Origin of the sequence: Embleya sp. NPDC020886, from assembly GCF_044333915.1 — a bacterium.
Classification (GTDB): domain Bacteria; phylum Actinomycetota; class Actinomycetes; order Streptomycetales; family Streptomycetaceae; genus Embleya.
This window is the reverse complement of the sequence record NZ_JBIRRX010000003.1, coordinates 806,850-864,520: the sequence shown is the minus strand read 5'-3', so window position 1 is coordinate 864,520 and position 57,671 is coordinate 806,850. Positions and strand designations below refer to the sequence as shown.

Annotated in this window: 46 protein-coding genes and 7 pseudogenes (2 of these 53 cut by a window edge); 21 read left to right on the top strand and 32 right to left on the bottom strand. The window is 70.7% G+C overall.

All coding sequences use genetic code 11. The features are described from left to right. From ACH4U8_RS14575 to ACH4U8_RS14545, 7 genes and pseudogenes are all read right to left on the bottom strand, one after another. Positions 1-53 carry the 5' end (the start) of a hypothetical protein gene (locus tag ACH4U8_RS14575; RefSeq protein WP_395778061.1) on the bottom strand. It extends 112 nt beyond the left edge of the window, so the window shows 53 of its 165 coding nt (coding positions 1-53); its start codon is at positions 51-53; the stop codon falls past the left edge of the window. 313 nt (positions 54-366) lie between these two features. Continuing rightward, positions 367-558, bottom strand: a pseudogene (locus ACH4U8_RS14570) (GMC oxidoreductase); the annotation flags it as partial. 19 nt (positions 559-577) lie between these two features. Next, on the bottom strand, positions 578-766 hold the full coding sequence (locus ACH4U8_RS14565; RefSeq protein ID WP_395778059.1) for a hypothetical protein: 189 nt from the start codon (positions 764-766) through the stop codon (positions 578-580). 454 nt (positions 767-1,220) lie between these two features. Beyond that, the gene (locus tag ACH4U8_RS14560) at positions 1,221-1,586 is read right to left on the bottom strand and encodes a hypothetical protein (protein WP_395778057.1); all 366 of its coding nucleotides are present in this window, start codon (positions 1,584-1,586) and stop codon (positions 1,221-1,223) included. Continuing rightward, on the bottom strand, positions 1,583-2,014 hold the full coding sequence (locus ACH4U8_RS14555) for a hypothetical protein (RefSeq protein ID WP_395778055.1): 432 nt from the start codon (positions 2,012-2,014) through the stop codon (positions 1,583-1,585). Before ACH4U8_RS14555 ends, ACH4U8_RS14560 begins: the two co-directional genes overlap by 4 nt. Before the next feature lie 650 nt (positions 2,015-2,664). Further along, positions 2,665-3,534: a PhzF family phenazine biosynthesis protein gene (locus ACH4U8_RS14550; protein ID WP_395778053.1), complete on the bottom strand. Its 870-nt coding sequence runs from the start codon at positions 3,532-3,534 to the stop codon at positions 2,665-2,667. 710 nt (positions 3,535-4,244) lie between these two features. Then, a complete protein-coding gene (locus ACH4U8_RS14545; RefSeq protein WP_360313946.1) occupies positions 4,245-5,150 on the bottom strand; it encodes a LysR family transcriptional regulator in 906 nt (301 codons plus the stop codon). A 155-nt stretch (positions 5,151-5,305) separates the two neighbouring features. On the opposite strand from ACH4U8_RS14545, the gene ACH4U8_RS14540 reads away from it, so the two are divergent. The 6 genes and pseudogenes from ACH4U8_RS14540 to ACH4U8_RS14515 all read left to right on the top strand — a co-directional run bounded on the left by ACH4U8_RS14540 (position 5,306) and on the right by ACH4U8_RS14515 (position 10,248). After that, the gene (locus ACH4U8_RS14540) at positions 5,306-5,851 is read left to right on the top strand and encodes a dihydrofolate reductase family protein (protein WP_360313944.1); all 546 of its coding nucleotides are present in this window, start codon (positions 5,306-5,308) and stop codon (positions 5,849-5,851) included. Between the two features lie 202 nt (positions 5,852-6,053). Then, positions 6,054-6,611 carry a dihydrofolate reductase family protein gene (locus ACH4U8_RS14535; protein ID WP_360313942.1) on the top strand — a complete coding sequence of 186 codons (558 nt, stop codon included), beginning with the start codon at positions 6,054-6,056 and terminating at the stop codon, positions 6,609-6,611. A 225-nt stretch (positions 6,612-6,836) separates the two neighbouring features. Next, positions 6,837-7,175: pseudogene (locus ACH4U8_RS14530) on the top strand (transposase); the annotation flags it as partial. A gap of 648 nt (positions 7,176-7,823) precedes the next feature. Then, complete coding sequence (locus tag ACH4U8_RS14525) at positions 7,824-8,633, top strand: alpha/beta fold hydrolase (protein ID WP_395778052.1); 810 nt, start codon at positions 7,824-7,826, stop codon at positions 8,631-8,633. Beyond that, on the top strand, positions 8,633-9,892 hold the full coding sequence (locus tag ACH4U8_RS14520; RefSeq protein ID WP_395778211.1) for a PP2C family protein-serine/threonine phosphatase: 1,260 nt from the start codon (positions 8,633-8,635) through the stop codon (positions 9,890-9,892). Before ACH4U8_RS14525 ends, ACH4U8_RS14520 begins: the two co-directional genes overlap by 1 nt. After that, positions 9,889-10,248: an STAS domain-containing protein gene (locus ACH4U8_RS14515; protein WP_395778050.1), complete on the top strand. Its 360-nt coding sequence runs from the start codon at positions 9,889-9,891 to the stop codon at positions 10,246-10,248. Before ACH4U8_RS14520 ends, ACH4U8_RS14515 begins: the two co-directional genes overlap by 4 nt. A gap of 244 nt (positions 10,249-10,492) precedes the next feature. Here the strand turns inward: ACH4U8_RS14515 and ACH4U8_RS14510 are convergent, their stop codons facing one another. The 8 genes and pseudogenes from ACH4U8_RS14510 to ACH4U8_RS14475 form a co-directional block, all read right to left on the bottom strand. Continuing rightward, positions 10,493-11,518 (bottom strand): iron-containing redox enzyme family protein, encoded by a 1,026-nt coding sequence (locus ACH4U8_RS14510; protein WP_395778048.1) that lies wholly within the window; start codon positions 11,516-11,518, stop codon positions 10,493-10,495. Beyond that, positions 11,515-11,778: a CDGSH iron-sulfur domain-containing protein gene (locus ACH4U8_RS14505; protein ID WP_395778046.1), complete on the bottom strand. Its 264-nt coding sequence runs from the start codon at positions 11,776-11,778 to the stop codon at positions 11,515-11,517. The genes ACH4U8_RS14510 and ACH4U8_RS14505 overlap by 4 nt, the downstream gene beginning before the upstream one ends. Then, positions 11,762-12,490 carry a HemK2/MTQ2 family protein methyltransferase gene (locus tag ACH4U8_RS14500; RefSeq protein WP_395778044.1) on the bottom strand — a complete coding sequence of 243 codons (729 nt, stop codon included), beginning with the start codon at positions 12,488-12,490 and terminating at the stop codon, positions 11,762-11,764. Before ACH4U8_RS14500 ends, ACH4U8_RS14505 begins: the two co-directional genes overlap by 17 nt. Positions 12,491-12,835: 345 nt before the next feature. Further along, positions 12,836-13,008, bottom strand: a pseudogene (locus ACH4U8_RS14495) (DUF2267 domain-containing protein); the annotation flags it as partial. A 38-nt stretch (positions 13,009-13,046) separates the two neighbouring features. Then, a pseudogene (locus ACH4U8_RS14490) lies at positions 13,047-13,332 on the bottom strand (Hsp20/alpha crystallin family protein); the annotation flags it as partial. A gap of 456 nt (positions 13,333-13,788) precedes the next feature. Beyond that, positions 13,789-15,057, bottom strand: a complete 1,269-nt coding sequence (locus ACH4U8_RS14485; protein ID WP_395778042.1) for a peptide ligase PGM1-related protein — start codon at positions 15,055-15,057, stop codon at positions 13,789-13,791. Between the two features lie 55 nt (positions 15,058-15,112). Next, positions 15,113-15,676 carry a type 1 glutamine amidotransferase domain-containing protein gene (locus ACH4U8_RS14480; protein WP_395778040.1) on the bottom strand — a complete coding sequence of 188 codons (564 nt, stop codon included), beginning with the start codon at positions 15,674-15,676 and terminating at the stop codon, positions 15,113-15,115. 296 nt (positions 15,677-15,972) lie between these two features. Beyond that, on the bottom strand, positions 15,973-16,434 hold the full coding sequence (locus ACH4U8_RS14475; protein ID WP_395778038.1) for a transposase: 462 nt from the start codon (positions 16,432-16,434) through the stop codon (positions 15,973-15,975). A gap of 316 nt (positions 16,435-16,750) precedes the next feature. On the opposite strand from ACH4U8_RS14475, the gene ACH4U8_RS14470 reads away from it, so the two are divergent. Both ACH4U8_RS14470 and ACH4U8_RS14465 read left to right on the top strand, forming a co-directional pair. Continuing rightward, positions 16,751-18,226, top strand: coding sequence for a serine/threonine-protein kinase (locus ACH4U8_RS14470; protein ID WP_395778036.1), 1,476 nt, complete (start codon positions 16,751-16,753; stop codon positions 18,224-18,226). 1,517 nt (positions 18,227-19,743) lie between these two features. Continuing rightward, a complete protein-coding gene (locus tag ACH4U8_RS14465) occupies positions 19,744-19,872 on the top strand; it encodes an LPFR motif small protein (protein WP_360313928.1) in 129 nt (42 codons plus the stop codon). 605 nt (positions 19,873-20,477) lie between these two features. Here ACH4U8_RS14465 and ACH4U8_RS14460 read toward each other — a convergent pair. From ACH4U8_RS14460 to ACH4U8_RS14440, 5 genes are all read right to left on the bottom strand, one after another. Next, positions 20,478-22,562 carry a catalase gene (locus ACH4U8_RS14460; protein ID WP_395778034.1) on the bottom strand — a complete coding sequence of 695 codons (2,085 nt, stop codon included), beginning with the start codon at positions 22,560-22,562 and terminating at the stop codon, positions 20,478-20,480. 285 nt (positions 22,563-22,847) lie between these two features. Next, positions 22,848-23,183, bottom strand: coding sequence for an STAS domain-containing protein (locus ACH4U8_RS14455; protein ID WP_395778032.1), 336 nt, complete (start codon positions 23,181-23,183; stop codon positions 22,848-22,850). Positions 23,184-23,977: 794 nt separating this feature from the next. Continuing rightward, complete coding sequence (locus tag ACH4U8_RS14450) at positions 23,978-24,565, bottom strand: hypothetical protein (RefSeq protein WP_379989221.1); 588 nt, start codon at positions 24,563-24,565, stop codon at positions 23,978-23,980. Between the two features lie 588 nt (positions 24,566-25,153). Further along, complete coding sequence (locus ACH4U8_RS14445) at positions 25,154-25,546, bottom strand: terpene synthase family protein (protein ID WP_395778030.1); 393 nt, start codon at positions 25,544-25,546, stop codon at positions 25,154-25,156. Between the two features lie 394 nt (positions 25,547-25,940). Further along, entirely contained in the window at positions 25,941-26,510 is a 570-nt protein-coding gene (locus ACH4U8_RS14440) for a hypothetical protein (RefSeq protein ID WP_360313922.1), read from the bottom strand. Between the two features lie 295 nt (positions 26,511-26,805). Between ACH4U8_RS14440 and ACH4U8_RS14435 the strand changes: the two are divergent. Then, positions 26,806-26,994 (top strand): annotated as a pseudogene (locus tag ACH4U8_RS14435) (hypothetical protein); the annotation flags it as partial. Between the two features lie 122 nt (positions 26,995-27,116). Here ACH4U8_RS14435 and ACH4U8_RS14430 read toward each other — a convergent pair. Both ACH4U8_RS14430 and ACH4U8_RS14425 read right to left on the bottom strand, forming a co-directional pair. Continuing rightward, a complete protein-coding gene (locus tag ACH4U8_RS14430; RefSeq protein ID WP_395778029.1) occupies positions 27,117-30,086 on the bottom strand; it encodes an NACHT domain-containing protein in 2,970 nt (989 codons plus the stop codon). A gap of 277 nt (positions 30,087-30,363) precedes the next feature. Then, positions 30,364-31,899 carry a serine hydrolase domain-containing protein gene (locus tag ACH4U8_RS14425; RefSeq protein ID WP_395778027.1) on the bottom strand — a complete coding sequence of 512 codons (1,536 nt, stop codon included), beginning with the start codon at positions 31,897-31,899 and terminating at the stop codon, positions 30,364-30,366. Between the two features lie 431 nt (positions 31,900-32,330). Between ACH4U8_RS14425 and ACH4U8_RS14420 the strand changes: the two genes are divergently transcribed. Both ACH4U8_RS14420 and ACH4U8_RS14415 read left to right on the top strand, forming a co-directional pair. Then, on the top strand, positions 32,331-33,407 hold the full coding sequence (locus ACH4U8_RS14420; RefSeq protein WP_395778209.1) for a helix-turn-helix domain-containing protein: 1,077 nt from the start codon (positions 32,331-32,333) through the stop codon (positions 33,405-33,407). After that, positions 33,404-34,063, top strand: a complete 660-nt coding sequence (locus tag ACH4U8_RS14415) for a hypothetical protein (protein ID WP_395778025.1) — start codon at positions 33,404-33,406, stop codon at positions 34,061-34,063. Before ACH4U8_RS14420 ends, ACH4U8_RS14415 begins: the two co-directional genes overlap by 4 nt. A 217-nt stretch (positions 34,064-34,280) precedes the next feature. Here the strand turns inward: ACH4U8_RS14415 and ACH4U8_RS14410 are convergent, their stop codons facing one another. Together ACH4U8_RS14410 and ACH4U8_RS14405 are read right to left on the bottom strand one after the other, a co-directional pair. Further along, the gene (locus tag ACH4U8_RS14410) at positions 34,281-34,928 is read right to left on the bottom strand and encodes a response regulator transcription factor (protein WP_360313912.1); all 648 of its coding nucleotides are present in this window, start codon (positions 34,926-34,928) and stop codon (positions 34,281-34,283) included. Then, positions 34,916-36,196 (bottom strand): sensor histidine kinase, encoded by a 1,281-nt coding sequence (locus ACH4U8_RS14405; RefSeq protein ID WP_395778023.1) that lies wholly within the window; start codon positions 36,194-36,196, stop codon positions 34,916-34,918. The genes ACH4U8_RS14410 and ACH4U8_RS14405 overlap by 13 nt, the downstream gene beginning before the upstream one ends. 169 nt (positions 36,197-36,365) lie before the next feature. Between ACH4U8_RS14405 and ACH4U8_RS14400 the strand changes: the two genes are divergently transcribed. The 6 genes and pseudogenes from ACH4U8_RS14400 to ACH4U8_RS14375 all read left to right on the top strand — a co-directional run bounded on the left by ACH4U8_RS14400 (position 36,366) and on the right by ACH4U8_RS14375 (position 46,323). Next, positions 36,366-37,133, top strand: coding sequence for an ABC transporter ATP-binding protein (locus ACH4U8_RS14400; RefSeq protein ID WP_395778022.1), 768 nt, complete (start codon positions 36,366-36,368; stop codon positions 37,131-37,133). After that, positions 37,058-39,637 (top strand): ABC transporter permease, encoded by a 2,580-nt coding sequence (locus ACH4U8_RS14395; protein ID WP_395778020.1) that lies wholly within the window; start codon positions 37,058-37,060, stop codon positions 39,635-39,637. Before ACH4U8_RS14400 ends, ACH4U8_RS14395 begins: the two co-directional genes overlap by 76 nt. A 566-nt stretch (positions 39,638-40,203) precedes the next feature. Beyond that, positions 40,204-44,484 (top strand): hypothetical protein, encoded by a 4,281-nt coding sequence (locus tag ACH4U8_RS14390; RefSeq protein WP_395778018.1) that lies wholly within the window; start codon positions 40,204-40,206, stop codon positions 44,482-44,484. A 271-nt stretch (positions 44,485-44,755) separates the two neighbouring features. Then, positions 44,756-45,205, top strand: a pseudogene (locus tag ACH4U8_RS14385) (DUF6461 domain-containing protein); the annotation flags it as partial. Positions 45,206-45,260: 55 nt separating this feature from the next. Then, positions 45,261-45,449, top strand: a complete 189-nt coding sequence (locus ACH4U8_RS14380; RefSeq protein ID WP_395778216.1) for a hypothetical protein — start codon at positions 45,261-45,263, stop codon at positions 45,447-45,449. A 217-nt stretch (positions 45,450-45,666) separates the two neighbouring features. After that, positions 45,667-46,323, top strand: a complete 657-nt coding sequence (locus ACH4U8_RS14375; protein ID WP_395778016.1) for a DUF6461 domain-containing protein — start codon at positions 45,667-45,669, stop codon at positions 46,321-46,323. A 244-nt stretch (positions 46,324-46,567) separates the two neighbouring features. On the opposite strand, the gene ACH4U8_RS14370 is transcribed toward ACH4U8_RS14375, so the two are convergent. Continuing rightward, positions 46,568-46,849 (bottom strand): hypothetical protein, encoded by a 282-nt coding sequence (locus tag ACH4U8_RS14370; protein ID WP_360313898.1) that lies wholly within the window; start codon positions 46,847-46,849, stop codon positions 46,568-46,570. 356 nt (positions 46,850-47,205) lie between these two features. Then, positions 47,206-47,427 (bottom strand): glycosyltransferase 87 family protein, encoded by a 222-nt coding sequence (locus ACH4U8_RS14365; RefSeq protein ID WP_395778014.1) that lies wholly within the window; start codon positions 47,425-47,427, stop codon positions 47,206-47,208. Between the two features lie 534 nt (positions 47,428-47,961). On the opposite strand from ACH4U8_RS14365, the gene ACH4U8_RS14360 reads away from it, so the two are divergent. Beyond that, positions 47,962-50,193 carry a SpoIIE family protein phosphatase gene (locus ACH4U8_RS14360; RefSeq protein ID WP_395778012.1) on the top strand — a complete coding sequence of 744 codons (2,232 nt, stop codon included), beginning with the start codon at positions 47,962-47,964 and terminating at the stop codon, positions 50,191-50,193. Between the two features lie 111 nt (positions 50,194-50,304). On the opposite strand, the pseudogene ACH4U8_RS14355 reads toward ACH4U8_RS14360, so the two are convergent. Then, positions 50,305-50,416 (bottom strand): annotated as a pseudogene (locus ACH4U8_RS14355) (type I methionyl aminopeptidase); the annotation flags it as partial. Between the two features lie 546 nt (positions 50,417-50,962). Between ACH4U8_RS14355 and ACH4U8_RS14350 the strand changes: the two are divergent. Then, positions 50,963-52,303 carry a radical SAM protein gene (locus ACH4U8_RS14350; protein ID WP_395778010.1) on the top strand — a complete coding sequence of 447 codons (1,341 nt, stop codon included), beginning with the start codon at positions 50,963-50,965 and terminating at the stop codon, positions 52,301-52,303. Then, positions 52,300-53,373: an aminotransferase class I/II-fold pyridoxal phosphate-dependent enzyme gene (locus ACH4U8_RS14345; protein WP_395778008.1), complete on the top strand. Its 1,074-nt coding sequence runs from the start codon at positions 52,300-52,302 to the stop codon at positions 53,371-53,373. Before ACH4U8_RS14350 ends, ACH4U8_RS14345 begins: the two co-directional genes overlap by 4 nt. Positions 53,374-53,587: 214 nt before the next feature. Here ACH4U8_RS14345 and ACH4U8_RS14340 read toward each other — a convergent pair whose 3' ends face one another. From ACH4U8_RS14340 to ACH4U8_RS14330, 3 genes are all read right to left on the bottom strand, one after another. Next, positions 53,588-54,271: a response regulator gene (locus tag ACH4U8_RS14340; protein ID WP_395778006.1), complete on the bottom strand. Its 684-nt coding sequence runs from the start codon at positions 54,269-54,271 to the stop codon at positions 53,588-53,590. After that, positions 54,268-55,371, bottom strand: a complete 1,104-nt coding sequence (locus ACH4U8_RS14335; protein WP_395778207.1) for a sensor histidine kinase — start codon at positions 55,369-55,371, stop codon at positions 54,268-54,270. Before ACH4U8_RS14335 ends, ACH4U8_RS14340 begins: the two co-directional genes overlap by 4 nt. Before the next feature lie 107 nt (positions 55,372-55,478). Further along, positions 55,479-56,018: a hypothetical protein gene (locus ACH4U8_RS14330; protein WP_395778005.1), complete on the bottom strand. Its 540-nt coding sequence runs from the start codon at positions 56,016-56,018 to the stop codon at positions 55,479-55,481. A gap of 516 nt (positions 56,019-56,534) precedes the next feature. Here ACH4U8_RS14330 and ACH4U8_RS14325 point away from each other — a divergent pair. After that, positions 56,535-56,915 (top strand): hypothetical protein, encoded by a 381-nt coding sequence (locus ACH4U8_RS14325; protein ID WP_395778003.1) that lies wholly within the window; start codon positions 56,535-56,537, stop codon positions 56,913-56,915. A gap of 38 nt (positions 56,916-56,953) precedes the next feature. Here the strand turns inward: ACH4U8_RS14325 and ACH4U8_RS14320 are convergent, their stop codons facing one another. Continuing rightward, positions 56,954-57,373: a hypothetical protein gene (locus ACH4U8_RS14320; protein WP_395778001.1), complete on the bottom strand. Its 420-nt coding sequence runs from the start codon at positions 57,371-57,373 to the stop codon at positions 56,954-56,956. Positions 57,374-57,414: 41 nt separating this feature from the next. Next, positions 57,415-57,671, bottom strand: partial view of a hypothetical protein gene (locus tag ACH4U8_RS14315; protein WP_395777999.1) — the end only. It continues 550 nt past the right edge of the window; only the last 257 of its 807 coding nucleotides appear in the window; the start codon falls outside the window, past its right edge; its stop codon occupies positions 57,415-57,417.

Genomic DNA, 57,671 nt, shown 5'->3' with positions numbered 1-57,671 from the left:
ACGAACGCGGATCCCAGGGCGTCGGCCGAAACCTCCGCGACCGTCAGGGGCACGGCCACCTCCGCCACGCGCGGTCCGTGTTCGGCGGCGTCGGGGGCCGGCGCGTCGACGAGGTGGCCGAGAGCTCCGACTTCGACGAGCGCAAGCGCGGGGCCTGGATGTCCATCACGAGCGCATCGGACTGATCGCGGCGGGCGACGTCGACGGTGCGCACGAACTGGCCCGCCGAGACGTCGAGTTCGCGCAGTCGCACCCGCTGCGGGAACGGCCGGGCGTCGCGGTGGATTCGCTGCCGGGCGGCTGAACCGCCCGCCTCGAAACGTGTGTTCGGGGCCCGCCCCGGAGCGGCGGGCGCCCGGGTCGTCCTCACGAGCGGGCGGCCACGGCCTCCGCACCCGATTCGGCCGTCGCCGTCGGCAGCACCGACGCGTCGACCACACTCGGCCTCTCGACGCGGTGCCGGTACACGTCCACCACCGACGTCGCCGCGTCCGCGCCGATCCGGCACATGCCGACGCCGTGGTGGAAGGCGTAGTAGCCATCCGCGATCACCCGGTCGAGCGCGCCGTCGCCGTCGTCAACCGCGGTCGCGCCGCCGACGGCCGGAGCGAGGGGTGGTACGGCCTTCCTCGCGGGCCGTTCGCAGCCGGTGTTGCAGGGTCCGCGGCGATGTTCGGGCGGCGGCCACCGCGAGCCGCAGGTGTCCGAGCGTCAACGCGCCCCGGCCCTCCAACTCCAGGCGACGGTCGACCACTTGCTCCTGCACCGCAGCCGCCGGCACCATACCGAGCGTCCGCCCACCCGTGATCCTCGGGCGTCCCGGTCACCATCGCTCCCCCGTTCCGGCCCGGCCGGGCCCGGAGGCGCCAGGCGACCCGGCCATCGAAACACCGGCCTCCCCCAGGAAGCCGGAAACCGCGCCACCGTGACGCCGAAAACGGCAATCCGACGACACGGGCCGGATGTTCCGGTAAAAGCCGGACAGCGGGCGGCGCGGAGGGAGTCGCAGAACACCGACCCGCGGAACATCGCTCACCAACGCGAACCGGACCTGGGCCAAGCTCCGCCGATGCTCTGGGCACATGGCGAGGCTCCGCTCGAAAATGAAGGCGGTGCGCTTGGCGGCCGAGCACGCCGCAGCACATGCAAGCCACCGCCAACCCCGCACCATCTACCGCGATGCCCACAATCCGGCGGGCTGACCTGGGGCCGGGCACAGGTTACTCGAGGCGCTGAAGCAAAAGTCGCATGGATTCGATGTATGCCCCCATCCCGGGGTAGGGATCCAGAACCGCCGAGAGTCGCGCAAAAACCCGTCGGAGGACTGTCGGATCCGGCGGAAGAGGCATCTCCTGTAGCTGCTCCACCGCATGCAGAGCGTAGCTTCGATCGGCTTCGTCGAAGTCGTGTTCATGGTTCGTCAGTGCGGAGGCGAGGGCGCGAGTGAACACTGTAATTGATTCGGTCAGCTCATCGGTGTGACCGGAAACGATATTGGCGCCGGAGTCACGGCCAACGGTGTTGTTCGTTGCCCCGATCAGGCCGCCGAAATATCTGTGGGTGAAGGAGCCTTCGTCTTTACTCATGAGATCCCATCGTGGACCGGGTCGTCTTGGGCCGCGGGTGCCTTGTCATCGAAAGCCGTTCTTGGAACCGGTCGCGGCACTTCGGCACGTGCATCCGTCACTGCTTCGCGCAGCCGGGGAATCTGCCCGAACTGCTGCAACATGGCAGGGGCCGCAGCCCCGACGGTCAGCGCCCCGAGGGCGCCCGTTGCCTGGCCTGTGGCCCCGTACAGGGTTGCGGCCGCCGCGCCGAGCATCAGTCGGGTGACAGCGATGGCGATCACGGGCCGTACATCAATGAAATTCATGAAGCTCGGCGGATCGCGGCGCTTCTTTTTTAATGCCGCCTGCCGCGCGGTCTGCCACTCGCCGAGACGATTGAAGAAGGCAACGAGTTCAATCACGGCACCGCCGGCGGCGCCAAGGAGGATGTACCCGAAGATCGTCACTGAGTCTGACCTCGCAACACCGTGATGGACGGCCTACACCTTGCGTCTTCGCCCTTGCCTCGAGTATGAGCGCTGCGAGCAGCCACCGCCCCATACTTGCCCGTGCCAACAATATATTTGGAGCGGCGAGTCCAATGCGGCGGAATCCAAGCGAAAGAATCAACAGCCCGATTGAACGCTAACGGACAACCTGCAGCTCCTTTCGATCCTGGTGGGTTGGACGCGCCCATGGGGAACGCAACTCGTGGCTCCGTTGTCGAGGCCGTGGGCGGGGGGCAGGAGGCCGCGTGCCCCGGTCGGCCAGGACGCCGGCAGCGGGTTCGCCCAAAGGTGGGATGGGGTGGCGCCCAGGGGGACGTCGAAGGCTCGGGCAAGGTATCGGTAGTTGACGGGTGTGGCACGGGTGTTCGGGTGCTCGGGGTCGAACGCAGGGCGACCTCGGGGATGGTGAAGCAGCCGGGTGCGCTCTTGAAGCGGCTGGTGCGGTGACCGAAGCCGCAACGGTCGCGGGGCAGGGGCGGGCACGTATACACGCTGGATATCGCCACCGGCGCAAGCCGACGGATGGCCGGCAACCACGACAGCCCGACCGCAGCGGACAGCCCCGGCTCCAGACGCGGATCGCAGAAGAGGACGGTCCGGTCGTCGCCTCACCGTCCGTCGCGGACCACCGCCAACCCGCCGACCCGGGTCGTGATGCCCGCCGGCCCGCGTCGGGCCGAAGCGAGCACGCCGGCCGGTCGACCGAGGGTGTCACCCTGCTCCACCTCGATCGCGACCGTCCGCGCCCCTGTCGTGTCGAGCAGGTGGGCGGCCAGGCAGCCGGTGCTGTTGGCGTTGGCGACGTCCTCGTCGACACCGATCGCCGGCGCGAACATCCGCGCCGCACCCGGTCGGTCGCCCACCGGCGGTACGTACACGAAACAGCCGAGGAGCCCGTACCGCCGGCACGCCGCCGTCAGCCTGCCGAAGTGTGGGCGGACCCGGAGCAGCGCCGACCGGTCGTGGACCGGTACCAGCATGCGTGGCGCGCCGGGCGCGGCGATCCGTGGCACGTCGGTCGGATGCGGATCGTCCGCGGTGAGCCCGAGCGCGGCGACGATCGCGGCGCACTCGTCCGGTACCGGGTGACGCAGCGCGACAAGGCCCTGGTCGAACCACACCTCGATGCCGGCGGGGCGGCGGATCGCGACGGTGTCGAACGTGCGCCCGCCGGTGTGTTGGCGGTCGTTCGGCTCGCCCAGCGCGGTGCGGGTCAACCGGACGGCCTGCGCGGCAACGGTGCCGTGGCCGCAGCCGGACAGTTCGGCGGTGGCGGTGAAGAACCGGACCGGCCGGCCACCGTCCGGCGTCCGCCCCGAGCCCAGGAACGCCGCGTGCGAGGTGCCGGCCGCAGCGGCGACCGCGCGCCGGTCCGCGTCCGTCGCCGCCGGGTCGTCGTCGGTGACGGCCGTGGGGCTGCCGCCCCGGCCGTCGCGCCGCACGCACGCGTCAACCACCGTGACATCCGGCCAGAACATCGACCCACCTTTGATACTCGACGAATCGGCAACCACGAACGGCGTTCCGCCGATGGCCGGACCCGGCCGCAACGGCCGACCGAAGGCGTCCCGGAGCGTACCGTCCTGCCTCGGCCGCTGCCGTCCCGCACCGGATGGTGGATGACGACCGCACCGCCGGTGACGTGGTCGGCGACATCGGCGGCCACCCGCCGGCCCTGCGGCGGCACCCGCGCCGCGGCCATGGCGGCGGCGTCGGCTCCTGAAGTAGGCGTGCCGGCTGGCGCGTTGTGGTCCGAACCCCCTGCACAGCACGCTCCTGGACCCCTACTACCGGATCCAGTATAACGCGGAGTTCGGTCTCCCCGTGGTGGCCCGGCATCACCGCACCGACGACGCGAGCGCCCATCACTGCACCTACCGAACGTAGCGAACGCATCGGCGCGACGTTCGTCCACGCGGGCATCGACGTGGCCGCCGCGCCGTTGTTCGTCGGTGCGCGCCGGGCGCAACTCGCCGGATGGGCCTGCCTCGTCGAGTGCGGGACGTTCCCCGCACGGCTCGGGAGACGCAAACCCTTCACGGAGTTGATCACCGGCACGGAAGCCGCCCTCGACCCGAACGCACACCAGCCCGGGACACCCCCGCCTCGCCGCCAACCACTGCGAAATCACCGTCGAGAAGGCGGAATTCGGGGTTGCCGTCGGCACGGAGCCCGGCCGACGGAGCGGTCAGCGGATGGGCGTGGCGAGCTCGTACACGATGTCGAGGTAGGTAGAGGCGACCGGGCTCAGGCCGGTGCGCGGCCACAGGAAGCCGTAGTCGATCGGCGGGGCGTCGTGCAGCGGGACGAAGGCCAGGCCCGGGCGGGAGTGGAAGTCCTGGGCGCGCAGTGCCACCGTGCTGACGCCGACACCCATGCTGACGTGGACGAGTACCTCGGGCCAGAACCGGGTGGCCGGCCCCTGCGGGATCGGCCGGCCGGACGGGGTTGTGCGCGGGAAGTAGTAGTCCATCCAGTATTCGGGGATGTGCTCCGAGGCGATCGTGACCAGCGTCGTGTCGGCGAGGTCTTCCATCGAGACGGAGTCCTTGCCTGCGAAGGGGTGGCCGGCGGGCACCAGCAGTCCGCGCGGCTCGGCGAACATCAGCGGCCCCTGCACGATGTCGGGCTCGGCGATGGGGAATTCGGTGAGCTGAAGGTCCACTTCGCCGGCCCGCATGCGGCCGAGCGGGTCGAGGAGCTGGATCTCCTGGATCTCCACCACGCTGTCCGGATGGCGCACGCGGAACAGGTCGGCGGCCCTGACGAGCAGGTTGCCGCACCAAGCCCCGGAGAAGCCGACGCGCACCACGCCCTTGACGCGCACACCGCGGGTCGTGGTGATCGCCTGGGCGAGCCCGGCGGTGATCTGGTCGTACGCGGGGCGCAGGTCGTCGCGCAGCTGCTCGCCGAGCGGGGTCAGCGTCACCTTGCGGCTGTTGCGTACGAACAGCGGTCCGCCGACGCGGCGTTCGAGCTTGCGGATGGTCTGGCTGATCCTGCCGGTTGTGACGTGCAGGCGTTCTGCGGTGCGTCCGAAGTGCAGTTCCTCGGCGAGCGTGAGAAACGCTTCGAGCTCCAGTCTCTCCAGCATGCCCACCCCTTGATCGTTTAGCCGCGCTCAACCCAGCGTGGCGTGGTCGTGCCTTGTTGTACCGCGCGCGGATCTTGCACGCTGAAGGGGCCGCGTCCGACGGACACCCAGGACCTCGGAGCGGCTCCCCCACGCTGTGAAACGGAGATTTCCGCATGAGCAAGATCGTTGCGGTCATGTACATCACGATGGACGGCGTGGTCGAGGACCCCGCCTGGACCGGCCCCTTCTGGAACGACGAGCACGCCAAGTACCAGAACGGCCAACTGCGCGCCAGCCGCGCCCTGTTGCTGGGGCGCGCGACGTACGAGAGCTTCGCCGAGGCGTGGTCACCGCGCGACGAGTCCGACGAGTTCACCGCGCGGATGAACCACATCCCCAAGTACGTCGCCACCACCACCCTCCAGAGCGCTACCTGGAACGCGGCCATCATCGACGGCGACGTCCTCGAACAGGTCGCCAAGCTCAAGGCCGAGCCCGGTGCCGACCTGCTGGTCTACGGCAGCGTCACGCTTGTCAACACACTGATCGAGCACGACATGGTCGACGAACTCAAGTTGTTCCTCCACCCGGTGACCGTCGGCAACGGCAAGCGCCTGTTCACCGACGGCCTCACCCCGAAGTCCTGGACGCTCGCGGGCACCCAGTCCTTCAGCTCGGGCGCGATCGTCCTCGACTACCGTCCGGCACCGGCGGCCTGACACACCACCCCGCGCTGCGCACGACGACTGGCCCCGGCACCGGGGAACTCGCCACGAACTCCCCGGTGCCGGACACGGTCGCGCGAATCCCGTCGGAAAACACCACTCCGCTGACGACCGCCGCAGCACCCCACCGGCTCGCGCCCGTCCCGTCTCACGGAACTCCCACCAGAACCCGCCCCCGGCAAGGAGCGCTGCAACCATGCGCAAGATCGTCAACTCCACGTACATCTCCCTCGACGGCGACATCGAAAAGCTCGACCAGTGGTCCTTCGACTACTGGAGCGATGACCTGGAGCGATACGCGCACAGCCTGCTTTTCGCCGCCGACACGCTGCTCATGGGCCGCGAAACCTATGCGAACTTCGCACCCGCCTGGTCGGCACGGGCGGGCGCCGACGCGTTCGCCGACCGCATGAACAGCATCGACAAGTACGTCGTCTCCTCCACCCTGGCCGGCGGCGACTGGGGTCGCACCACCGTCATCCCCCGGGACAAGGCCGTCGCCGAGATCGCCGAACTCAAGGCACAGCCAGGCGGCGACATCCTGATGTACGGATTCGGGCCGGTCGCCAAGACCCTGCTCGCGCACGGCCTGCTGGACGAGGTGCACTTCTGGGTTCACCCGGTGATCGCCGGCGGCGGAACCCTCGCCGCCGACGGGTTCCGGCATCGGCTCAAGCACACCCGCACCGAAGCCCTCGACACCGGTGTCATGGTCCTCGTGTACACGCCCGCAGCCGAGGCCGCGTCGTCGTAGCCGCGACACGGTCCCACGTGACGGGCGCGCCGCCGACGGATCGGCTGCGCGCCCGTCACGCACCCGGGCCCGGCTCAGCCCTGTGCCGCGTCCCTGGACGGGCCGCCACCAGACACGCCTCCGAAGCGGCGGCAGCGCCGGCGCACCCGGCCGGCGGCGCCGTTTCATAGGCGGCTGCTCAATGCCGAGAAGCCAAAGAGCGTTTTGCCCCAAGAGAAGCGTGTTGCAGCTTCAAAGCACGGCGTCTTCGAGAGGCTCAACGGAGTCCTGCGGCGCCTGGTCCGCGAACGGGAGGGCCGTGACCCGAAGCCGAGCGCGTGCGTGATGGACGCACAGGGCGTCAAGACCTCCGCCAACGTCCCCGCCGCAGGTCGGGGCATCGACGCGGGCACGAGAATCGCGGGAAGGAAGCGCCACGTCGGCGTCGACACCGTCGGTCTGCTGCCCGCCGCGTGGGTCACCGCCGCGAGCGTGTCCGACAACATCGGCGGCAGCCACCCGCTCGCGGTGATCGCCGCCGCCCATCCCCGCGTCACCAAGGCCCGGGCCGACGCGACCCACCGAGTGCCCCTCGGTCGCCGCGCCGGGCTCCGCAGGGTGCGCTCGTCGGGGCCGACCGGGGGAACGGCGCCCACACACCGCCTCCTGGCGCAACCGCTCCCCGGGAGAGCGCGGTGCCTGCGCGCCCCGTGCACGGACCCGCGTCTCCCGGCACGTCACCAGGAACTACCCAGACGACAGCGCCCGCCGCTTTTCGGAGACGGCACCGTGGATCCCTCGACGCCGGACCCTCGACGCGTTCGCGAATGGCGCCCCGGGCCACGCCCGGCCTCGGCGCCGCCGGGTCCGTCGACTCGCGTCGGAGTGTGCGGGCGGGTTCGGGTGGACGTGCTGCCGTGTACCGGGTGGGTGTGGCGCCGGTGGGATGCGGGCGACCTGCCGCCCACCAATCGGAGCGACCAACCGTGACACCCGTACCGATCACCAAAAGCACTGATATCTGACGTGTTCAACCCACTGACACTTGCCGTCCAAACCCACTTGTGATCGGCGGTGAAAGTGTCAGTCGGATTGGCCGGGGAAAGCGTCAGCGGATTTCGACCGGATTCGACATGTGATCAAGGCGTCGCCTTCGAGTCGCCGGCCCGTGCGAGGGAACGGCGTCTCGGTGCGGCCGTCCCGGTTGCATGCGGCCCTGGGAGAATGGGTCGCATGGATGTGCGAAGCAGGAATCGTGTGAGGGTGTCCGGGCGGGCGGACGGCCCGACGGTGGTGCTGGCGCACGGTTTCGGGTGTGACCAAAACCTGTGGCGTCTGGTGGTTCCGGCGTTGGAACGCGATTTCACGGTGGTGCTCTTCGACCACGTCGGCTCCGGGCGTTCCGATCTGTCCGCGTGGAGCGCGGAGCGGTACTCCGACCTGGACGGTTACGTGGAGGACGTGCTGGAGATCTGCCGTGACCTCGGGCGCGGGGCGGTGACGTTCGTGGGGCATTCGGTGAGCGCGATGATGGGCGTGCTGGCCGCCGCCCGTGAGCCCGAGCTCTTCTCCGGCCTGGTGCTGCTGGCTCCCTCGCCGTGCTTCATCGACCATCCCGCCGACGGATACCGGGGCGGGTTCAGCGCCGAGGACATCGAGGAGCTTCTCGGGTCACTGGAGGCGAACTATCTCGGCTGGTCCGGGGCGATGGCCCCGGTGATCATGGGCAACCCGGAGCGCCCGGAGTTGGGCGAGGAATTGACCACCAGTTTCTGCGCGACCGATCCGGACATCGCGCGGGTCTTCGCCCGGGTGACGTTCCTGTCCGACAACCGGACGGACCTGGCGAAGGTGCGGGTCCCCACGCTGGTCGCCGAGTGCTCCGACGACGCGATCGCCCCGCCGGAGGTGGGCGCCTTCGTCCACGCGCGGATCGAGGGAAGCCGGCTGGTGACGTTGAACGCCACCGGGCACTGCCCCCAGCTCAGCGCCCCCGAGGAGACCGCGCAGGCGATCGCCGCCTTCGCCGGGACACTTCGATGATGTGCCGCACCGGTGACGAGCACGACGCCGCCGCCTCCGAGGACCGGGCGAGCGACGATTCCGCGGTGTTCTCCGCGCTGCTGGAGGACAGCGCCGAGGATCTCTACGAGAACGCCCCCTGCGGCTACCTCTCGACCCTCCTCGACGGGAAAATCGCCAAGATCAACACCACGCTGTTGAACTGGCTGGGCCACGAACGCGACGACCTGGTGGGCCGTAGACGGTTCTCCGACCTCCTCACCGTCGGTGGGCGCCTCTACCACGAGACGCACTTCGCCCCGCTGCTGCGCATGCGGGGTGAGATCAGCGGCATCGCCCTGGAGTTGAAGGCCGCCGACGGCAGTCGACTGCCGGTCCTGGTGACCTCGACGGTCAAGACCGATGGCGACGGGCGGCCGCTGCTGATCCGCACCACCGTCTTCGACGCCCGCGACCGCCGCGCCTACGAAGAGGAACTGCTGCGCGCCCGCAAGGAGTCCGAACGCGAACGAGAGCGGCTGCGGCAACTGGCCACCGCGCTCCAGCGGACACTGCTGCCGCCCGCTCTGGCCAACGTGCCCGGCCTGGACGTCGCCGCGCATTACCACATCGCATCCGTCGACGAGGTCGGCGGTGACTTCTACGACCTGTTCCCCCTCGCCGACGGAACCTGGGGCATGTTCCTGGGGGACGTGTGCGGCAAAGGCGTCGACGCCGCGGCCGTCACCTCCCTGGCCCGCTACACCCTGCGCGCCGCCGCCGTCTACGACCCCGACCCCGCGGCCGTCCTGGGCAACCTCAACACCGTCCTCAACCACGAGTACAACGGCATCGACCCCCGGTTCTGCACCGTCGTGTTCGGCCTGCTGACCCCCGACGGCGACCACGGCGGCTTCCGGATCACCCTGGCCGGCGGCGGCCACCCCGCGGCCCTGCTGCTGCGCGCCGACGGCACCGCCGCCTACGTACCCACCCCCGGCGGCCAGCTCATCGGCGCATTCCCCGACGCGCACATCTCCACCACCACCCTGCGCCTGGATCCCGGCGACACCCTGATCCTGTACACCGACGGCCTCACCGAAGCCCACACCGCCATCGCCGGCGACCGCTACGGCGACGAGGCCCTCCTCGACTTCGGCCGCGCCCTGGCACCCACCACCGCCCAACGCGGCATCACCGCGATCCGCGACCTCCTCGACACCCTCGGGGCCGGTGTGGACGACGACGCCGCCGTCCTGGCCGTCGGCGTGCCCCGCCCCGACCGTGAAGAGCACCAGTGAACCGGCTGAGCGTCACCACCCGCACCCTGCCCTGCGGCCCCGTCATCGACGTGGCCGGAGAGCTGGACCATCACAGCGCCCCCCTGGTTCGCGACGTCCTGCCCCGGCTACGGCTCGGCCCGGGTCGGCAACTCCTCATCGACCTCGGCGGCCTCACCTTCTGCGACTCGACCGGCATCACCGTGCTGATCGCCGCCCGCAACCACGCCCTGGCGTCACACGCCACCATCGCCCTGATCGCGGTGCCGGACCGGATCCGCAGAACCTTCCGCATCGTCGGCCTGGAGCAGGCATTCCTCGTCTACCCCACCGTCACGGAAGCCGAAGCGGCCTGGACCCCTTCCGCGCCGGGCTGACTCGCGAGGCAACCCCGGGAACCGCCGACCCGCCCATTCTCAGGTCCGGACGTTGCCGGGACACCGGTCGTGAGATGGGCCTGGAGTCGGCTCCCGGATCGCCCGTGGCAAACGGGACCAACGTCGTTGGCTCCAAAGGCCGTTGGACGACCATGCCGCCCTCTCCCCGTTCACACCCCGAGTAACCGCCCCGCTGCGGCTCCCGGCCCGTCTCCCCGAGAGGAGTCGTGTCGTCCGGGGGGACTCAGGTCGAGGTCGCCTCGAGCGGAATGTGCAGGGCGCTGCGTCCGGCACGCCACTCGGTCAGGATGTGGTCGCCGAGGTGGCCCTCCAGGAACACGGTGGCGGCGATGCCGAAGACGACGTCGGCTGCCAGGTTCGGTTCGTCGGCGAGCAGGCCGGCGACCACCTCGCGACGCACGACCTGCTCGTGGACGGCGTCGGCTTCCACGTGCTCGTCGTAGAAGCGCTCGGCGGCGGGTCCGGCGCCGGTCCGGCGCATCGCCTGGGCCAGTCGGCGTGCGCCGGGGGGCGAAGTCACCTCCACACAGGCGAAGTGACCCACCAGCGCGCCGCGCAGCCCGCGATGCAACCCGAGCAGGGACATCAGGTTCACGGTCGGCAGCACCACGGCGGGCGCCGCGTCCAGGTAACGCCCGTACTGCGGGTCCAGGTCGAGATCGACCATGAGGTCCGCGAACAGTCGGGCGTGGATGTCCTCGGCGCGGCCGGCCCCGAACTCGTCGAACTCGATGGCCACCATGGCCGCTTTCGCCCGACCGCGCAGGCGAGGGATGACCCAGGCGTGCGGATCGGCCTCCTTGAGGTGATACAGCGAGCGCATCGCGGCGTATTCGCGCAACTGCCACAACTCTCCCCGGGTCCGGAGGAAGTGGCTGACACTGGTGCCGTCGTCCCCCGCCGGCTCGATCAGGAGCGTGGCCAGTGCGTCGTCCACGCTCCGGCCGTCGTGGGCGTGCGCACGCAGGGCGCTGTGGAAGCGTTCCTCGAGGGCGGCACGCAGGCTCAGGAGACTCGGGTCCCACTCGCGGTCGTCGGCCACCCGGGCGAAGCCCCGATAGTGCAACTCGTACAGCGTGTACAGGGCCAGGTGCAGATCCTCGCCGAAGGGATCGGCCCGGGCGACCTCGCGAATCCCCGGGAGTGCCCCTTCGCCGGTCCGCAATGCCGTGATCACGCCCGCGGAGAGGTCGCCGCGCGGTCGCGGCAATGCCGGGGCGGCCTGGGAGGCGGGGGTCGACACGGTCACGCGCGGCCTCCTTCGTCGATCGTCGACGTCTCCGGTTCGCCCGGTGACGGTTCGGCGCCCGCCGTCGCGGTGCGCGCGCGGTGGCTGGTGTCGCACCACGGGTAGGTGCGGCTGCGCCGGCATGTGCAGACGGCGACGACGAAGCGTCGTGATGTGACGACCTCGCCGTTCGGGAGGACCACCTCCACGGGGCCTTCGATCAGGAGAGGACCGTCGCGCTCGGCGGTGATCCGGCGGGGGCGATCAGCGTTTCTCGGCACGGACGACCACCAGTTCCTCGTGATTGTCGTGGAGGCCCACCAGGCCGGTGCGGCGCAGCCAGTCCAGCCGCTCGCGCAGGACCGGACCGAACGGGATGGTCGTGCGGTCGACGATCGCGGCACGCATGCCGGACCGCTCCAACGCACCCAGGGTGGCCTCGGTGTCGCACAGCCCGGAGTGCACCATCAACAGGACACCGGCGGGCCGCAGTACGTCGGGAATCGCCGCGCAGATTCGGTCCACCACCGCCCGGCCGCCGAGTCCGGCATCCCACGCGCGGGCGGCGCCGAACTGCGCGACACCGGGCCGGGGCGCGGGCACGTACGGCGGATTGCACACGACGACGTCGAAGCAGTGACCGGCCACGGCCGACAGCAGGTCGCCGCGACGCACGGTGATCCGCCGGCGGGCGAACAGCGCGTTCGCGCGGGTGGTCAGCACGGCGCGCCTGGTGCTGTCGACGGCGGTCACTCGTGCTCCGAGTCGGGCCGCGTACACGGCCAGGGCTCCACTGCCGGTGCACACGTCCAGAACCCGGGTGCCTTCGCGGACGCCTTCACGGCGCATCGCCTCGGCCAGAAGAAAACTGTCGGACTGGGGGACGTACACACCCGGGGCGGTGAGTATCCGGCCCAAGGGGGAAACTGTGACACCGATTGCTGACACGGGAACCTCCGGCAATGCGATGGCACGGCGGATCACCGAATCCATCAGGACGAGCGTCGATGGCGGTGCCGTGACACCGGGCCCGACGCCGGACACCGGCTGCCTCCGGGGAGTCTCGGGCACGATCGTCGTTTACCGTCGGCGTCGTTCGAACACCGGCCTTCGGCGTTCGGGGCACGCAAAGATCGCTTGCCCGGCCCTGTCGGGTTCATGCGCACCGCGTGGGCGGATGTGGCCCCAGGGGCGTGCGTAGCGGCTGTGCCGCGGGCGGCGTCGTGGGTTTCGCCCGGGCACGGCACGGGTGGGTCGGAGGCCGGCTTGCCGGGGTGCGCCGACGAGGACCTGGTGGGCCGGGTCCTCGTCGGTGGCACAGTGACAACGGCCGCGGGCTCAGGCCGTAGGGGCAAGTTCGGCGCGGCCGAACAACAGGGCCCAGCCGGTGGGCAGCCGGGTCAGGATGCGGGTGATGAGGTCGGGGCCGGCGAGTGCGGGGACGACGGTCAGGACCGAGCCGGTGTCCCAGCGGGCGATGCCGGGACGGCGCCGGCACGGGCGGCGATGTCACCGCGTCGATACGCTCCGTGTCGATCGTGTCGGCCTACACGAGCCGGCGGGAGAAGACGCCCACGGGACGCTCGGACAGCTCCGTCTGCACCTCGTCCGCCTGGGCACGGGCTCGCGACGGGCCTTGCCGGTGAGCATGTCGCGATCGACATCGATGTCGATCGCCTCGGGGGTCACCCCGGCAGGTCGAACGCGACCACGTGGACCTCGCCGTCGCGATAGGCGTCCCTCGGCATCGCCGTCGGCCGCGAGGCGGTGCCGGGCGCAAGGAGCTGCCGCGCGAGCCGGTCGAGCTCGCGGAAGGGGTCGGTACGCCTCAACATCGCGAAATCACCTCCGAAAGACTCGGTCCGTAGCGCCCAATCGCTCCCCTCAGCGCGACCCGCCCCCACCTGAGCGCCGGCCACCCGGACCCGGTCGCCCGCATCGACGCGTTGGTGGACCCCCCGGGCTCGGCCCCGGCGGCACGCCGTGGCGAGTCGTCGGCAGCGCCCGCCCGTCACCGGGCGCCGTCGACGGGCGGGTGCGCGCCCTGCGACGGCCGGCGCGGGCGTAGGCCCGGTCAGGGACTCGCGAACACGCGGCATGGCCGTCGGGTACGCGGGTACCCGACGACGGTCCCCGAGCCACGCCCGAACCCGTCCGGTCGACCACGCGCTCGGCGTCGAGGCGGGAAGCGGTGGAACCGATCCGGAGCAACCCGAGCGCGGCATCCGAACTCCGGCGGGGCCGGCCCCCGGCCCCCGGCGGTCACCACGGCGACGACACGCGCGTCGGCCTCAGCCGTCGTCGTGTCCGAAGGCGGCCGCGAGCCGCGCCTCCACTTCGGTGAGACCGGTGTGATCGGCCGCCATGGCCACGTAGCGCCAACCGGCGCCGTCGACGGGGCGGTCCGTGTAGAGGATCACGCCTGCGCCGGTCTCTGGCCGATAGTCCAACCCCGCCTCGATCAGATGCTCCACCATCGTGTCGAAGGAGCGCGGCGAATCGGCCCGGACGGTGCCGGTGGACCAAGCGGGAGTGGCATTGCCGGTGAGGCGGGTGACCAGGGCGTGCGGGGTGGTGGTCGCGGTACGCCGCACGTTGCACTCCAGGGCGTAGAGCGTTCCGTCCCGGGTGCAGACCGCGTCCAGGCTGAACGGGCCCCGATAGCCCTCGGCCACCAGGTGCCGCCCCAACGCGAGGGTCCACTCGGTCAATTCGGCGCGGGCGAGGTCCGGGACGTCGTACGGCGGAGACCGGTATCCGGCGAACGCGCCGCCGGTCATCCGCATTTCCCCGTCGAATGGCACCGACACCCGATCCGGTGTGCACTCCCCCTGGGCGCTGACCGCGCGGGTGTGCTCCACGTATCGCTCGACGACCCAGTGGCCGCCCGCGGGTCGACGTGTCTCGTCGAGTCGATCGTCTCGGGTGACGAAGCGCAGACCGTGGCCGCCCGCGGAGCGGTCGGGTTTGACCACCACCCGCTCCCACGCGGCGAGGAGTTCGTCGATCACGCGGGGGAGGTCCGCGCCCGCGCACACGGCCCCGTAGGGCAGGCGCACGCCGAGTCCGGGCGCCACCGCACGAAAGCCGGACTTCGTGTTCAGGTCCGCCACGGTGCGCACGGTCCGGGCCGACGGGCCGCCCGCCTCATAGGGTTCGATCCCGATGCCCAGGGCGGCGGCGAGCGCGACGCAGCCTTCGTCCAGGGCGGTCGGGAGCAGACGAGGCTGCGGGCGTTCACGCAGGAGCGCGCGCAGCGGCTCCAGCAGGCCGTGCGCGGAGACGGCGTCCGCCATCGGCACGTGGGGGATGTCCGGCACGGTGACGACGGTCACGCGGTCCGGGGGCATGCCCAGTCGGGTGAAGGCGTAGTGGCAAAAGGACTCGGACAGCGGAACCGGGACCACGAGCACGTCACCGGGGCGGGTGAGCCAGATCGTGCGAGGAGCCTGTTCCGACCACCGGCGCGGAACCGATGCCGCACGCAGGTCGACCGTCAGCGGCGACACGAAGTTGGCGAGGACGACGAGCGTGCGACCGTCCTCGCGTGCGGCGACCATGGCGTACCGCCTCCTCTCGCGTTCTGCGTCCGGCGCCCGGCTGCGGAGGTGGCGCTCAGGCCGAGGCCAGGGTGATATCGATCCGGCCGAGGAAGTCCTTCAGGTCGTCCGGGGTGCGCGAGGTGATCATCACCCAATTGCCGGTGTCGTCCTGGACGACCGGTTCGTCCAGCCAATGGCCGCCGGCGTTGCGAATGTCCGTCTCCAGGGAGGCGTAGGAGGTCAGGGTTCGGCCCCGGACCACGTCGGCCTCGACCAGGGCCCACGGGCCGTGGCAGATCGCGGCGACGGGCCGTCCCGAGGAGGTGAACGAGTGGACGATGCCGATCGCGGTGTCGTTCAGGCGCAGCGAGTCGGCGTTGAGCGTGCCGCCCGGTACGAGCAGGAGGTCGTAGCGGGCCGGATCGACCTCGGCCAGCGTGAGGGTGGGATGAACGCTCTCGCCCGGGTCCTTGTCGCCGACGAGTGTTCGGATCGGATCCGCCGATACCGCCGCGATGTCCACCTCGGCGCCACGATCGCGCAAGTGGCTTGCCGGGACGATCAGTTCGTCCTGCTCCACGCCGTAGTTGGTGACGATCGCCAGGATGCGGCGACCGGTCGGGTCGGTATCGGACATGGTGTTGGCTCCTTGTCTGCGGTGTTCGGCGACGGTTGCGGTTCCCGGGTGGCCGGGCGTTCGGCCGGCTTCGCCGGCATACGTGTTGCGCGTCCGGGGCGGTTCCGTGGTGGTCGGGCTCGGCGGCTTCCGGCCGGTTGCCCTGACGTGCCGGCGACAAACATCCCCGATCGCGGCGGTCGAGCCTGCGGCGCGCGCCGTGCGGTTCCGGGCGGCGTGCGGATCCGGGCACCGTGCGGATCCGGGCACCGTGCGGATCCGGGCACCGTGCGGATCCGGGCACCGTGCGGCCGGGATCAGTCGAGTTCCTTGTGCACGACGTGGATGCTGCCGAGTTCGGTGTCGATCGTGGCGGGGACGAGCAGGCCCGCCCGGACTCCGGAGGTCGGGTAGGCGACCACGGGGGCGGTGAGTCGTTCGCCGGGCAAGGCGGGGATACCCGGTGGGTGGGCGGTCGGCATCTCGGCACCGATGCGGCCGATCGCAGTCGATCGGCCCGACCCCCGCACAATCCGGTCCCGGAACTCCGACAGCACGCAATCGTCGAAGCCCGGATCGTCCAACTCGAGCCCCGGAGCGTACGTCCGGTCGATCCTGCGACGAACGGCCTTCGCCGACTGGCAATCCGTCGGATTCTCCTCGAACTGCAACGCCGACACCGACACCAGACAGGCCGGCGGCACCGGGCGTCCGTTCGACGAGTACCAGGCGGCGAAGCCCTCGTCGCGAAACACACCCAGCCGATCCCGCACCCCCATCGCCGTCGCCCCGCGAGGATTCGCCGCCCGCGCCCGGGTATCGCCGGTCCACGCCGCTCGGACGGCAACCGATTCCGCGTCGTCACGCCGCGCAGATGGAGATCACGACCGACAACACGGCCGTCGTCGAGCAACGCGCGTGCTACCGCAACCGAAACCAGCCACTCACCCCGGTGCAAGCGAACATCGGAAGCAGAACGCCCGACCGCACACCCACCGACGATGCGACGGCGCCCGGGACCATCCGACGGATCCGGGCGCCGACACCAGTCAAGTCGGCACACGTGGGGCGGGCGGCGTCTCGTATGCTGGCCCCGTGAAGCGGGGAAAGCTGATCGCGGACCGTTACGAGCTGATCGGCCGTCTGGGCCGGGGTGGCATGGGGGACGTGTGGGCCGCGCGGGATCGCGTGCTCCACCGTGAGGTCGCGCTCAAGCTGCTGGATCTCGACGGGATTGCCCAGGCCGACCTGTCCCGGCGGTTCGATCGCGAGGCGGTGGCCGCTGCGCAGATCGTCCACCCCAACGTCGCCGCCCTGTACGACCGAGGCATCCACGACGACGTGTTGTTCCTGGTCATGGAGAAGGTGGACGGCCAGACGCTCACAGCGCGTCTCCGGGCTGAGAGTTCTTTCCCCCTGACGCGTGTCGTGGCCATCGCCGGCGGCATCTGCGCCGCGCTGGAGGCCGCCCACCGGGCCCGGGTCATCCACTACGACATCAAGCCCCACAACGTCATGCTCACCGGCGACGGGCTGGTGAAGGTCATCGACTTCGGGATCGCCGGGTTCGTCCAGGCCGCGTTCACCGTGGCGCGCTCCTCCCGACTGGCCCCGGCCGGAACGCCGGAATTCGGCGCACCGGAGCAGTTCCTCACGGAACGCGGCGACGAACGCTCCGACCTGTACGCACTCGGCGGGATGCTCTTCGCGATGCTCGCCGGCCGGCCGCCCTTCACCGGGCACAACGGCATCGCGGTCGTGCGGCGCAAGCTCGACGAGGAGGCCCCGCCCCTCGACGCGTTCCGCCCCGGCCTGCCGCCGGAGGTGACCGCGCTCGTCGCCGAACTACTGGAGCGTGATCCCGACCGGCGTCCCCAGTCGGCACAGGAGGTCCAGCAGCGGCTTCAGGCACTCCTGGCGTCGTGCGCGGCAGCGGAAGCTCCCACCGCCGCGATGCCTCCGACCCCGCGCACCCGCCCGATGGACGTCACGCAGCGCGCGCCTCGGCCGCCCTCTCCCGACTCCTGGGAACGCGCCTCCACCGACGAGACGCCGTTCACCGCGGACGCCCTGCTGCCGCGGCGGTTCACCAACGACATGAGCATCGAGTTCGCGCGGATCGCCGAGGACACCCGCCTCTCCAGTGAAGCGGGCCCCGGCGACCTGGCCGGGGAACTCGCGCGCCGTGACTGTACCGAAGTGGTCGCCGGCGTCTACGTGGAGCAGCCCGGCCCCCACGCCACGCCCGAGAACCCCGTCCACGTCTCCGTCCAGGTCTTCGCGTTCCCCGACGCGGCGACGGCCCGGGACGCGCAGAAGTACCTGGGCGGGGACGTGCGTTGGCGCCTCACCATCTGGAGCGCCCGCGACGGGGGCGGCCTCGCCCCCTGTCCCGACAAGGTCCACCGCAGCTACCGATGGCGGCACAACCAGCGCTTCCACCGCTACGTGACCGTGGCGCTGGCCTACCGCGCCGACCTCACCAACGACGGCTCCATCCAGCCCTGGCTCGCCGCAGCCGCCTGCAGGGCCGCGGTCTCCACCGGGCCGCAGAACTACCACGGCGCCTAGGACGTTTCGTTCGGGTCATCCGATCGTCAGGCCGGGTGTGTCGTTGACCGATGTGCACTGGGCGCGGATTGAGCCGTTGTTGCCGGACCGGACGCCGAGGCGGGTGGCCGCCGGCGGGATCACCGGCAGGTGATCGACGCGATCGCCTTCAAGTTCCGGACCGGGACGTAGTGGGTCCACCTGCCGGAGAGGTACGGCAACCGGAGAGGCGTCTACAACCGGCTGCGGATGTGGGCCCTGGACGGTACCTGGGAACGGGTCTTCACCGCCCTGGTTGCCCGGGCCGACGCCGATGAGGACCTGCGATGGGCGGTCGCGGTCGACTCCACGATCGTGCGTACCCCAGCATGCCGCCGGGGCTCGCAAGAAGGGGCCCCGGCGGGAGAGCCGACCGATCACGCCATCGGACGCTCCCGCAGCGGGCCGACCACGAAGGTCCACCTGGTGGCCGACGGCAACTTCCGGCCCCTGGCCTTTCGCCTCACCGCCGGACAGGCCGGTGACGCCCCCGCCTTCGAGCCGGTGATGGCCACCATCCGCATCCCACGGGCCACCGGGCGTCCCCGCAACCGCCCCGACTCGATCACAAGTGGGTCTTCCGGTCTCGTAACCCCCTCGGCGACACGCTCGTGCGGCTGGTCGAGATGGAGGCTCTGGAACGACGCGAGAACGAGAACGACGACGGGGACGACGAGTTCCGCCGGTGCCCCCAGGGTGTGGCTCGTCCGACGGGATGACGTCGGTGGGAGGGTCGGGCGACCGGTCGCGGCGGCGGCCGCTCCGCACGTCGCGCCCTGCCGGGGTCACCGGTGGCGGCTCGGTGTGTCGGCAGGGGTGACGGCCGTGTCGCAACGCCGGGCGGCGCTCACCGTTCGCCGGACCGGGCTCGGGGCGTCCGCGCGGCGAGATCCGGCCCGGGGAAACCTCGCGCCGCCTCACCGGGGTCAAGGCGGCGAGACATCGTACAAGTCCTCGTCCCACCAACCGGGTTCCGCGTCGTCCTCGTCCGCCTCGACCAGGTCGCGCAGCTCGCCCTCGGAAAGATCGTCCACGCGATCCATGATGACGGGCACGAGAATCCGGAGCATTCCCGAACCCACCGGCGCCCCACCGAGCAGGCCGCCCGCCGACGCGCGGCCTGCGGCGCGGAACTGCGGGAAGGGCGCCGTCCGCCACGGACTCGCCCTGTCCGCGAGTCGGCCCCCGGGGGAACCGGACGATCGTTCGCCCGGCTCCGCCGGGTACACGGCTCTCGTGAACGCAAGCGGCGGGCGGCCTCCCCACCCGGATCCGGGCCCTCCTATCGCCCGACCGGGCGTGATCCCTCCGATAGAGGAGGCCGTCGCACCACGGAGAGGTTGCACATGGCACGGCTTCGACGTCTCGACATGATTTCGATCCGAGTGCCGACGCCCGATCGCCGGCCCCTCCGTTTCCTGCGCGCTCCAACGGGCAGCCAATGGTTGCGGGGTGCGCGCAACGCGTGTCCCGCGGTACCGATGCGACGGGAGGTTGGCATGTTCAGAGCCATCGGTGACGTTCTGGGGAAGATCGGGGGCGCGATCGCAACCGTCGTCACTTTGCCGTTCCGTGCCCTGGCCCGGTTGTTCGGCGGTGCTTCGGAGTCGACACGGGGGCGGCACTGAGCCGTGGCCTGATGCGCTCCTGTTCGAGGCAGGCGCGTCGTGCAGGACCGGGAAGTCCACCGAGACGAGGTCTGCGGCCTGTTGAAGCCGCTACAGCAGCCGGCCTGGCGGTTGCCATTGGGCAACGCGGCAGGTCGGCGACTGTCTTGCCGGCGTCGCGCGCACGGCGCAGCCGGGTCGCTTCGGTGACGCGCCGGTAGATGGTGCGGCGGCCGTTCCGGCAGCGCGCGAGCGGCGTGTTCGCCGCGATGAGGTGCTCGAAGGCCCTGGTCGTGATCGGGCCGCTGAGGGGGCTCGGTCGGGCTTCCGTTGCGCTCTCTCGTCGTTGTTCGCCGGTGTCCTCGAGACACCGCTCTCCGGCGAGTTGTGACAGGAGCGACCGTGACGTCCGATCGACGGATCGGGCGCCGTGGCGCAATCGTGGGGGCTCCGTGCCGATCCGATGCATTGTGAGGGTCGATCCCGGTGAGCTTCGAATCGGGGTGCCTCGGTGAGGACCCGCGACATGGTCGGGGGCTCGCCCACGAATCGCCTTCGCAATGGCCGACGCCTGCGGTCGAGTCCCGCCGGGACTCGACCGCAGGCGTCGGCGGTCGCAGGGTTCGTCAGGTGCGGTCGTAGTGGCGGTGGGCGGCAATGGCCGTGGTGAACGCGTCGACGAAAGCGGCGGAGGCGTCCGCGTCGACGACGACGCCGGGCGCGTCGGTAGGCACGGCGCAGTGTTCCAGGAGGGCGCCTGCCTCTCCCGTGGCGCCGATCGCCTTGCCGTGGCGATACGCCTGGACGAGGAATTCCCGGGCGTCGGCGTCGCCCCGCAGCGCCTGGACCGACTCGGCGCCTCCGGGAACGTACACCGCGTCGTACAACGGCGATCCCATCGTCAGCAGCGAGCGCGGCGCCTCGATCTCCTCGTCGTCGGACGCGCGCAGGGGACCCTGGCGCGGGCCCACCACCTCGCAGGTCGCCCCGTGTTCGGTCAGGCGGGCCGCGACGGCGCGTACGTGGTCGCCGCCGACGCCGTCGGCGGCCAGGATCGCGATCCTGCGCGTGTGGATGCCTCCTTCGCCCGGGTTGTTGGCGATGCTCAGTGCCGGGGACGGCTCGCCGACGGGTGCCGGTGTGCGGGTCGGCGGTGTGATGCCCAGGCCGGCTCCGACGCGGCGTGCGAGGTCGGTGTCCACGTTGGCGAGCAGCGCGACGACGTCCTCGCGGATGTCGTGGGTGTCGCACTTGCCGAGTTCGAAGCGGAAGGCGGCGACGATGTGGTCGCGTTCCCAGTCGGCCATGCTGTGCCAGAACAGCGCCGCCTGACCGAAGTGGTCGTCGAAGCTGGGACTGCGTTGTTTGATCTTGGCGCCGTCGACCCGTTCCTGGTGGTGCTCGTAGCCGCCGTGATCCGGGCCGGCGACGATCGGGCAGCCCCGGCCGAGCGTGTTCTTGCTGTAGCTGCTGCGGCCACGATCCAGGCGCATCTGATGGTGGCCGTCGCGCTGGTTGTTGTGCACCTCGGCGACGGGGCGGTTGATCGGGATCTGCGCGAAGTTGGGGCCGCCGAGCCTGATGAGCTGGGTGTCGAGGTAGGAGAACAATCGGGCCTGGAGCAGCGGGTCGTTGGTGAAGTCGATGCCGGGGACGACGTGGGCGGTGTGGAAGGCCACCTGTTCGGTCTCGGCGAAGAAGTTGTCCGGGTTGCGGTTCAGGACCAGGCGCCCGACCGGACGCACCGGGACCAGTTCCTCCGGGATGAGTTTCGTGGCGTCGAGCAGGTCGAAGTCGAAGGCGTGTTCGTCGTCCTGGGCCACGAGTTGCACGCCGAGTTCCCATTCGGGGGCATCGCCGTTGTCGATGGCCTCCCACAGGTCCCGGCGGTTGAAGTCCGGGTCCAGGCCGCCGATTTTCTGTGTCTCGTCCCAGACGAGGGAGTGCACGCCGAGTCTGGGCTTCCAGTGGAACTTCACGAACGTGCCGCGGCCGGCGGCGTCGACGAACCGGAACGTGTGGACGCCGAAGCCCTGCATCATCCGGTAGCTGCGCGGGATGGCGCGGTCGGACATGAGCCACATCATCATGTGCGTGGTCTCGGGCTGGTTGCGGACGAAGTCCCACAGCGTGTCGTGCGCGGACTGGGCCTGGGGGATCTCGTTGTGCGGCTCGGGTTTGACGGCGTGCACGAAGTCGGGGAACTTCACCCCGTCCTGGATGAAGAACACCGGCATGTTGTTGCCGACGAGGTCGAAGTTTCCCTCTCCCGTGTAGAACTTCACCGCGAATCCGCGTACGTCGCGTACGGTGTCGGCCGATCCGCGTGAGCCGGCGACGGTGGAGAAGCGGGCGAACACCGGTGTACGCAGGCCGGGTTCGGCAAGGAATGCGGCGCAGGTGACGTCCGCCATCGACTCGTACGCCTCGAAGAACCCGTACGCGCCCGCGCCTCGCGCGTGCACGACGCGCTCGGGGATGCGCTCGTGGTCGAAGTGCGTGATCTTCTCGCGGAAGTGGAAGTCCTCCAGGAGCGTGGGGCCGCGGACCCCGGCCCGTAGCGAGTTGTCGTCGTCGTCCACACGGACGCCCTGATTCGTGGTCAGGTGCTTGGCCGCGGGGTGCACGCGGTACTGCTCCAGTTGGGCGTCCTTGGCGTCGTGCGGGGTGTCGGAGCGTCGGTGGGTGACGTCCTGGTTCTGCGGGTCCATCCGGGTGGCCTCCTGGGGCGAGTCGCCCGGGTCTCGGTCCGGGTCGCGACGCGGGTACCCGTCTGCGCGAGCGCCATACACCGTCAGGACCGCCACCTGCGAGGCCGGCGGAGCAGGTCGCGGGTGTCGTCGGGTGCTCGGGCGGGATCCCGGGCGCGACGGGGTGGGCCCTGTCGTCGGCAGTGCACGGGCGCCTCGCCGGCTCATTCCTGGGTGCCGGTCGGGTGCAGCCGAAGGGGCGGGCTCGTCCGCGCGGTGCCTGCGGCGTCCGGCTGTCGGTTGCGGTTACGGGAGCAGCACGTCGACGGCCCCGGTGGCGGCCGCCAGGGCGCGGACGAGGGGCGGTGCGTGATGGAACAGGATCGCGGCGTTCGACCGCCCGGCGCGGCGGCGGGCCCACACGAACGTGCCGAGTCCCGCGCAGTCGCAGAAGTTGATGGCGTACAGGTCCACGTGGACACTGCTGCAGTGCCGGCCGAGGCAGTGGTCGACGGCGCGTCGCAGCACGGGTGCGGTGTCGACGTCGATGTCCCCGCCGAGGATCAGCAGGGCGGATCCGCCGGCCAGGAACGTGTCGACGGACAGGAGGGTCTGCGTGGCGAGGGTCGGGTCCTTGGGCAACGTGGTTCCTCCGGTCGAAGGGGACGGGCCCGGGGAGACGGCACGTTCGTGTGGGCGACCCCCGACGTGCCGGGCGTGCGGGGAGCGCCCGCGCGTGCCTTCCGCTCCTGCCCCGACGAACTCGCGGGAATCCGAAGGTGGGTGGTGGGTCGGTGCCGAAGGCGAGCGCGTTGCGGGAACGAAACCCCCGAGGCAGCGCACGGCACATCGCAACAACATGGTTTGCGCATCTCCTCCCCCGGACGTTCCGGAATCACCCCTCTGCGGGTGCTTGGACCGCGTGGCACACCGCGTCGTCCCACATCCGCCGCGCCGGGACCCGCGCACCCCGGCCCGCCGATTCCGGCCGGGGCCGCTGCGGAAGGTGGACGGATTCGGTGCCGGATGTGGCCGCGCACGTGCCGGCCCGCGGCGTGCCGCCCGACGCTCGACGGTGTGGAGTACGAGGAGGTCACGGGCGTGATCTCCCGGGCTCCTCGGGGCGGCGTGCGATTCCCGCCGGGCCCGCCGCCCGCGCGTGCCCTGTGCGGATGTCCGCCACGGCGACACGACGTGTCCGGACAGAGTCGCCATCCGCCGTTCGGGTGGCGGCGAGGACCTGCCACGCACCGCTTTGCCCACCGGCGGCACTCGATCCGGTCCGAGGTCGTCGCGTGTCCCGATGCCGACGCCCCGCGGCCTGTTCGGCGGTTCCCGGAAGCACTACGTGCCCAGCCCCCGACCATGGCCCGCGCGCTGCGTCGGAGTCGCGCCTCACGACTTGGACGGGCCCCGATGGGCGCGACCCGGCGTCGTCAAGGTCGACTGAAGGTTGCCTCGGCGATCCTGGTCCGTGTGTCCTCGAGACGATCGGACTGCGCTTCGGCGCGGACCAGGAGTTCGTCCAACTCCTGTGCGGACAGCCGCCGGTCGCCGTCGGCCACGGCCCGCAGACTCCGCCAGCACATCGCCTTGCCCTCGACTCCCATGCGCATGGTCTCGAGTTCGACGACGCTGCTCAGCGGTGAACGGCTCATCAGCCGGCCGTTGGGTTTCAGTCTGCCCACTCGTTCCATGATCCAGGCAAGAGCGGCCTTCGCCGGTGGTGGCGCGATTTCCAGATCGCTCATGATCCGCTTGAGCGACCGGCGATCGCGGGCCACCTCGTCCGCGATGGCGGACAGGGTGGGCCCGTGTACCCCGCCCCTGTGGTTGCGCGCGATGCGGCGGGCGAGGTTCTCCCCGCCGATCGAGCCGGCGAAGTGGTCACCCAGGTAGATGCGAAGCAGGCGCGCGGCGTCGGAGCCGTCGCCGCACGGCTTCGCCGAGCGCCTTCGCCGCGCCCCTTGGGAGATCCGAGGCGTCGCCGGTAGGGAAGGCTGTCGTCGCGACGGGCCTGACATGTGGGGGCTCCTCCCGGATGGGCTGCGTCGTCGGCCCCGAGTACCCGCTCGGATCGACTCGATACCCGACCCAGGCGACAGGCGAACGGGGCGGGTGCTCCCCCGGGGGATGTGGCGCCCTCGCGTCGGCACCGCCGTGGGGCCTCGCCCGGTTGTCTCCTCGACGCCGGTCGGGTGCAGCCGAACGCGAAGGCTCGTCCCCACGGTGACCGCGGAGCCCGGGGGTCGGGAGGCCGCGAAGCAGGTGGAGTTCGTGTCCGAGCAGGGGCAGGGATCCGCGGGCCGAGTGTATGGGCGTGGGGGTGTTCACCGGCCGGCCCTTGGTGCGGGGTCGGTTGGGGTCGTGGGGGGGTGTCGGGTCGGCGGTAGCGGTCGCACACGGTGAAGCCCCAGTGGTGGCCGGCCCGCATGCGCAGGTGCAGGCTGTCGGTGTAGCGGTGGACGGCCTGCGTCTCGGTGGGGTCGGGTGGAGACTTCGGGTGAACTGCGGGAGGTCGGCGCTGCGGCGGACGAATTCGCGGGTGCGGGCCTCAGCCGTTGCAATGGCCGTCTCGATCGCGGCGTCGCGTGAGCAGTGCCGGGCGCGCATCAGGCAGTGGATCGTGTTGGGCTGCCGGCGGCTTCCTCCTTGTCGAGGGAGTAGAGGTCGTTGACCAGGAAGATCTGGTCGGTGGCCAGGCGCCGCCGCAGGTGCTGGAAGTGGCTGTGGTGGTAGGCGAGGACGGGTGCTTCGAAGTGGGCGCCGCGTTCGGGCATGTCCATGGTCGGTACGACGGCGACCGCCTTGCGGCGCCGGGCGATGTGGTCGTCGTGGTCGAGGTGGGTGCCGGTGAGGCGGTTGGCCGTTTCGGTGCAGCAGGCACGGAGCCGTTCGGGCCCGGTTGTGGGCGGCTCGGTGGATCCACTGCCCGGACATGCCGGTGGTTTCGCGTCGGCGGATGTCGGCGAACGCGGCGACCGGGACGCCGGCTCCGGGGGCACGGTGCCGGGGGTGAGGTCAGGACGGTGAGCATGTGCCGGTGGGTGGTCGGGATCGTGTCCGGTGATCGGCCGGGGGTCACCTCGTAGGCGTCGTCGAGGAAGAAGAACCAGGTGATGTCGAACATGAGGTCCAGGTCCTCGCCCGTGGCGTCGGGGAACACGTACGCCGCGAGGTCGGCGAGTGCCGGTGCCAGCCGCGCGCGCTCTGCCCGAAGTGGTGAAGCCGGCGATGGCGCCGAAGAAGGAGAGCCCGGACCCCACGGCCACGCAGGTCGGCTCGCCCCGCAGGCCCGCCTCCGCGTTCGCCACCGGCGGGAACTTCCTCGACGCGGCCGCCGCCCGCGCATCCGTGAGCGAGTCGGTCGGTGAGTGGGGACCGGTTCCTGTTCCCCGGTCAACCACAGGAAGACGCGGGCTGCAGGGCCGAGACCTCACTGAGCGCCATGGTGACGGTGCGGCCGTTCGCCTCGAGGGTCAAAAACCCGTAGTCGCTCTCGCTCAGAGGCCCGCAGACAGTGCCGGCCTCGGTGCTTACGCGGACGAAACTCCGCGCCGCGCCGCCCGTATTGCCGGTGCCATCAGCCTTGTCCGCTTTCACGGGCCACCAGGAAGTGGCCGTCGACAGGGCGAGCAGCGCGACGGCCGTGAAGGTCAGGGCGATTCCGGTACGCAGGGCACGGCTCGCTCGCGGGGAGGCAGCCGGGCGGGCCACGGTCCGGTACAGCGGCCAGGCAGCGAGGCCGACGAGGAAGACCGCGCAGCAGGCGACGACCAGGGCGCTCAGCGCCAGCAGCCCGGCCACTACCTGGATGGCCCGTGGAACCCCCGCCGGGCCGCTGTCCTTGAGTACCCCGCACAGGCCGACGAAGCCCAGGACGGCCAGTTGGATGCCCTGCCAGCCCTTGGCGATCGTCCGCAGGTCATCCGGGGCCGGTGCCTGTCCGTGCCCGGCATCGCTCGTCATGGCTTCGGCCTCCTCCCGGCGGGTCGATCCTCACAGGTACGCCCACCCGATCACGGAAGCCACCTCGACGGGGACACACCATTCACCCGTCCGCCACACCACCTTCGTGGCCCTCGGCGTCGTCGACCCGCCGAACCGGTGAGCCACCGGCGCCTCACCGACGAAACACCCTGACGGCGGCCGCCCCGCCGGAACACCCACCGGCGGGGCGTCGTCATCGGAGTCCGTCGGCACCGTGAAGGCCGCCTTCACAGACAATTTCAACACCGGCCAACACCTGGCCCACCTCACCGGGATGGCCGGGATCGTGTACGCGCCCGCGCAGCCACCGCGCAGCGGTGCGCCACACCAACCCAACTCGCCGCCCTACATGTCCCCCGAGCAGTGGCGCGGCGACCCGCCCGACGCCCGTGCCGACCTGTACTCCCTCGGCTGTGTCCTGTTCGAACTCCTCACCGGTCGAACCCCGTTCCCCACCCGCGGGTCCCGGCACGCGCCGATGGTCCTGCACCTGTTCGAGCGCCCTCGTTCCCTCGGGTACCGCAACCGGCGCCGTACCGACGAACGGCCACGTGCCTCGCAGGTGAGCCGCGGGGGCGGCGGCGTTCAGGAGACGCCGGTGGGAGTGGGGCACCAGATATCGGTGTCGCGACACCAACGTCGGGCGAAGTCCGCGGCAGGGACGGTCACTCTGGGCAACAGCGGTGCCAGTCGTCCGGGGTCCGAGTTTTCCCTTGCACCGGCGATCTCTCCCAGCGCACCGCTGTAGCCGATCCGAACCTGGGCGACGTCGAGGAGGAGTTCTGTGAGACCCATGTACAGGTAGAGCAGGCCTGTGACCGTCGCGGGATTGTGGCCCCAGACCCGCCGCAGCGCGCGATCGCATTGTTCGAGAGTGCGGGTCCAGGTTTCCATCAACGCGTTGTCCACACGCGGCGCCTGAAGATCGGTGAGGCTCTCGGAGGGCTCCGTCACGAGGTTCGACAATGCGGCGAGGATTTCCCGGGCCCGTCGAGCACGAGTGGGATGGGGGTGCTCGGCGCCCAGGGTGCCCACGATCCACAAGGCGGGGGACAGGGGTCCGATGCCTTTGGTCGCCTCCGGGATGTCCAGCAGCTGTGTCAGCACCGTCCTGGGCGAGATCGGGGCGGTTCGTATCGCGGATGTTCCCGGGATGCCTGCGAGTTCCTCCAGACCGGTTGTTCCGGAGTACAGGCTCAGGACCCAACTGGTCGACGACTGGTGCAGAACGGAGAGGCAGGCCCGGCCGAGTTCCGGAAGAGCGTCGAGGTGGCGCCAGGTGCTGTCCACCGGTGTTCCCGGCAGTGCGGCTCCGGGCGCGACCAGGTCGGTGACGTGGACGGCGAGCCCACATGCCCCGAGGGTGAGCGAGGCGTCGGGGTAATCCGGTCCGTGCGGTTCTTGTCCTCCGGCCGCCGACCGAATCTTGCTTCCGAGACATTCGGCGAGGGCGGACCAGGCAGCCTCGTGGTGGGACGTCGAGGGGTCCATCAAATGTCGCAGGTCGTCGGACGACGTCTCGAGGAAGCTGTGCATCGCTCCGTCGACCAGCAGTCGCATGGCGTGCACGCTCATCCGGAGCGCGTCCTGGGATTTCGTCAGGAACTCGACGAGGGTGCGTCGTTCCGCCGCCGACATGGAGTCCCCGCGTTCCAGGAGTCTGATGACGACGTCGGAACTGCCTCCGCGCCACTTCTCGTCGGCCAGGTTCATACAGATCTGTGCGAGGACTTCCCAGCGTCCGCCGCCGACCTCGGGCAGCAGCCGGTCGGCAAGGAGTTCGGCGGTTCCGCTGTTGCGAACCAGATGCAGTGCGGCGAAGTATTCCTGGAGACTCTGGTGGGTGAAACCGAAGATGCCGTGGCCGTCGGGAGCAGTCCCGAGTTCGGTGAAGATCCATGCCCGTCCGCGGCACAGCTCGACGAGTTCGCCCGCGACCTTTCGCGCCTCCGCGTGTGTGGGCACGGATTCGGCCGCCAGGGCCCGCGCGGCGATATCGCGAACCTCGTCCTCGACCATGCCGCCCAGCCATCGGCGATCGGTGATCGAGCGGTATGCCAGTGTGGCGAGCGTGTGTCTGACGGTATCGAGATCGGTGTCCCGTACGACGGGTAGGCCCTGGAAGTTGTCCCAGTCGGCCAACAGGAGTTCCGCGCACTTCTTGTAGAGCTGTGCCCGGCTTCGTGGAATGAAGCGGTGGCCCCGGTACAAGACGCAGATGTAGGCCAGGAGCAGGGGGTTGCAGCGCAGGTCGGGGATCGTCGAGCTCTCCCGCAGGAAGACGTCGGTCGCGCTCCCGTGAGTGGTGGGCAGGCAGGCGCCGACCCGGAACCACTTGTCGACGTACTGGCGCACCTCGCCGTCGTCGCGGATCTCGCCGTCGTCGAAGGGCCGCAGGCGATACTCGGTGAACGTCGTGGGGTCCAGACCGGCGGCCCGATAGCCGACGATCCGCGACGTGGCAAGGATCCGCGACAGCGGGTACAGACGGCTCGCCGTCTCGATGATCTCGGACGCACGTCTGCGCGAACTTGCGGAGGCAACCTCGTCGAGGCCGTCGAACACGAGGAGCGCGGAGCCGTCGAGGAGGAGCTCCTCGATCAATCCGTGCGGGCTCTCCACTTGGTACCTGTGTGCCAGTTGTTGCCGGATGACATCGATGAGCGAGAAGCCCACCGGGGTGGGATCGATCTCTCGCATGACCACGAACAAGGGGACGGACTCGGTGTCCTCGGTCGCGAGGAGAGCGCCGACGGAGCTGGTCGTGGACTTTCCCGCGCCGGGGTCGCCGAGGATGACGGTGCGGTCGACGACTTCGATGAAGTCTTTGAAGCGCAGTACGTCTTCGGGATCGTGGGAGCGGTACGGACTGAGACGAGGTTCGACGAAGATTTCGCTGTAGTGCACGCGCCTGCGGTTGCCGAAGTCCGGCATGGGGATGTGCTCGTGCAGTCTCAGCGCGCTGCGGTACCGGCTCAGCCACTCCTCGCGCTCGCCGGGCGCAGAACCGCGGCGACCCGCGAGTACGGCCACGTACTGCTCGATGGAGTCGACCGTTGCCTGGGCGAGAGTGGCGTGGGCCCAGTTGACGGCGTCCGTTTCATCGCGAAGGGCGCGCCTCAGGCGGTCGACCAGCTCGGCGCATCGGAAGCGGAGCCGGTCGAACAACAGGGCCGTGTATGCGTCCAGTTCCACCTCCTGCGAGGTGGCTACGGTGCTGCGCAGGAGTGCGCGCAGGCCGGAGCGCACCCGGTCGACCGCGGCGGTGTTGCCGCCGAGCACCTCCACCGCCATCAACTGCTGGGCGAAGGCACCGAAGGTCGGAGTGTCGACGCAGTTCATGATCTGGCGGTTGGTGACACCGCGGGGCAGGTGGTCGAGAAGGCCGACGGTGGAGAAGCCCGATCGACTCGGGTCGGTGACCGCGTCCAAGGCGATCGCAAGGCTCCCTCGGGCCCGCCCTCTTCGCGCCAGGTCGCGGCGCACCCGCTCGATGAGCGGCTGGGCCGCGCGACCCGCGACTCGTCCGGCGATGGCAGCTTCGATTCCGCTCACGCGCTCCCCCGAGGCAGTCCGTCGTCGGTACCGGAACACCACCCCGGCGGCGGTGCGGCAGGTCGCCGACTTTTGCGATTGTCTCGGCAACGGATCCCTCCGTCGGGTGTTTCCGCAACATCCGGGGTGCCGGGTGCTTGTGGAGCGGCGCGCCAGGGCCTCGGGCTTTCGCGGAGGGCTTGCCATCGGGTGGAGCGAGTGGGTGAGGTGACGGCCGGGCGCGACCACCACCGGTGTCGTGCCCCGAGCGGTCGTCCGGAATCCGGAATGCGCGGTGTCAGGGGATCTGTGGCAGCACCCGGTCGCTCTGGCACACGTAGCGCGTGCCGTCCAGAGTGAAGCACTTGAGCGGCTCCCAGTCGCGAACGCCGGGCAAGCGGTGGACGTACAGGTCCCGGCCGGCGGGCAGGAGTTCGTACTCGCTGGGAGTGCCTCCCGTGAAGGTCCGGCGCAGGAACAGCGCGCCGCCGCGTTCAAGGATCTCTTCGAGCACCCCTACACGTTGGTATCGGCCCAGGTAGCCCCCCGCGTCGTGCGGCGGCCTGGTGCCGTCGGGGCTGTGCGGCGGGCGGGGCGCGACGCCGGCGAAGTCGGTGAAGATCTCCCGGTACAGGTCGTGGTAGAGCGCCTGGGCGTCGCCTCCGTTGGTGAGCAGAACGACCGCGAGACGGGCATCGGGCAGTACACGAAGGTAGGAGGACTGACCCTGGGTCCTGCCGTCGTGGCCGTACACCGCCCGACCGTCCCAGTCCCAACGGGCCCACCCCAGGCCGCGGGTTTCGCCGTTGTCCGGGGTGTTGGGCGTGGCCGTCTGGAACGAACGCATCTCCTCGGCGGCGCGCGCCGACAGCAGCCGGGTGCCGTCGGGCCCGAGGCCGTCGTTCAGGTGCAGGCGGACGAAGGCGAGCACGTCGCCGACGCTGGAGCACACGATGCCGGCCGGGCCCGACGAGCGGGGAACCCACGTGGGGTCGACGCGCGGCCGCCCGTCCGGTCCCGAGGTGTGACCGGCGGCGGCGCGATGCGCGAGCACGTCCTCCGGCAGCGTGTGGCTGCGGGTCAGGCCCAGCGGCTTGATCACGCGTTCGCGCAGCGCGGTGTCCCAGGTCGTGCCGGTGCGGCGTTCGATCAGCCGGCCGGTGAGGATCAGGCCGACGTTGCAGTACGAGTACCCGCGGCCCAGCGGGTGGACCGCCGGAACGTCCTTGAGCAGGGCGGTGAACCGCTCCAGGCAGTCGTCGCCGCGTCCGGTGTCGGGGAGCACGTCGCCGTCGATCCCGCTGGTGTGGGCGAGCAGGTGACGCAGCGTCAGGCGCCGGGTCCGGTCGGGGTCGGGCAGTCGCAGCTCGGGCATATGGCGTACGACCGGAGTGTCGAGGTCGATGGCGCCCTCGTCCACCAGGCGCATGGCGAGTGTGGCGGTCCAGACCTTGGTGATGGAGCCGATCTGCCAGAGCGTGTCGGGCGTTGCCTCGATACGGTCGTCGGCGTTGGCCAGACCGGCGGCGACCTTGACGACCCGGTCGCCGGCCAGAATGCCCAACGAGGCGCCGGGGACCTCGTGTCGGGCGGCCAGCGTGGCAAGCCTGGAGCGCCAGTGCCGGGCCGTGGACGTGTCGCCCGTACGGTCCGCCTCGGCCGGTGGTGCGTCGCTCGCGTGCGCGGCCGGCGCGGTGCCGAGGCTCGCCGTTCCGACCGTGCCCGCCACCGCGGCGGCGGCCAGCGAACCGCGCAGCACGGTGCGCCGGGTGGATGTGCTTCGAGTGCCGTCGGCGGCTTCCGCCGAGGAAGGGATCCGGGGAGGGTGGGTCACGAATCTGCCTCTCGATCGATGTCGGTCGCGCAGGCGGGGAAGCGACCGGACCGTGCGCGCCTGAAGACGCCGACGACCCTCTTGCCGTCGCCCCGGGAACACGGCGTCCATACGCGACGCGTCCCGGCGACATCGCGCCCCGGGTGCGGGCGCGTCACTCCCTCGTTCGACGAGCGTAGGAAACGGGGTCTCGAGGGGCATCGTTCTCACGTGGGAGGACTCGGATACCTCTCCGGTTCCCCTTACGCCCACCGCCGGTCGCGCGGACCCAGGACGAAGATCAGCCGTCCGGGTGGTTCGGACGTCCGCGTCGGTATGGTGCGTGACCTCGCGCTCGGTGCCCGAGCCCACGACGACCGCCGGGTGAACCGACGACGTGGTGTCTTCGACACAGGGCGCCGAGCGGCCACGGTGACGTCCGGTACGTCCGGATCCGCACCGGACGGCCCGACCGTGGGCGGATCCCGCCGAGGATCCGCCTCGAGGAAGTCGGGCTCGCGCCCGGCCCGCGGCGCCGCGTCCCCGGTCTGCGCCGCGACGAAGTCGCCGTTCCGGCCGGCGCCTCGGTGGAGTACTACATCGAGCTCGAACGCGGTGCCGGCTCGCAGCCCTCCGACCGGATGCTCGCCGCGCTCGCCCGCGCCCTGCGCCTCAGTCGCGACGAGCGCGACCATCTGTACCGGTTGGCGAACCGCTCGATCCCGCACCAGGGCGGGGCGACGTCACACGTCCACTCCGCACTGCTCGACCTGCTGACACGAATCGACGGGACCCCGGCGATGGTGAGCACCGACCTGCACACCGTTCTGGTCCAGAACCCGCTCGCCATCGCGATGCTCGGCGACCTGTCCGCGCACCGCGGCCGCGCGGCGAGCTTCATCTACCGATGGTTCACCGACCCGGCCTCGCGGCAGATCTACCCGCAGGAAGACCTCGGCCCGCAGTCACGGTCGTTCGTTGCCGACCTGCGCGCGGCAGTCGGGCGACGCAGCCCGGGCGACGCCGAGGCGACCAAGCTGGTGGACGAACTGCTGCAGCAGTTCCCGGAGTTCCAGGCGCTTTGGGCCGACCAGGACGTGGAGGTGCGCAGAGACGAGCGCAAGCGGATACTCCACCCCACCGTCGGCCTGCTCGACCTCGACTGCCTCAGCATCTTCAGCGAGGACGACCGCCGGCGGTTGCTCTGGTTCACCCCACGCGTCGGGACCGACACCGCCGAGAAGCTCGCACTGGGGTCGACGACGCTCGCGTACACCGCAACCGACGCGCCGTCCGCCACGCCACGGGACAACGCAACCGACGTCCAGACCACATCGACCACCCCGGCACTCCTCTCCGGCCTCCACCTGACCGACGCGAACCCGACCCGCGCGAACTCGACCGGTGTCGGCAACAGCGCATCGTGCTTGTCCTCGGCCGTTGTGCGGATCGACTGCCGATGCGCAACCCGGGCGGGTTCGACCCCACTTGCGGTTCTCGGGTGCGGGTACTTGGCTGTGGCGCCATGACCTCCAACCACGATCTCCTGTACATCGACGGCTCGATCCACCTCCTGGTCCAGTGGGCGTCCGCGGGGGAATCCCTGGAGGACGAACTGGAGCGGTTCTGCCGCGTCGTGCGCGACTCCCCGGTGGCCTGGTCGACCATGCCCCTGGGCGTCGTCTCCGCGCTCCTGGACGTCCTCGCCGACGAGATGGACTCGCCCGGATCCTCGCCGCGCCCCGCCGAGTTCGACGTGCGGCTGGCCCGGGCCGCGGGTGATCGGCCGCCCGCGGAGTTCCTGCGCTACCTGGCCGAGTACCTGCGGACCAAGGACTACGAGTCGTCTCCCGGATTCCGGCAACTGCCGATGAGTCTCCCGGAGGCCCGGATCCGTTTCCCCCAGGCATTCCAGATCCTTCACAGGTTCGTCCGAATCTCCGCCTCGGATCCGTATCCCGACGTCGAGGAGGCGGCAAAGGAGGCGGCCTCCACGGAACACCCGTTCGGCTGCGGCACGGTGATGGTCTCCGCAGCGGCCGAACTGCAGCAGATTCTCCTCATGTTCCGCTCGTACGAGGAACTGGACACCGTCCTGCGCGACTTCCGCGGCCATCCCCTGGCCCGACAGGACCTGCAGAGCCTCTTGGCGGCCATACGCACCCACTTCGACGAGCAACACTGACTCCCGACCGCCGAACAGTCCCGCTCAGGTACGGGTGGTCCACGGTGTAGGGATGCAGACCCACCTGGGTCGAGAGCAGCCGTGCCGATGCGAGGGCCGGGTCCAGGAGGGTGGCGGCGCCGTGACATCCTCCGGCCCGGGCGGGCAAAGGCGTCGGCACCGCTCTCTCGCGGGAGCGGGGCCGATTGGTTTCGCGGGTGTCGGGGCTTCGGGGGCGTCACTGCTCGCGGAGGTAGGTGAGGACCGCGAGTACGCGCCGGTGTCCGGCGTCGTCGGCGAGCAGGCCGAGCTTGGTGAAGATGTTGCGGATGTGTTTGTGGATCGCGGCCTCGGTGACGTGGAGTTCGGCCGCGATGTCGCCGTTGCGGTGGCCTTGGGCCATCAGTTGCAGGACGTCGCGCTCGCGGGCGGTGAGGGTGGCGAGCGGGCTGCGGGTGCCGCTGCGGCGCATCAGGGTGGTCACCACCTCGGGGTCGAGGACCGTCTCGCCCCTGACCACGCGGTCCATGGTGCGCAGGAAGTCGTCGACGGCGCCTACGCGTTCCTTGAGCAGGTAGCCGACCGCTCCGGCTCCGTCGGCGAGCAGGTCGCCGGCGTATTTGGTCTCCACGTGGGCGGACAGCACCAGCATGGGGAAGCCGGGACGCGACGCGCGGACCTGCATTGCGGCGCGCAGGCCCTCGTTGGTGAACGTCGGGGGCATCCGTACGTCGACGATGGCCAGTCCGGCGTCGAACTCCTCGATGGTCTCGTACAGGCGCTCGGCATCAGGGCGCGCGGCGACCACGTCGATCCCCTCGGCGGACAACAGCGCCGCAAGACCTTCGCGCAGCAGCGTGTCGTCCTCGGCGATCACGACTCGCATGGCAACTCCATCCGCACCGACGTCGGTCCGCCCGGCGGGCTGGCGACGGTGGCCGTGCCGCCGAGCGCCTCGATCCGGCTCGTGATGCCGGTCAGGCCGCTGCCCGTCGTCGATCGGGCGCCGCCTTGTCCGTTGTCGGTCACGGTGGTGATGACGCGCATCTCGCCGTCGGCCTCCTTCCAGGTCAGGTGTATGTCGCATTCGGTCCCGTTGCTGTGCTTGGACACGTTGGTCAGGGCCTCGGCGACCGAGAAGTACAGCGCCGCGTCGACGGACGCCGGTGTCGGTGCGGGTGCGTCGACCCGCAGCCGGGTGGGGATCTGCATGCGGTCGGCCAACAGCCCCAAGGCCGGCACCAGGCCTTCCTCGGCGAGCACCGGCGGGTAGACGCCCCGGATGATGCGGCGCATCTCGGCCAGCGCGTCGCGGCTGGCGTCCTGTGCTTTGGCCAGGGCCGTCGCAACGTCGCCGGTTCCGGTGCTCAGTTGCCGTTGTGCGGTGCCGATGAACATCGAGACGGCGACCAGCCGGTTCTGCGCCGCGTCGTGCAGATCCCGTTCGATCCGGCGCAGTTCGGCGGTGTGCACGTCGACGGCCGAGCGCCGGCGCCGCTCCTCCATCTGCGCCCGCAGCCGGAGTTCTTGCTCGCGGGACGGCGCGAGCAGCCGTTCGAGGAGCTTCGCGTCGGCGGATCCCACGGCGGGCACGGCGACCGCCCACGCGGCCAGTCCGGCGAGCCCGATCAGGCCGGACACCAGGGCGAGCCACCACGTCGTGACCTCGAAGAACTGCTCGGCGGGGCGGCCGTCCGGCATCGCCCACCAGTACGCCGGCAGGGCCAGCGCCTGCAGGGACAGCACCGGCAGCAGGACGGCGACGGCACCGAGCGGGATCCCGATCACGATCCGCTGGAGGACGGCGCCCAGGTCACGGATCGGCATGTTGTCGTCGATGCGTCGGCGGACGACATCCGCGCCGGCCGCGGGCCGCAGGTGGGGAGACGCGATGCGCCGTCCCAACGCCGGTCCGACCCTCCCCCGTTCACGGTCGCTCCAGTGCCGCACCAGCCCGGAAGCGGCACCGGTGAGCAGGAGTCCGACGCCGACCACGGACAGCGCGGCCACGACCATGACGACCGCGAGGACCACCAGTCCGTACAGCCCGGAGACGGCACCGCCCGTCAGGTAGCGGAGCGAACGCGCCGACTGCCGGACCGGCCTGGCATTTCGCAGCCGTCGACCGGCGCCGACACCTCTCGTGGAACTCACCCGGCGAGCCTACTTCCAGTCCTCGGGCCGGCCCCCGGCGACGCACCTCGGGCGGCGGGCCCGCGGTGGAGGTATAGCCGGCACCACCATCAGAGCGGTCGCCCGTGCCACCACGGGCCGGGCACACGGGGGACTGTGCCGCGCGGGCCGCGAATCTACGGTCGTGAACGTGAAGACGCACAGGAGCGAACACCCCGGGAACCACGACGAACACGCCGTGGCCATCAACGGCCTGAGCAAGAGTTTCGGCGCCGGCGCCACGCGCTTCCGGGCGCTGACGAACATCGACATGTCCGTCGCACCGCGGAGTTTCACCGCGATCATGGGACCGTCGGGCTCCGGCAAGACCACCTTGCTGAACTGCCTGTTGGGCCTGGACAAGCCCGATACGGGGTCGATCCGCATCGGCGGCACGGACATCACCGGCCTGGACGAGACCCGCCTGGCCGAGATGCGGCGTTCGCGGGTCGGGGTGGTGTTCCAGGCGTACAACCTGATCCCGTCCCTCACCGTCGCCGACAACATCTCGTTGCCGCTGCGGCTGGCCGGCCGACCGATCGACCGGCACCGCGTCCGGGAGTTGGCCGAGACGGTCGGCGTCGGTGCCACGCTCGACCGCCGGCCGGCCCAGTTGTCCGGGGGCCAGCAGCAGCGCGTCGCGTTCGCGCGGGCGCTCGTCACGGACCCGGAGTTGATCGTCGCCGACGAACCGACCGGCGCGCTCGACACCGCGTCGAGCGACGTCGTGCTCGGCCTGCTCCGGTCGATCGTCACCAACCTCGGTCAGCGGGTGTTGCTGGTGACGCACGACCCACGGGCGGCGGCGGTCGCGGACCGCGTGCTGTTCCTGCGCGATGGCCGTTGGCACGGCGAACTGCGCGGCGCCACCGAGGCGCGGATCGCGGCGACCCTCACCGAGCTCGGGAGCCGGTCCTGAACAAGCTCGCCCGACTGACGCTGCGTGCGCGCCGGGGCCAGGTCGCCGCACTCGCCATCACGGTGTTCTTCTCGGCCGTCCTCATGGGGGCGTTCGGCGTACTTCTCGAGACCGGCGTCCGCGGCCGGGTCTCCACCGGCGAGTACGACGATGTGCCGCTGTTGGTCGCATCCCGCCAGTCGGTGCCTGTCGACGGCGACGTCGACATGACGGTCCCGGGCCGGGCGCTGCTGCCCGCTTCGCTGGCCGGCGAGATCACCGCGGCGCTGCCCGCGTCCCGCGTCGTCGCCGACCGCATCGTGCCCGCGGTCCTCGGTGCCCGGGCCGGTGACGGCGAGACGGTCGATGCGCATCCCTGGTCCGCGTTCGCACTCGGGAATCGTGAACTCGCCTCGGGACGCGCGCCCGTCGGCGCGGACGACATCGTGCTGCCCGGCCACGTCGCGCGCGCCCACGGCCTGGAGACCGGGGAGAAGGTCGCGCTCGGCTTCGGCGACCGGCCCGTGCAGTACACGCTCGTCGGCACGACCACAGCCGACGACGCGGGAGTCGACGTCCCGGACGTGTATCTCACCGACGGGCAGATCGCGACGCGCGGCAACCCCGACCCCGGCGTGGCGGTCATCGGCGTCTGGCCGCAGGCGACTTCCGATGCGGACGTACTCGCCCGCCTCGCCGCTCCGGCCGGCGCGCGGCTGTGGGACCGCGGCGACCGAGGGCCCGTCGAGGCGGTCTCCCAGGGCCGGGCGACGGCGGACCTCGTCTCCATCGCCGGTGCGCTCGGTGCCGTCGCGCTGATTGTCGCGGTGTTCACCGTCATAGCCCTCACGTCGCTCCAAATCCGCGAACGTTCACGCGAGTTGGCCATGCTCCGCATCGTCGGTGCCACGCCGCGGCAGGTGAAGCGGCTGCTGCGCGCGGAGATCCGGATGGTCGCCGCGTCGGCCGGCGGCCTCGGCGGCGTCGCCGGACCGCTGGTGGGCGCGGCCATGATCGGCGTCATCCGCTCCTGGGGAGTGCTGCCCGCGACCCTTGAGCCGGTCTTCGGTCCCTTGCCTTTCATCGTGGCGATGCTGACCGGTTTCCTCGCCGCCGAGATCGCCACGCGCGTCGCGGTACGCCGGGTGATCCGCAGCAGCCCGCTGACGCAGCTCGAAGACCGCGACGCAGGCACCTCGGCATCGCGGCGGACGCGGCGCATCGTCGTCGGAGTGGTTCCGGTCGCGGTGGGCATCGTGATGGCGCTGGCCCCGACGTACACGTCCAACGTCGATGCGGCCAGTGGACTCCCGGGCATCTCCGGACTGGTGATGGCCCTGTCGATCGGTCCGCTGAGTCCGCAGGTGGTGCGCGCGGCAGCGGCGATCGTGCGCCGGCCGGCGAGGCGCTACGCCGCGGCGTACACGGCGCTGGAGAGCATTCGCCACCGGGCCGCCCGGGTCGGCGGCGCGTTGACCCCGATCGTCCTCGGCGTCGCGTTGGGTGCGGTCCAGCTCTCCGGCGCGGCGACGGCCGGTGCCGTCTCGGCGGCACAGGCGGACGCGGGCACGCGCACCGACATCACGGTCACCTCGCCGACGGTCGGAGTCAGTGACCGGACGGCCGAACTCGTGCGCGGCGCACCCGGGGTCGCATCGGCCATTCCCATCGTGACCACCCGCGTCATCGTGCAGCCGCCCGCCGGCAGCGGCAACAGCCCCCAGACCCTGAACGCACTCGGCATCGCCGGGGACCGGGTGGAACACTACGCCGATCTCAAGCCCAAGGACGGCGACCCGGTCCGGCTCCGGGAAGGCGATGTGGCGCTCGGTGTCCTCGGTGCCGCCCAAGTGGGGGCCCACGTCGGAGACGAGATCACGGTCGTACCGGCGAACGGGCGTGCGCTCAAGCGGCACGTGAGCGCGCTGTACGAACGCGGACTCGGCTTCGGCGACGTCCTTCTCCCCCTCGGCGACCTGCAGCCGGCCACCGCGTCGGGGCTCCCGTCCGGCCTGGCCGTCGCAGTCCCCGCCTCCGCATCGGCGGCACGCGTCGCGGAGGCCATCCGCGACCGCCTCGCGGACGTCCCCGGAGTCGAGGTCTCCGGCTCCGGCGGTGCCGCCGCCGGCGGCGATGCGTCAAGCGGCGACGAGAAGTTCGGTCTGCTCATCCTGCTGGTCCTCTTCGGCTACATCGCCATCGCGGTCACGAACTCCCTCGTCACCGCGACCCTCTCCCGCCGCTCGGAATTCGCGCTGCTGACGGCCGTCGGCGCCACCCCGCAGCAACGGCGCTCGATCCTGCGCTGGGAGGCCGCCGTCCTGGCCACCACGGCGTGCATCGTCGGCACCGCCTTCGCCCTGCCCGGCCTGTTCGCCATGACGTACGCCCTCAGCAACGGCGACCGCATCGCACCCGCGATCGACCCCGTCACCTACACCGCACTCGTCGCCTTCACCTTCGTCCTCGTCTTCGCTGCCACCGCCCTCGCCGGCCGGTCCGTCATGCGCGACCGGCGCCCGTGACCCTGGTTCCGGTCTCGGTGGTCGGCGTCGACAGGAGAAGTGTGAATGACTGAGTACTCACGTGACGGACCAGCGGAGGACACTCTCCACCGCGAAGGAACGACACGAGAGGGTCGGCGAGAACGACACCCCGGCTGCCGGCGCGGGAGGGGCCGGGATCGGAACAAGCGCGCGCACCCGATCCACAACGGCACGGTCCTCGGCGCGCGGTGCGCGGTGCGCGGTGCGCGGCCTTCTCGAACCCTGCAACACCACAGGCCAACCGGCCCCTCGGCCACGCACACACCCCACACCACACGCCGAACCCCCACATCACCAGGCACAGACCAACGTTCTCAACCGGTGCCGCACCACGGGCCGGGGCACCACGGCGCCGACCCCGCGTCGAGACAGCGCAGCTCGAAGGCCGTCCTTCTCCGGACTTCACCATGGCTCACGAGACACCCGACCCGCTTGCGCACGCCGCCGCTTGGGACTGCGTGCGTTGCGCTGTTCGGCGGGTCTGGTCGAGTAATTCCTGCCACTCTGATGCTTCGGGACGGGGCCGAGGGCGAGGGGTGGGGCCCATGCGTGCGGTGGTCGTGGGGATCGGGCGTTTCGCGGCGGCCGGGGCCGGCGAGATGCCGGTGGGTGCGAGGGCGTGGGCGGATCTGCCGTTCGTCGACGAGGTGGTGCCGCCGGTCGTAGCGGCGTTGAACCGCCTGGGGTATGCGACCGACGTACACAAGGACATCGGTGCCGGCGCATTGCGGGCGGCGATCGGCACGGCGCTGGGGTCCGCCCGGCTGATGTATGTCGCCGCCCACGGGGATGTTGCGACGGCGAATCCTCATCGAGTGGACGTAGTGCCGGCGGACGGGTGCGTCGGGGTGGGGACGAACGCCGCGCAGTGGGTGGACGACGCGCAGACGTTGGGCGTGCCGACGTTGTTTCTGTTCGATCTGTGCCGGGCGGGGCGGGCGGCGTCGTTGCCGCACATGGTGCACGGGTCGGACACACCGGCGAACGCGTGGGTGATCGCGGCGTCGGGTGGGGGTGAGGATGCGTACGACGGGCGGTTCAGCATCGCCCTGGCCGAGGTTTTCGAGGAGGTCGCCCGCACCGGGTTGGACACCGATCCGGCACGGACGCACGTGCCGTTCTCGAAGGTGGCCCGCCGAGTGCGGCAACGGGTGGAGCGCATGCCCGGGATGGTGCAGACGGTGCAAAGCACGGCGATGGTGCTCGCGGAGGAGGAGCCGGATCTGCCGTTCTTCCCCCATCCCGGCCACGACCCGAAGGCGGTGCGTCTGGGCGGTGTGGAGCCGGCGCTGCGGGTGTTTCTCGACCCCTCGGACGCGTTGCACTTCACCGACAAGGCCGGCCTCCGGTTCACCGGGCGGCGTTCGCAATTGCGAGTCCTCGCGCCGTGGTTGGACGACGTCACGACGGGCGGCCTTCGGGTGGTGACCGGGAATCCGGGGATCGGCAAGTCGGCGTTGTTGGGGGCTCTGGCGTGTGCCGCGCACCCCGAACTGGTCGCGGTGGCCGGGCATGTGCGCGAGCGGTTGGACGCCCGGGACGCGGCGGGGTGTCCCTCGGTCAACGATCGGTTGGCCGCGATGCACGCGCGCGGACGCACTTCGGCGCAGGTGTTCGCGTCCGCGGCCCGGCAACTCCATGTGGATCCCGGGCCCGACGCGCTGGTGGACGCAACGGTGTTCATCGGTCTGTTGCCTGTGGCGGGAGAGGTTCCGGTGTTGATCGTGGACGCCTTGGACGAGGCGTCCGACCCCGCCGGGTTGTGCGCGGACCTGGCCCGGTTGGCGCAGGCCGCCCGGGCCGACGGTACGCGCGCGGTGCGGCTGCTGGTGGGCACCCGGCCGTGGCCGATGTTCGACGCCCTGCTCGACCGGGCCGCCGAGACGGGCGGTCTGATGGACCTGGATGCCGCCGACCCCGACGAGGTCCGCGAGGATCTGGCCGACCATTTGGGCGCCCGCTTGGCCGACACTCGTACCTATGGCCCGCCGCGCATGCGCGCCGTCCGGCAGCGCCTTGCCCGAGCGATCGCCGATCGCCTCTCGCCACGATCGGTGCGCGGTACGGAGTGGGGGGCGTTCCTGGTGGCCGAGATCTTCACCCGCCATCTGGCCCAAGTCGGCGCGCCGGAGGACCTCGACGCGGCCGACGCTCTCGGCCGTTCGGCGCCCGGGACGCTGCCCGAGGTGCTCGAACGCGATCTGGCCCTTCGTCCGGAGGGTCCGGCCATCCACGCCGTCCTGTCGGCGCTTGCCCTCGCCCAAGGCGAGGGCATGCCCCTGGAGGTGGCACTGCCCCTGGCGGGGCTGTTCGCCGATGTCGACGCCGAACGCGCCCGAGCGCTCCTTCCCGACGCTCTGTTCTACCTGCGCGCGACCCCGGATCACGACGGAACCCTGCTCTATCGCCTCTTCCACCAGGCACTCGTCGACCACCTCACCGGGCAGCCGACGACGGACACCACCGCGCCGACCCGCGGCGACGTCCTCGACCACCTCCTCGCCACCCACACCACCCACGGCGGCAACACCCGCGCCTGGGACACGGCCCCGCCGTATCTTCTGCGGTACGCCTTGGCTCACGCCGAATCCGCGGACCGCTTGGACGAACTCCTCACCGACACCGAATACCTCGTCCACGGCGATCCCTCCGCCCTCACGGAGGCGTTCCCGCGTGCGGCCACGCACGAGGCGTTGGTGGCCCGTGCCGTGTACCGCGCCTCCATCGGCACCCACCGCTACACCGACCCGGCCACCCGTCGCCGGCTTCTCACCACCGACGCGGCCCGCCACCCGGCCGCTCTGCTCGTGCGCGCGTTCACCGACATGACCGAGCCCGGCGTCTGGACCGCCGTCGCCGTCACCGGCGGAATTCCGAACCTCGAACTACGCGACACCATGAGAGGACACGACGGTGTGGTGATCGCAGTGGCGTGCACGATGCTCGACGGAAAGCCGATCGCCGTCACGGGAGCCGAAGACGAAACCGTGCGGATCTGGGACCTGAGCACCGGCACCCCACGCGGCGAACCCCTCACCGGACACGACGAAGCGGTGATGGCCGTCGCCTGCACGACGCTCGACGGAAAGCCCGTCGCCGTCACCGGAGCCGAAGACGGCACCGTACGGGTCTGGGACCTGAGCACCGGCACCCCACGCGGCGAACCCCTCACCGGACACGACGAAGCGGTGATGGCCGTCGCCTGCACGACGCTCGACGGAAAGCCCATTGCCATCAGCGCCTCTGCGGACGAGACCGTACGGATCTGGGACTTGACCACCGGCACCCCACGCGGCGAACCCCTCACCGGACACGACGACACGGTGACCGCCGTCGCCTGCACAACACTCCACGGAAAACCCGTCGCCGTCACCGGAACCGACGACGGCACCGTACGGGTCTGGGACATGGACACCGGCACCCCACTCGGCAAACCCCTCACCGGACACGACCACTCGGTGTACGAGGTCGCGTGCACGACGCTCGACGGAAAACCCATTGCCATCAGCGCCTCTGCGGACGAGACCGTACGGGTCTGGGACCTGGCCACCGGCACCCCACGCGGCGAACCCCTCACCGGACACGACGACACGGTGATGGCCGTCGCCTGCACGACGCTCGACGGAAAGCCCGTCGCCGTCACGGGAGCCGAAGACGGCACCGTACGGGTCTGGGACCTGAGCACCGGCACCCCACTCGGCGAACCCCTCACCGGACACGACGACACGGTGACCGCCGTCGCCTGCACAACACTCGACGGGAAGCCCGTCGCCGTCACCGGAGCCGCAGACAGCACCGTACGGGTCTGGGACCTGAGCACCGGCACCCCACTCGCCGAACCCCTCACCGGACACGACGACACGGTGACCGCCGTCGCGTGCACAACACTCCACGGAAAACCCGTCGCCGTCACCGGAACCGACGACGGCACCGTACGGGTCTGGGACATGGACACCGGCACCCCACTCTGCGAACCCCTCACCGGACACACCGGCCCGGTACACGCAGTCGCGTGCGCGGTGCTCGACGGGAAGCCCGTCGCCGTTACCGGAGCCGAGGATGGCACCGTACGGATCTGGGACCTGGCCACCTTCGCTCCGCTCGGCGAACCGCTCGCTGTAGACGACCAAGCGGTGTACGCGGTTGCGTACACGACGCTCGACGAAATACCCGTCGCCGTCGCCGGATACGAGGACGGCATCGTGGGAATCTGGGACCTGAGCACCGGCACCCCGCTCGCCGCCCTTATCGGACACACCGGCCTGGTGTACGCGGTCGTGTGCGCAACTCTCGACGGGAAACCCGTCGCCATCACAGGAGCCGCGGACGGCACCGTGCGGGTCTGGGACATGAACACCTCTTCGCCGCTCGGCGAACCCCTCACCCACCGCATCGACATGGTGACAGCGGTCGCGTGCGCGGTGCTCGACGGAAGACCGGTCGCCGTCACCGGGGCCGAAGACGGGATCGTGGTGCTCTGGGACCTGAGCACCGGCACCCCACTCGGCGAACACCCCACCGAACACGCCGGCCCGATATACGCGGTCGCATGCACGACACTCGACGGGAAACCCGTCGCCGTCACGCGATCCGACGACGAGATCGTAGGGGTCTGGGACCTGGCCACCGGCGAGTGCATGGACCGGATTTTCACCCCCGATGTGTGCAGAGCCTTCGGCTGGGGTCCGGACGGTCACCTGTGCGTGGCCTTCGAACGGGAAATTGCGCTGCTGCGCCACAAACGACATCACACGAACGAGCGTCCGGTTCACGCGGACACGGCGGACCACCGAACGACACCGACGAGACGCACGCCGGATTCCTGATGGCCGGCCACGACCTGAAGGACATGACGCGTCCGAAGGCCGGCACGCGGCCCCAGGCGGCGGAGCCCGTCCTCCCGGCCTTCCCGAGCTCCCACGCCGCCCTCGACGCCGCCCGAACTGCCGGTTGTGCGCACCCGATCCCCTGTGACGAGAGGCGACCCGAAGCTCGCCGCGGCGCCCGGCCGCACGCAGGGCAACGAAGCCGGCGCCGTTCACCGGGTCCCAGCCGGCGGGTCGACGCGGTGTCGGACGCCGCCCCTACGGTGTGCGGATGAGCGCTTGGGACGGTATCGCGTGGCTGCGCCAGGCCCGCGAGTTCGAGTCGGACCGCTCTGTGACGTTCGCCCGGGGCCTGGAGCCGTTGGAGTTGCTGATCCGCCTGGGCTGCGACCCCGCCACGGCCGTGCCGATGGGGCTCGTCGACGCCACCGAGACCTACTTCGACACCGGCGTGGAGACCATCCGGGCGGGCACGTCGCGCGGATGGGCCTACGGCGTGGAGACCACGGGAAATCGGGGGTCCCGGCCCGGTGTCCTGGACGCGGTCTCCGCCGGCACCGAGGCAATACTCGTCTACGCGGACATCAATCCGGTCGCGTACCTTCTCCACGCCGTGAACGGCGAGATCGTGTGCGGGTTCGAGGAAGACGCCCCCGACGACCGCATCGGAACGGACCCCGACCGGCTCCTCCCCCACATGATCACCGCCGGACTCCTCGGCCCGGACGGCGAACCACCCGACGACGACGCCCCCCACGCGCGGGTGCGCACTCCGCATGGCCGAGACCGTGTTCGGCCTCGACCTCCCCCACGACGCCGTCGTCCACGGGCTGCTCCTCGCCGCCGGACTGCGCGAAGGACTCTCCGACCCCCTGTTCGTCGACACCTCGCCACCCCAATCCATCCCCGACACCGGACCCATCACCCTGACGGTCACCGCCACCGGCCAACCACCCGCCGAGTAGCGACGCCACGCCGCCGACCGGGCGGTTCCGGGCCGAACACGCTTCCTGGCTGGTCGTGTCGGCCGCGCGGGGTCGCCGAGGAGGCGCTCGCGCTCTCCCCCGACGCTCCGGCCGCGCGGGCGGATCCGGCGACCTCCGCAATCCTGGGCCGGTCGGTGATGCAGTCCGGCGGCCCGGGGGCAGGGGTGTGTCGGTGTCGTGCTGCAGGATCACGCGCATGACGGACGGAATCGCCTGGCTCGCGGAGCCGCAGAGCATCGCCTTCGGCGGCTACAGCGTGACACTGGCCCGAGGGCTCGGGGTCGAGGCGCTGGCGGCGCGGATCGCGGCCTCGGCCCGGTGGTCGCAGCGGACGGTGGAACCGGTCGGGGAGCTCACCGGGGGCGGACTGGTCGAGGCGTTGGACTCGGAGTACGGCGATGCCTGGGACGGGATCGGGCTGCGGCTGGGGGTGAGCGGCGGGTGGACCTTCGCGGTGGCGTACGGGGGCTGGTTCGGGGAGTTCCGGGACGGTCCGGCGATCTCCGCGGACGGGGCCTCGGTCTTCCTGTTGGAGTACGAGGAGGAGAACGGCAAGCCGGTGCCGCCGACCTTCCACTACCACCGGGACGGCCGGACGGTGTGCTCGTTCAATCTGCACCTGGACGACTCCTGGGGCACCGGCCAGGTCGTTGGAGACCCCGAAGTCGCGGATAGACTCAAGGAGTTGCTGAGCGCGGAAGGCTTGCCGGACAAGGAGCGAGCGAACCGCGAGGTGCACCGAACCATCCTGGGGGTGCTGGAGCGGCACTTCGGCCTGACACTTCCCCGGGCCCTGGTAGTGGACGCACCGCTGCCGGCCGTCCTGCTCGCCGACCGGAGCGTGACTCTCTGATGGGTCGAACCGTCGATCGGACCAGGTCGGTTCGTCGTCCCGCCCCGTCGTCGGGTGGCTCGCCAACGCTCGCCGACGACAGGCTGCTTGGGTGCGGGAGCGCGTCGAGGCCCGCACCGCGCTCGGGATGCGGCGGGCGTGGGGTCTGTGGCCGTAAGGCGGTGGGCGGTCGGCCTCATTTGGGGGTCCCGGGGCGGGATCGGCCGAGGGAGGCGAGCACCGGTGACGATGCTCGGGCGGTGCCTCAGAACTCCCCGTGCCCACCGGCGGAACCCCCGCCGCGGGCAACGGCCGTGACGACGGTGAACAGCATGGTCGAACCGAGCCACAACAGGACTGCGGACGCATCGAGGGATATCGAGATGTCAGTCCTGCCGTCGCCGAAGTACACGTTCGACAGGCCCCAAACGGACGTGTCCTGGGCCAGGATCAGAGCGTAGACGAGTTCACCCACGACGGCCGCGACCCAGAGGGAGGCGGCGACGGAGGCCCCGACCCGAACGGCGGAGCTGTCGGAGTTGCTCATGGCGCAGGCGTCCTCTTTCCCGTGACGTGTCCGGCCGAGGGCTCGGGCACCACGCGCGGCCAAGCACGATTCGGCGAGACCGGCGTCCTGCCCGGGGGCGCGACCGATCGAATGGACCGAGGCACACGACGCGCGGGGCGCGCCCGGCGCAGGGGTGACGATGCTCCGGTAAACCCTAGGGCAAATCCCGCCCTACGCACAGGACTTCGGCAGTCGTGAAGCGGACCGACAGGATCCGACCGGGAGCCTGCGGGGATGGCTCGTCGTGCACCGATGGAGCAGGGCAACCACCGCCCGGATCCGTCCCGTACGCAGCACACGGCCCGACCATGACGCGCATCCCCCGAGAGAAGCGACTACCGAGTCGGCCCCCCTGAACAACCCTTCTCAGACCCCTCAGGTGATTGGTTTCCGCCGAGCGAAAGATCTCCGATGCGACCGGTCGACCGGACCTTGTCGAACCGGAATTCCGTCGAATCACGGGGCAACACGACAAAGGCAACGGCCGTACACGCGAGGAATGCGTACACGGCTCGCCTGAATGCGCGGAAGTCTCCGCAGATCGTAAGGAAGAACACGAAAATCAGCCGAGTCGGGTTTGGTGGTCACTGTGTCGGCCGTGAGCACTGTCGACGCGGTGGAGCCCGGCGGTGTGGAGCAGATGCATCGCGTGGGTCTCGTGTTCGAGTCGGATCGCGGGCGGCGTTACGGCCGGCCATTCGAACTTCCGCTGGGCAGCGGATTCAGGAGTCACTGCCGGACCGCTTCCCGGGGAGGGTGGACCGCCGGCGCCCGAACCCACTCGGAAAGCCCTTGCAGTTGGCGGGTTCGCTGTGGCAAGGGCGCGGTGGAAGCCTCGGGTTCGGACGACCGCCTGCGGGTCTCCGCCTCACGCGAGAGGTCAACAAGGAGAAGGATTCCGGCATGCTCGACGATCACCCGGGGTCGAGGTGCGGAGTTCGACGCAGTCCGCCTTGGCGGCCCCGTCAGTTCTTGTGGCGTTCCGATCTTGCTTGTCTATAATAGAATTACTGGGGAAATAGGCGAATATATTCAAGGCAATAGGAGCGGCTTCCTTTTACCCAGCGACGGTAGGTCTTATGGATCGGGAAATGTTTGCCCAGCCGCCTTACGGCGTCAGCGACCCGCGGACGCGCCAAGGCGAGGTGCTCGCGTCCGCGCTGCTGGACGTGTACCACCGGCTGCGAGCGAGCACCTGTGCCGCCTATCTCCCGACGCAAGGCGGCCGGAGACTGGCCGCGTCCATGATCGTGGACTCTCCCCTGGGCTTCGGCATTCCGTCGGGTTTCGACATCGACGACTTGTCGTGGCCGACGACGCAGTCGTATCGAACCGGGAAACTGGTGGTCTTCGACGAGGTCGACATATGGGAGGGAGTACGTCGATCGCCGCATCGGTTTTCGACCAACATCACCTTCTCCATGGCGGTCGCCTCTGCACCGATACGAACCGCACGGAACCGCTTCGGGACCATCGGAATACGCCTGGTACCGCCGAGGTCGGTCACGACCGAGGAGCAGGAGTACATGCAGGCGGTCGCCGACCGGCTGGCCGCCGATCTCGAGGAGTCGACCGGAGGGGAAGAGGCCGTCACGGCTCCCGCCGTTCCGGTGTTCATCCCTGCGGGACCGGAGCCCGCCGCAGGCGACCCGGACGTCGAGCGGAGGCTGCTGGAGGCCGTGGCGTCGGCGGCGGTCCGCAGCAGCCACCTGTACCAGGTCCAGCGGCTTGCCATGGATCTGACCGGTGCGGCGCAGGTCTCCGACATCCTCGCCCTCGCCCAGACCAGGGTTGTCCAGGTTTTCGGCGGCAGGGCCTCGGCGCTGTCCGTCGTCGAGGGGGAGCGGCTGCACGTGGCGGGGGCCGTCGGCCTGCCGCGCGAGGCGGTCCGCGACATCGAAGGGACGCCGCTGTCCCGCCGCACTCCGGAGACCGACACGGTCGCCGCCTCCAGGGTCAGGCTCTTCGGATCGGGCGAAGAGGTGGAGCGGGCCTATCCGGGCGTCACCGTGAATCCCGGCCGGGGAGCACGCGGCTACTTCCCCCTGCTGTACGGCGGCCGGGTGATGGGTTGCTACACCATCGAGTTCGCCGGCTCGCGGCAGCCGTTGTCCGCCACGGAAACCATGCTGCTGAGCCTACTGCTGGAGCAGGTGGCCCAGTCCCTGGGCCGGGCCCGGTCGCAGGAGGTCGAGCACGCCCTCACCCGCAGGATCCAGCGCACCCTGCTGCCCGGGAGCCCGCCGCACATTCCCGAAGCGGTCACCACCGCCCGGTACTTCTCCGCGACCGACGGCGTGGCGGTGGGCGGTGATTGGTACGACGTGCTCAACCTGCCCGACGGAAGTATCGGGCTCGTGATCGGCGATGTGGAGGGCCACAACCTGGCCGCGGCAGCGGTGATGGGCCAACTGCGCAGCGTCGTACGGGCGTACGCCGCGGAGGGGCATGGCCCCGCCGTCGTGCTGGAGCGGAGCAATCGCGTTCTGTCGGGCCTGGACGCCAACCTGTTCGCCACGTGCTGCTGCATGTGGGTCGACGTGGCGACCGGCGCCGCCACCATCGCGAGCGCGGGGCACCCGGGACCTCTGGTCGGTGACGGCCGTGACGTGGCGCAGCCGGAACTCGCGGTCGGGCCGCCGCTGGGGGTCGACACGCGCGCCGTCTACCGGGACACGGCGATCGAACTGCGTCCCGGATCGGTGGTGGCGCTCTTCACCGACGGCCTGCTGGAGCAACGCCGCCTGGGGTTCGACAACGCGGTCGTGCGACTGACCGGTCCACTCGCCGACAAGGGCGGCGAAGACCTCGAAGTGCTGGCCGACGCCATGGTCCACGCCGGCTCGGCGCGGGAGGCCGGCGGCGATGACGCGGCCCTGGTCCTGATGCGGTTCGAAGGCGCTCGGCCGCACGAGACGGCGCGCGTCGCCCGCATGTCGGTGCAACGGCACGACCTGCTCGGGGTCGCCCAGGCCCGCCGGTTCCTGCGGGACGTGCTGCGGCGGTGGTCGCTGCTGCCCATGCTCGACGACCTGGAGGTACTGGTCTGCGAGGTCGTGACCAACGCGCTCATCCACGCCCACAGCGAGGTGGACCTGAGACTGCGTGCCTATCCGCACCGGATCCGGGTGGAGGTACGCGACAGCGATCCGTATCCCCCCGTACCGACCACGCTGCTCCAGGACGACGCACGCAATGTGGAGGCCGAGTCGGGACGAGGCCTGCTGATCGTCGACGCCCTGGCCACGGCCTGGGGCAGTTCGCCCGCGGGACGGGGCAAGACGACCTGGTTCGAGATCGGCGTGCACACGGACGGGCCGTAGGCGCCGGGATCCGTCCCGGCGGGGCGCCGATCGCGGTGATCCGGTGGGGTGGCCGGACGGTCCGCCCCAGGTACCGGCGGGCCGGTTGCCGGACGCCGTCGCGACGAAGCCCACCGAATATGCCGCCTCGCCGAGGACCGGAGCCGATGGCATGGGCGATGTCGCCGATGCGAGCCCCCGGTCGGGCAGCCGCGATGCCGGCGCTCAACGCGCGTTCGGTTGCGCAGGATGGCCGCGGCCTGCAACCGATCGCCGCGCCCGCCGAGTTGGGCCGCCCGCTACACACCCGGTGGAAAGTGCATCCGGACCGAACAGTGCATGCCCGTCGACGGAGCACGCCGGCCATGGCAGTTGATCCCGTGACGTGCCAGGCGTGGGTCTCGGTCCGTCAGGCCGGCTCGGCGGTGTCGCTCGGCCGCGCGGGGCGAGCGAGGAGCGTGCCGACTGCCTGGTCCGGCGTGGTGGGCGGGTGGCCGAGGACGCGGTGGAGGTCGTCCGTCTGCCGTTCCAGGACGCCGGATCGGACCTGGTCCTCCAACCAGCCCCGGGCACCGGGCGTGAGACCGTGCCGGCGAGTTCGGCTTGGACACCAGCACTGCCGAACTCCTGCGCGCCATCCGCGAATCCGGTGTGGAGAACGTCGCCGTCCCGCGGTCGTGCGGATCGCACCGCGCGGGGCCTGTCGTTGACGACGCATCGGATCGGGGCAGCACGTTCCGGCTGCGGTTTGGGCCCATGTCGTCGGGGCCCGTTCATGCATGATGACAGGATGAACCACAGCGACCAGCGCTTCCACGTCATCGTGCTGTCGAACTTCGCGAAGGGCTTCGACAAGTACGCGTTCGCCTACGGTAAGGCGGGAATTCCGGAGAGTACCCATCCCGACCGGTTCCACCTGCTGACCCGTGCGGAGTTGGGAATCGGCATCGGCAAGGCAGGACGCCTGCTGGAACGTCTGGCCATTCCGGGCGATCGGCTGCTGGTGCTGGAAACCATGGTGGACCCCGACCAGTTGGTGCCCAACGTGTCGACCGGCCTCGGCACGGAACTGCACGAGGCTCGCATCCGGTTGTCGGCAGTCCACGAACTCGACCAAGCAGGCAACGAGTTCATTCTGCGCCCGACGACCGTCGAGGATGCGATGGCGGCCTCCCTGCACCTGCACGAATCGGCACAGCGTCGCTACGCAGACGCGCGACCGCGCTCGGTTTCGCTTCTGCCGGTCGCCTCCGCCTGCCAAGCCCGGTGTTCGTTCTGCTTCTCCTCGGCTTCGATCTCCAGCGACCAGGCGCCGGCACGGGTCCCTTGGGACGCGGTCACCCACTGGCTGGAGCGCGCTCGTGCGGCGGGTGCCGAGCGGGCAGTGATCACCGGCGGCGGGGAGCCCACGCTCATACCGTTCGACCAGCAGCTGCGACTGGTGTCCGCCTGCGCGGCGGCCTTCCCGAAGGTTGTCCTGATCACCAACGCGCACACTCTGGCGAAGGGCCTACACGCCGACCGGGCCGGCCGCCTCGCAGCCCTGGGCGCGGCGGGCCTGAGCGTGCTGGCGGTCTCCCGACACCATCAGGACGACGCCGTCAGCGAGCGGCTGATGACGCTGCGCACGCCGGTGAGCTCGGTGATCGACACCTGGCGCGTGGGACGCGACCGCTGGCCGGGGCTGCGGATGAGGCTGATCTGCGTGCTCCAGCACGGCGGCGTCGCCGACGCGGCCGATGTCGCCGACTACCTTTCGTGGGCTGCGGCCCTCGGTGTCGACGAAGTCTGCTTCAAAGAGCTCTACGTGTCCACCAGCACCGAGTCGCTCTACTTCGACCGCGCCGCCAACGTCTGGAGCCGAGAGCACCAGGTCTCGCTGTCCGTGGTCACCCGGTTCGCCGAGCAGCACGGCCTCGAACCGGCGAGCCGCCTGCCCTGGGGCGCGCCGGTCTACCACGGCAACTGGGACGGACGGCCGATGCGGATCGCCGCCTACACCGAACCCAGCCTGCTCTGGGAACGCACCAACGGGATCGCACGCAGTTGGAACGTCATGGCCGACGGACGCTGCTACGCCTCCTTGGAGGACCGGGCCAGCGAGATCGTGGCGGAAGGTGCCACGGCATGAGGTTCGACGAGTTCCAGGAATACCGACAGCGGCAACTCGGTGCTTCCTCGTCGCTTCTGGACGCCGCCGAGACCAACGTGTACCGGGCGCTGGCTCCGATACGACCGGAACCGCCGACCGACACGAGTACGGTGCACCGATGCGATCTCGCCCGTGCCTGGCTGCGGCGCTTCGAACTGCCGGAAGAGTGGTCCCGCCACGCCATGGTCTGTCGAGGGGTCCGTCACGGGCTCGGCGTCGTGTTCCACTGGCTGCACGCCGCGCAAGCGCGGTTGTGGCTGCCCGGCGACGTGTATCCGGTGTACTTCGAGCTGGCCCGCGCTGCCGGCCTGGCGCCCGAGTCCTACCCGACGCTACCGGCGCCGGCCCTGCCGAGGTCGACGGCGGACCACCGGCCCGAATACCTGTTGCTCGCCAACCCCAGCAGGCCGCTCGGCCGGTACCTGTCCGATGCCGAGTGCGCCGCGGTGACTTCGTGGTTGCGGGTATCACCACGCCGTCGCCTGCTGATCGACAGTGTCTACGATCTGGGCGCCCCCTTCGCTGCGGGCACACGGCGATTGCTGGACACCGGTCGTGCCGTCCTGCTGCATTCGGTCACCAAGGGATGGTTGTGGCCACGCACGTTCGGCGTGGTCCTGCTGGGTCCGGCGGAGGCCGAACTGGCCGAAGCGTTCCGGGCGGATCCGCCGACTTCGGCACAGCTGAGGCTCGCCGACCGTCTGCTGACCGAGCACGGCGACGTGCCCCGGCAGGTCGTTGATGAACTGGCCGCACGGGCCGAGCGACTGTTCGAACGGTTGCCGGACGAAGTACTCGGGGCGATTCCCCTGGCGAGCCGAACCTGTCCCGGCAACTACTTCTTCCCGGTTGGCATCCCAGCGGAGACGCTCCGGCGCGAGTGCGGCGTGCTCGCCATGCCGGTCGGCGTGTTCGGGGAAAGCAGTTGGTCCGGCTCGGTTCTGACCAGCCTTGCCGACGGTTTCGGCCCGACGAGCGTGTCCCGGGCGGTGTCGAGTTGCCCCGGTGACAGGCCGTCAGGGGCGTTGTCGGTCAACGTCGTTCGGTAGATGGTGGTGCCGATGCTGCCCAGTACCGCGATGGAGACCGGGGTTGCCGGGCGGATCCGGTCAACGTGGACACCGTCACATCGACTCGCACCCGCACGGCGGTCCACCGCTTCCGCGCCGACCTCACGCGCTGACGAAACCCCGGGCCGGGCTGTTCGACCGTGGCGTCCCGGTCTTCACCGGCCATCGCGTGACGTCCGGGGCCTCGTCGGCGTCACAGGCCGGCCGCGATGGCTCGGCGTACCGCGTCGGCGCGGTCGCGGATGCCGGCCTTGGCGAAGAGGTTGTTGATGTGGGTTTTGACGGTGGCCTCGCTGATGAAGAGTTTCTCGGCGATGGCCCGGTTCGGCAGGCCCTGGCCGATGAGGGTGAGGACCTCGCGCTCGCGGGGTGTGATGTCTTCGGGAAGGCTTTGCTTCGGTGCCGTGGCCCGGGTGCGGACGGTGGCCAGCAGCCGGTCTTGGACCTCGCGGTCGAGGACGGACTGGCCCGCGGCGGCGGCCCGGATCGCGCGGACGATGTCCCGGCGTCCCGCGTTCTTGGTGAGGTAGCCGCGGGCACCCGCGCTCAGCGCGGCCAGGATCGAGTCGTCGTCGGCGAAGGTGGTCAGGACGACGACGGCCACTCCGGGGTGGTCCTCGGTCAACCGGCGGGTTGCCTCGATGCCGTCGGTGCGGGGCATGCGCAGGTCCATGAGCACCACGTCCACCGGTCCCGCGGCTGCGGCGGCGAGCACCTCGTCCCCGTCCGCGGCGGCTGCGACGACATCGATGTCCTCGGAGAGGGCGAGCACGGCCGCGAGCGGCTCGCGGACGGCGGCCTGGTCGTCGGCCACGACCACCCGCAGGCGCCGGGGCGTGTCGGTCGATCGCGGGTCGTGCCCTGTGGTGTCGCTCATCCCGGGATCACCGCCTCCACCTGCCAGCCACCTCGGTCCGGTCCCTCCGTGATCGGTCCCGTGGCGAGGGTTCCGCCCACCATGGCGATGCGCTCGCGCATTCCGATCAGTCCCATGCCGCTGCCTCCCCCGGCCGGCGCGCGGGTCGCGGGGCCATTGCGGATCCCCAGTGTCGTCGACGCCGCGGCGAACGTCACCCGCACCCGCACATCGCCCCCGGGCGCGTGCCGGGCGGCGTTGGTCAGCGCCTCCTGGGCAATCCGCAGCAGGTGCTGGGCCGTTCGGGCCGGTGGTTCGCGTACGGTGCCGGCGACGGTGAGCGCGTCCCGGTGACCCGACGACTCGATCATGGCGGTCAAACTCTCCAACAGCGGCAGCGCGTCCTCGCGCAGCGCGTGAACGGTCCATTGGGCCTGCTTCAGGCTCTCTTTCACCAGACTGTGCGCCCTGTCGTTGGCCTCGCGGACCCTGGCCAGGTCGCCCGTGTCGAGGAGGGCGTCCACCAGTTCGAGTTGCATGTTGATTCCGGCCAGCGAGTGCGCGAGGACGTCGTGCACGTCCCGGGCGATGCGGCTGCGCTCGGCCAGTGCGGCCGTGCGGGCCTCGGCGCGGGCGGCGCGCTCGGCGGATTCGGCGGATGCGAGCACGGCCTCCAGCGCCCGCTGCCGACTGCGGCTGACGATGCCCACCACCACCGGCAGGGCGATGGACAATCCGAGCCCCCAGGGCAACGCCTCGTGGCCCGGGCCCAGACGCAGGTACAGCACTCCACCGCAGAGCAGACCGGCCAGCGCAGCGAGCGGGACGGCCCGGGCGGGCGGGAGCCGGTAGCCGATGTGGCCGACGAGGAAGTATGCGAACAGGTAGCCGGTGCCGCTGCGGGCGGTGCCGATCAGGCAGGCCGCCGCGACGATGCCCAGCGACATCCATACGACGGCCACACGTGCGGGGACTTTGTCGTCGGGAATGTTTCGGCCCAGCAGGAACAGCGAGTTGACCGCGACGAGGACGACGACGGCCAGGCCGTGACCGCTGAAACCCATCGGGCGGATGGTCGCGATACCCACGGCGACGACGCCCAGGCTGACGGCCCACTGCACCCGGGGATCGCTCCGGACCATCGCTCGCGGGCCGGGCTCCCGCCCCGAGGACGGCCCGAAGACGGGGACGCTCTCGGGTACGGGCACGGCGCGACCATATCCCACGGTCAGGCCACCGGGTCGAGGGACGACACGGAGCGCGCCGCGTTCGCCGACGGCCCGGGGGTCGCCATCCGGCTCCGTACGAAGATCGTGGCCACCCGCGTGACGACCTCGGTGAGCGCCATCAGCACGAACGCCGCGACCCATGCCTGGCCGGTGGTGATGTGGTGGGCGAGGCTGAAGCGGGCGACGTCGTCGGCACCGCCGTGGTCGACCCATACCTGGAACCCCATCCGCGCGCCCATGCCCAGCACCCACAACACCGCGGAGACCGCGCCGGCCTTGATCAGCAGATGCCCGCCGGCAAAGCGGATCCGGGTGAAGATGCCGCCCGCCACGCCGAGCGCGGCGCCGATCGCCATCAACGCGCCGATCAACACCGTGTCGTTGCCCGCGGTGGGAATCGAGTGGAGGTACTTGAACGCCACGAAACCCACGATCCCCAGCGGGAGGAGGAAGGTCTTGCGGTCGAGTCGGTCCTCGCGCAACTGCCGGAAGACGACGAGGACGAGGAGGATGTCGGTGATCCAGTCTGTGGTGGTCATGTCGCCAGACTGCCGCCGGCGCCCTTCTCCGCGCCTGGACCCACGGGTGGAACAACGGGTGGAGACGCGGGTGGACCCCTACGACCACCCCCGACCCGACCGGGCCCGCCACCGGTCGGTCGTACCGATCCGGCACAGCGCTCGCGTCGCCGGTCGGGCCGGACCGGAAGGCATCCGGACGCACGGAGAGGCGAGGCTGTGTCAGGGCACGCCGGACCCGCACTCCGCGCCGCCGCATTCGACAGCTCCGACATCACGGGCCCGCAGCCACACCACCGACCGGAACATCCAGACCGCGCCGGCCCGTCGTCGGCCCCTGCGAGGGTCGGGTTCCGTGAGGTCGACGACGGTGTTGCCTCGGCGGGACCGGCGCGCCATGGTCGAATGACTGTCGGTATCCGAGGGGCTCCTCATGGGTGAGCACAAGAAGCCGGACGACACGCCGCAACCGACCCGGGGCCAGGACGGGCAGAACCCGGACGTGCACAAGCCCCGCGGCGGCAAGCCCAAGAAGCCGTGACCGCCCACGAGGACGCCATGCGCGAACTCGACGCGCAGGGCGCGTTCTCGCGGGCCCCGTGGGTACGCGAGGCGATGAGCGCAGTGCGGCGCGAGGCGTTCGTCCCCGCAGTGATCCGGCGCGACGACGGCGACGTCTACACCCGCGTGGACCGGCACACCGATCCCGCCGGATGGGCGGCGGTGGTGCACGGACGCGGGCCGGTGGTCACCCGGGTCGACGACGGCGCGAACGGCGCACACGGCGAGGTGGCGACCAGCTCGATCAGCGACCGCCTCGCCGTCGCGAGCTTCCTCACCGCACTGGACAACCGAACAACCACACCCCGACACCGACGGCCTCGGCCCCTGCCGGAAGCCGACCCCGAAGAGTCGTAAGCACCTGTGTCTGAGCCTCGGCCGAATGTTTGCCCAGGTCAGGATTCGAACGGGCGGGCTTGGGCTGCTCCGGCGGCGACATCAGCGGTTCCGCCGACGGCCTTCCGGTGGTGATGGCCCGGTTCTCCCGAAGCTACGGCGAAGTGACAAGTAGCAGGCGGGGCCGGGGACTTCGCCGGCTTGGAGGGCGGCGAAGTCGGCGGGGCCTTCTCGGCAGCCTCGGGGTACGCCTCGCGTTTGGCGTACTCGGCCAGTGCCCGGTGGATGCCGGCCACCGAGGGGTTGCGCCCCTTGCGCTTGCCGGTGGGGATGATCAGGTCGGGCCGGATCTGCTCGACGGACTCGCCGTTCGCGCGGCACCGCAGCACGGTGTGCGGCATGTCGTCGGTGACGACCGGCGGTCGGCCGCCGTGCCCGCCCTTGCGAGAGGCGGTGTCGAGCCCTTCCGGTGTGGACACGCCGATGTTCTCCCGCTCGGCACCCTGTGGGACATGGCAGCTCAGCCGGCGCGCGCGGTCCACCGCGGCGGCGTCCACAACCGGGCATCGGCGCCGCCGACCTGGATCAGCGTTCCGGTATGTCGATCCTGACGCGCCGGGCGGAACCCGTCGATCGCGAACACCCGCTGTCCGCCGGTGATGTCGACGCCCTGCAGACCGGCCTCGTCGGCGATCAGCAGATGCTCTCCGTCGGTGAAAAAGCCGAAATCGCCGACCGGCCAGGGGAACGTCGCGACCGCCTTGATCCACCGGACGC

What these genes read in the sequence shown, in the direction of transcription:
- ACH4U8_RS14440 (WP_360313922.1), bottom strand. Translation starts at nt 26,510, where the DNA reads ATGACGAGCGATGCCGGGCACGGACAGGCACCGGCCCCGGATGACCTG.
- ACH4U8_RS14525 (WP_395778052.1), top strand. Translation starts at nt 7,824, where the DNA reads ATGGATGTGCGAAGCAGGAATCGTGTGAGGGTGTCCGGGCGGGCGGAC.
- ACH4U8_RS14520 (WP_395778211.1), top strand. Translation starts at nt 8,633, where the DNA reads ATGTGCCGCACCGGTGACGAGCACGACGCCGCCGCCTCCGAGGACCGG.
- ACH4U8_RS14475 (WP_395778038.1), bottom strand. Translation starts at nt 16,434, where the DNA reads ATGGGGGTGCGGGATCGGCTGGGTGTGTTTCGCGACGAGGGCTTCGCC.
- ACH4U8_RS14465 (WP_360313928.1), top strand. Translation starts at nt 19,744, where the DNA reads ATGTTCAGAGCCATCGGTGACGTTCTGGGGAAGATCGGGGGCGCGATC.
- ACH4U8_RS14370 (WP_360313898.1), bottom strand. Translation starts at nt 46,849, where the DNA reads ATGAGCAACTCCGACAGCTCCGCCGTTCGGGTCGGGGCCTCCGTCGCC.
- ACH4U8_RS14550 (WP_395778053.1), bottom strand. Translation starts at nt 3,534, where the DNA reads ATGTTCTGGCCGGATGTCACGGTGGTTGACGCGTGCGTGCGGCGCGAC.
- ACH4U8_RS14485 (WP_395778042.1), bottom strand. Translation starts at nt 15,057, where the DNA reads ATGGTCGCCGCACGCGAGGACGGTCGCACGCTCGTCGTCCTCGCCAAC.
- ACH4U8_RS14330 (WP_395778005.1), bottom strand. Translation starts at nt 56,018, where the DNA reads ATGACCACCACAGACTGGATCACCGACATCCTCCTCGTCCTCGTCGTC.
- ACH4U8_RS14560 (WP_395778057.1), bottom strand. Translation starts at nt 1,586, where the DNA reads ATGAGTAAAGACGAAGGCTCCTTCACCCACAGATATTTCGGCGGCCTG.
- ACH4U8_RS14415 (WP_395778025.1), top strand. Translation starts at nt 33,404, where the DNA reads ATGACCTCCAACCACGATCTCCTGTACATCGACGGCTCGATCCACCTC.
- ACH4U8_RS14345 (WP_395778008.1), top strand. Translation starts at nt 52,300, where the DNA reads ATGAGGTTCGACGAGTTCCAGGAATACCGACAGCGGCAACTCGGTGCT.
- ACH4U8_RS14410 (WP_360313912.1), bottom strand. Translation starts at nt 34,928, where the DNA reads ATGCGAGTCGTGATCGCCGAGGACGACACGCTGCTGCGCGAAGGTCTT.
- ACH4U8_RS14450 (WP_379989221.1), bottom strand. Translation starts at nt 24,565, where the DNA reads ATGTCAGGCCCGTCGCGACGACAGCCTTCCCTACCGGCGACGCCTCGG.
- ACH4U8_RS14375 (WP_395778016.1), top strand. Translation starts at nt 45,667, where the DNA reads ATGACGGACGGAATCGCCTGGCTCGCGGAGCCGCAGAGCATCGCCTTC.
- ACH4U8_RS14360 (WP_395778012.1), top strand. Translation starts at nt 47,962, where the DNA reads ATGTTTGCCCAGCCGCCTTACGGCGTCAGCGACCCGCGGACGCGCCAA.
- ACH4U8_RS14500 (WP_395778044.1), bottom strand. Translation starts at nt 12,490, where the DNA reads ATGGATTCGGTGATCCGCCGTGCCATCGCATTGCCGGAGGTTCCCGTG.
- ACH4U8_RS14535 (WP_360313942.1), top strand. Translation starts at nt 6,054, where the DNA reads ATGCGCAAGATCGTCAACTCCACGTACATCTCCCTCGACGGCGACATC.
- ACH4U8_RS14350 (WP_395778010.1), top strand. Translation starts at nt 50,963, where the DNA reads ATGAACCACAGCGACCAGCGCTTCCACGTCATCGTGCTGTCGAACTTC.
- ACH4U8_RS14340 (WP_395778006.1), bottom strand. Translation starts at nt 54,271, where the DNA reads ATGAGCGACACCACAGGGCACGACCCGCGATCGACCGACACGCCCCGG.
- ACH4U8_RS14380 (WP_395778216.1), top strand. Translation starts at nt 45,261, where the DNA reads ATGGCCGAGACCGTGTTCGGCCTCGACCTCCCCCACGACGCCGTCGTC.
- ACH4U8_RS14460 (WP_395778034.1), bottom strand. Translation starts at nt 22,562, where the DNA reads ATGGACCCGCAGAACCAGGACGTCACCCACCGACGCTCCGACACCCCG.
- ACH4U8_RS14540 (WP_360313944.1), top strand. Translation starts at nt 5,306, where the DNA reads ATGAGCAAGATCGTTGCGGTCATGTACATCACGATGGACGGCGTGGTC.
- ACH4U8_RS14390 (WP_395778018.1), top strand. Translation starts at nt 40,204, where the DNA reads ATGCGTGCGGTGGTCGTGGGGATCGGGCGTTTCGCGGCGGCCGGGGCC.
- ACH4U8_RS14480 (WP_395778040.1), bottom strand. Translation starts at nt 15,676, where the DNA reads ATGTCCGATACCGACCCGACCGGTCGCCGCATCCTGGCGATCGTCACC.
- ACH4U8_RS14545 (WP_360313946.1), bottom strand. Translation starts at nt 5,150, where the DNA reads ATGCTGGAGAGACTGGAGCTCGAAGCGTTTCTCACGCTCGCCGAGGAA.